Origin of the sequence: Thiothrix winogradskyi, from assembly GCF_021650935.1 — a bacterium.
GTDB classification, from domain to species: domain Bacteria; phylum Pseudomonadota; class Gammaproteobacteria; order Thiotrichales; family Thiotrichaceae; genus Thiothrix; species Thiothrix winogradskyi.
The window spans coordinates 1,257,468-1,314,006 of record NZ_CP091244.1; the positions used below are offsets into that span (position 1 = coordinate 1,257,468).

The 56,539-nt window shown below is 50.8% G+C and carries 57 protein-coding genes, 1 tRNA gene and 2 pseudogenes (1 of these 60 running past the window's edge); 34 read left to right on the plus strand and 26 right to left on the minus strand.

Going from position 1 to position 56,539, the window contains the following annotated elements; translation table 11 throughout:
- Nucleotides 1-23 precede the first annotated feature (23 nt).
- The 3 genes from ccsB to L2Y54_RS06390 all read right to left on the minus strand — a co-directional run bounded on the left by ccsB (nt 24) and on the right by L2Y54_RS06390 (nt 3,901).
- The gene (gene ccsB / locus L2Y54_RS06380) at nt 24-1,202 is read right to left on the minus strand and encodes a c-type cytochrome biogenesis protein CcsB (RefSeq protein WP_236500968.1); all 1,179 of its coding nucleotides are present in this window, start codon (nt 1,200-1,202) and stop codon (nt 24-26) included.
- Complete coding sequence (locus L2Y54_RS06385) at nt 1,177-3,186, minus strand: cytochrome c biogenesis protein ResB (protein ID WP_236500969.1); 2,010 nt, start codon at nt 3,184-3,186, stop codon at nt 1,177-1,179. Before L2Y54_RS06385 ends, ccsB begins: the two co-directional genes overlap by 26 nt.
- Nucleotides 3,187-3,283: 97 nt before the next feature.
- Nucleotides 3,284-3,901: a c-type cytochrome gene (locus tag L2Y54_RS06390; protein ID WP_311196230.1), complete on the minus strand. Its 618-nt coding sequence runs from the start codon at nt 3,899-3,901 to the stop codon at nt 3,284-3,286.
- Nucleotides 3,902-4,208: 307 nt separating this feature from the next.
- On the opposite strand from L2Y54_RS06390, the gene yihA reads away from it, so the two are divergent.
- Nucleotides 4,209-4,808, plus strand: coding sequence for a ribosome biogenesis GTP-binding protein YihA/YsxC (yihA, locus tag L2Y54_RS06395; RefSeq protein WP_236500970.1), 600 nt, complete (start codon nt 4,209-4,211; stop codon nt 4,806-4,808).
- A gap of 324 nt (nt 4,809-5,132) precedes the next feature.
- Here yihA and L2Y54_RS06400 read toward each other — a convergent pair whose 3' ends face one another.
- The 5 genes from L2Y54_RS06400 to rrtA all read right to left on the minus strand — a co-directional run bounded on the left by L2Y54_RS06400 (nt 5,133) and on the right by rrtA (nt 9,551).
- Entirely contained in the window at nt 5,133-6,263 is a 1,131-nt protein-coding gene (locus L2Y54_RS06400; protein ID WP_236500971.1) for a Do family serine endopeptidase, read from the minus strand.
- Between the two features lie 102 nt (nt 6,264-6,365).
- Nucleotides 6,366-7,277 (minus strand): DnaJ C-terminal domain-containing protein, encoded by a 912-nt coding sequence (locus tag L2Y54_RS06405; protein ID WP_236500972.1) that lies wholly within the window; start codon nt 7,275-7,277, stop codon nt 6,366-6,368.
- 85 nt (nt 7,278-7,362) lie between these two features.
- Nucleotides 7,363-8,217: a YicC/YloC family endoribonuclease gene (locus tag L2Y54_RS06410; protein ID WP_236500974.1), complete on the minus strand. Its 855-nt coding sequence runs from the start codon at nt 8,215-8,217 to the stop codon at nt 7,363-7,365.
- 45 nt (nt 8,218-8,262) lie between these two features.
- Complete coding sequence (locus L2Y54_RS06415) at nt 8,263-8,955, minus strand: ComF family protein (RefSeq protein ID WP_236500975.1); 693 nt, start codon at nt 8,953-8,955, stop codon at nt 8,263-8,265.
- The gene (rrtA, locus tag L2Y54_RS06420; RefSeq protein WP_236500976.1) at nt 8,952-9,551 is read right to left on the minus strand and encodes a rhombosortase; all 600 of its coding nucleotides are present in this window, start codon (nt 9,549-9,551) and stop codon (nt 8,952-8,954) included. The genes L2Y54_RS06415 and rrtA overlap by 4 nt, the downstream gene beginning before the upstream one ends.
- Before the next feature lie 56 nt (nt 9,552-9,607).
- Between rrtA and gspG the strand changes: the two genes are divergently transcribed.
- The 16 genes from gspG (at nt 9,608) to L2Y54_RS06500 (ending at nt 26,176) form a co-directional block, all read left to right on the plus strand.
- Nucleotides 9,608-10,030, plus strand: a complete 423-nt coding sequence (gene gspG, locus L2Y54_RS06425) for a type II secretion system major pseudopilin GspG (protein WP_236500977.1) — start codon at nt 9,608-9,610, stop codon at nt 10,028-10,030.
- Complete coding sequence (locus L2Y54_RS06430; RefSeq protein ID WP_236500978.1) at nt 9,993-10,535, plus strand: prepilin-type N-terminal cleavage/methylation domain-containing protein; 543 nt, start codon at nt 9,993-9,995, stop codon at nt 10,533-10,535. Before gspG ends, L2Y54_RS06430 begins: the two co-directional genes overlap by 38 nt.
- Nucleotide 10,536: 1 nt before the next feature.
- Nucleotides 10,537-10,926, plus strand: a complete 390-nt coding sequence (gspI, locus tag L2Y54_RS06435) for a type II secretion system minor pseudopilin GspI (RefSeq protein ID WP_236500979.1) — start codon at nt 10,537-10,539, stop codon at nt 10,924-10,926.
- On the plus strand, nt 10,923-11,552 hold the full coding sequence (gspJ, locus tag L2Y54_RS06440) for a type II secretion system minor pseudopilin GspJ (protein ID WP_236500980.1): 630 nt from the start codon (nt 10,923-10,925) through the stop codon (nt 11,550-11,552). The genes gspI and gspJ overlap by 4 nt, the downstream gene beginning before the upstream one ends.
- A 170-nt stretch (nt 11,553-11,722) precedes the next feature.
- Nucleotides 11,723-12,868: an efflux RND transporter periplasmic adaptor subunit gene (locus L2Y54_RS06445; protein ID WP_236500981.1), complete on the plus strand. Its 1,146-nt coding sequence runs from the start codon at nt 11,723-11,725 to the stop codon at nt 12,866-12,868.
- 38 nt (nt 12,869-12,906) lie between these two features.
- Complete coding sequence (locus tag L2Y54_RS06450) at nt 12,907-16,653, plus strand: efflux RND transporter permease subunit (RefSeq protein ID WP_236500982.1); 3,747 nt, start codon at nt 12,907-12,909, stop codon at nt 16,651-16,653.
- 18 nt (nt 16,654-16,671) lie between these two features.
- Nucleotides 16,672-17,712 (plus strand): hypothetical protein, encoded by a 1,041-nt coding sequence (locus tag L2Y54_RS06455; protein WP_236500983.1) that lies wholly within the window; start codon nt 16,672-16,674, stop codon nt 17,710-17,712.
- Between the two features lie 66 nt (nt 17,713-17,778).
- Nucleotides 17,779-18,402, plus strand: a complete 624-nt coding sequence (locus tag L2Y54_RS06460; RefSeq protein ID WP_236500984.1) for a nucleotide-binding protein — start codon at nt 17,779-17,781, stop codon at nt 18,400-18,402.
- A 40-nt stretch (nt 18,403-18,442) separates the two neighbouring features.
- On the plus strand, nt 18,443-19,231 hold the full coding sequence (locus tag L2Y54_RS06465) for a tetratricopeptide repeat protein (RefSeq protein ID WP_236500985.1): 789 nt from the start codon (nt 18,443-18,445) through the stop codon (nt 19,229-19,231).
- 218 nt (nt 19,232-19,449) lie between these two features.
- Nucleotides 19,450-20,220 carry a DUF3824 domain-containing protein gene (locus L2Y54_RS06470; RefSeq protein WP_236500986.1) on the plus strand — a complete coding sequence of 257 codons (771 nt, stop codon included), beginning with the start codon at nt 19,450-19,452 and terminating at the stop codon, nt 20,218-20,220.
- A 2-nt stretch (nt 20,221-20,222) separates the two neighbouring features.
- Nucleotides 20,223-21,668 (plus strand): dynamin family protein, encoded by a 1,446-nt coding sequence (locus tag L2Y54_RS06475; RefSeq protein WP_236500987.1) that lies wholly within the window; start codon nt 20,223-20,225, stop codon nt 21,666-21,668.
- A 25-nt stretch (nt 21,669-21,693) separates the two neighbouring features.
- A complete protein-coding gene (locus L2Y54_RS06480) occupies nt 21,694-22,671 on the plus strand; it encodes an FAD:protein FMN transferase (RefSeq protein ID WP_236500988.1) in 978 nt (325 codons plus the stop codon).
- A 237-nt stretch (nt 22,672-22,908) separates the two neighbouring features.
- Complete coding sequence (locus tag L2Y54_RS06485; protein WP_236500989.1) at nt 22,909-23,730, plus strand: hypothetical protein; 822 nt, start codon at nt 22,909-22,911, stop codon at nt 23,728-23,730.
- Nucleotides 23,731-23,921: 191 nt separating this feature from the next.
- Nucleotides 23,922-24,752 carry an Lcl C-terminal domain-containing protein gene (locus tag L2Y54_RS06490; RefSeq protein WP_236500990.1) on the plus strand — a complete coding sequence of 277 codons (831 nt, stop codon included), beginning with the start codon at nt 23,922-23,924 and terminating at the stop codon, nt 24,750-24,752.
- Nucleotides 24,753-24,993: 241 nt separating this feature from the next.
- On the plus strand, nt 24,994-25,563 hold the full coding sequence (locus L2Y54_RS06495; protein WP_236500991.1) for a hypothetical protein: 570 nt from the start codon (nt 24,994-24,996) through the stop codon (nt 25,561-25,563).
- Nucleotides 25,564-25,633: 70 nt separating this feature from the next.
- The gene (locus tag L2Y54_RS06500; protein ID WP_236500992.1) at nt 25,634-26,176 is read left to right on the plus strand and encodes a pseudouridine synthase; all 543 of its coding nucleotides are present in this window, start codon (nt 25,634-25,636) and stop codon (nt 26,174-26,176) included.
- On the opposite strand, the gene L2Y54_RS06505 is transcribed toward L2Y54_RS06500, so the two are convergent.
- The 5 genes and pseudogenes from L2Y54_RS06505 to L2Y54_RS06530 form a co-directional block, all read right to left on the minus strand.
- Nucleotides 26,169-26,366 carry a hypothetical protein gene (locus L2Y54_RS06505; protein ID WP_236500993.1) on the minus strand — a complete coding sequence of 66 codons (198 nt, stop codon included), beginning with the start codon at nt 26,364-26,366 and terminating at the stop codon, nt 26,169-26,171. The genes L2Y54_RS06500 and L2Y54_RS06505 overlap by 8 nt on opposite strands.
- 31 nt (nt 26,367-26,397) lie before the next feature.
- Nucleotides 26,398-27,266: pseudogene (locus tag L2Y54_RS21975) on the minus strand (IS982 family transposase).
- 361 nt (nt 27,267-27,627) lie between these two features.
- On the minus strand, nt 27,628-27,819 hold the full coding sequence (locus L2Y54_RS06520; protein ID WP_236500994.1) for a hypothetical protein: 192 nt from the start codon (nt 27,817-27,819) through the stop codon (nt 27,628-27,630).
- A gap of 144 nt (nt 27,820-27,963) precedes the next feature.
- Complete coding sequence (locus L2Y54_RS06525; RefSeq protein ID WP_236500995.1) at nt 27,964-29,289, minus strand: phosphoethanolamine transferase; 1,326 nt, start codon at nt 29,287-29,289, stop codon at nt 27,964-27,966.
- An 18-nt stretch (nt 29,290-29,307) separates the two neighbouring features.
- The gene (locus L2Y54_RS06530; protein ID WP_236500996.1) at nt 29,308-29,580 is read right to left on the minus strand and encodes a hypothetical protein; all 273 of its coding nucleotides are present in this window, start codon (nt 29,578-29,580) and stop codon (nt 29,308-29,310) included.
- 248 nt (nt 29,581-29,828) lie between these two features.
- On the opposite strand from L2Y54_RS06530, the gene L2Y54_RS06535 reads away from it, so the two are divergent.
- Nucleotides 29,829-30,479 (plus strand): cytochrome b, encoded by a 651-nt coding sequence (locus L2Y54_RS06535; RefSeq protein ID WP_236500997.1) that lies wholly within the window; start codon nt 29,829-29,831, stop codon nt 30,477-30,479.
- Nucleotides 30,480-30,742: 263 nt separating this feature from the next.
- Here L2Y54_RS06535 and L2Y54_RS21845 read toward each other — a convergent pair.
- The 3 genes and pseudogenes from L2Y54_RS21845 to L2Y54_RS06550 all read right to left on the minus strand — a co-directional run.
- A pseudogene (locus tag L2Y54_RS21845) lies at nt 30,743-30,910 on the minus strand (ISNCY-like element ISAtsp9 family transposase); the annotation flags it as partial.
- Between the two features lie 7 nt (nt 30,911-30,917).
- Nucleotides 30,918-31,382, minus strand: coding sequence for a hypothetical protein (locus L2Y54_RS06545; RefSeq protein ID WP_236500999.1), 465 nt, complete (start codon nt 31,380-31,382; stop codon nt 30,918-30,920).
- Nucleotides 31,383-31,580: 198 nt separating this feature from the next.
- On the minus strand, nt 31,581-31,892 hold the full coding sequence (locus L2Y54_RS06550; protein ID WP_236501000.1) for a hypothetical protein: 312 nt from the start codon (nt 31,890-31,892) through the stop codon (nt 31,581-31,583).
- A 196-nt stretch (nt 31,893-32,088) separates the two neighbouring features.
- Between L2Y54_RS06550 and L2Y54_RS06555 the strand changes: the two genes are divergently transcribed.
- The 4 genes from L2Y54_RS06555 to L2Y54_RS06570 all read left to right on the plus strand — a co-directional run bounded on the left by L2Y54_RS06555 (nt 32,089) and on the right by L2Y54_RS06570 (nt 35,673).
- Nucleotides 32,089-32,928: a DUF6502 family protein gene (locus L2Y54_RS06555; RefSeq protein ID WP_236501001.1), complete on the plus strand. Its 840-nt coding sequence runs from the start codon at nt 32,089-32,091 to the stop codon at nt 32,926-32,928.
- Complete coding sequence (locus L2Y54_RS06560) at nt 32,918-33,892, plus strand: DUF5666 domain-containing protein (RefSeq protein WP_236501002.1); 975 nt, start codon at nt 32,918-32,920, stop codon at nt 33,890-33,892. Before L2Y54_RS06555 ends, L2Y54_RS06560 begins: the two co-directional genes overlap by 11 nt.
- 93 nt (nt 33,893-33,985) lie before the next feature.
- Nucleotides 33,986-34,420, plus strand: a complete 435-nt coding sequence (locus tag L2Y54_RS06565; RefSeq protein WP_236501003.1) for a c-type cytochrome — start codon at nt 33,986-33,988, stop codon at nt 34,418-34,420.
- Nucleotides 34,420-35,673 carry an FAD-dependent oxidoreductase gene (locus L2Y54_RS06570; RefSeq protein ID WP_236501004.1) on the plus strand — a complete coding sequence of 418 codons (1,254 nt, stop codon included), beginning with the start codon at nt 34,420-34,422 and terminating at the stop codon, nt 35,671-35,673. Before L2Y54_RS06565 ends, L2Y54_RS06570 begins: the two co-directional genes overlap by 1 nt.
- A 42-nt stretch (nt 35,674-35,715) precedes the next feature.
- Here L2Y54_RS06570 and L2Y54_RS06575 read toward each other — a convergent pair whose 3' ends face one another.
- Nucleotides 35,716-36,021 carry a hypothetical protein gene (locus L2Y54_RS06575; protein ID WP_236501005.1) on the minus strand — a complete coding sequence of 102 codons (306 nt, stop codon included), beginning with the start codon at nt 36,019-36,021 and terminating at the stop codon, nt 35,716-35,718.
- A gap of 109 nt (nt 36,022-36,130) precedes the next feature.
- Entirely contained in the window at nt 36,131-36,547 is a 417-nt protein-coding gene (gene tnpA / locus L2Y54_RS06580) for an IS200/IS605 family transposase (protein WP_236501006.1), read from the minus strand.
- 21 nt (nt 36,548-36,568) lie between these two features.
- On the opposite strand from tnpA, the gene L2Y54_RS06585 reads away from it, so the two are divergent.
- Nucleotides 36,569-37,780, plus strand: coding sequence for an RNA-guided endonuclease InsQ/TnpB family protein (locus L2Y54_RS06585; RefSeq protein WP_236501007.1), 1,212 nt, complete (start codon nt 36,569-36,571; stop codon nt 37,778-37,780).
- Between the two features lie 117 nt (nt 37,781-37,897).
- Here L2Y54_RS06585 and L2Y54_RS06590 read toward each other — a convergent pair whose 3' ends face one another.
- Both L2Y54_RS06590 and L2Y54_RS06595 read right to left on the minus strand, forming a co-directional pair.
- Nucleotides 37,898-38,440 (minus strand): c-type cytochrome, encoded by a 543-nt coding sequence (locus tag L2Y54_RS06590; protein ID WP_236501009.1) that lies wholly within the window; start codon nt 38,438-38,440, stop codon nt 37,898-37,900.
- 50 nt (nt 38,441-38,490) lie between these two features.
- Nucleotides 38,491-39,015, minus strand: a complete 525-nt coding sequence (locus tag L2Y54_RS06595) for a helix-turn-helix transcriptional regulator (protein WP_236501010.1) — start codon at nt 39,013-39,015, stop codon at nt 38,491-38,493.
- A gap of 161 nt (nt 39,016-39,176) precedes the next feature.
- On the opposite strand from L2Y54_RS06595, the gene L2Y54_RS06600 reads away from it, so the two are divergent.
- The 7 genes from L2Y54_RS06600 to L2Y54_RS06630 all read left to right on the plus strand — a co-directional run bounded on the left by L2Y54_RS06600 (nt 39,177) and on the right by L2Y54_RS06630 (nt 44,530).
- Entirely contained in the window at nt 39,177-39,590 is a 414-nt protein-coding gene (locus L2Y54_RS06600) for a DUF1924 domain-containing protein (RefSeq protein ID WP_236501011.1), read from the plus strand.
- A gap of 11 nt (nt 39,591-39,601) precedes the next feature.
- Nucleotides 39,602-40,114, plus strand: coding sequence for a diheme cytochrome c (locus L2Y54_RS06605; RefSeq protein ID WP_236501012.1), 513 nt, complete (start codon nt 39,602-39,604; stop codon nt 40,112-40,114).
- Between the two features lie 12 nt (nt 40,115-40,126).
- Nucleotides 40,127-40,738, plus strand: a complete 612-nt coding sequence (locus L2Y54_RS06610; protein ID WP_236501013.1) for a cytochrome b/b6 domain-containing protein — start codon at nt 40,127-40,129, stop codon at nt 40,736-40,738.
- A 186-nt stretch (nt 40,739-40,924) separates the two neighbouring features.
- Entirely contained in the window at nt 40,925-41,227 is a 303-nt protein-coding gene (locus L2Y54_RS06615; protein ID WP_236501014.1) for a c-type cytochrome, read from the plus strand.
- Between the two features lie 12 nt (nt 41,228-41,239).
- Nucleotides 41,240-42,526, plus strand: coding sequence for an FAD-dependent oxidoreductase (locus L2Y54_RS06620; RefSeq protein ID WP_236501015.1), 1,287 nt, complete (start codon nt 41,240-41,242; stop codon nt 42,524-42,526).
- Nucleotides 42,527-42,594: 68 nt separating this feature from the next.
- Nucleotides 42,595-43,320, plus strand: coding sequence for a DUF2202 domain-containing protein (locus L2Y54_RS06625; protein WP_236501016.1), 726 nt, complete (start codon nt 42,595-42,597; stop codon nt 43,318-43,320).
- A gap of 19 nt (nt 43,321-43,339) precedes the next feature.
- Nucleotides 43,340-44,530 (plus strand): hydrogenase small subunit, encoded by a 1,191-nt coding sequence (locus L2Y54_RS06630; RefSeq protein WP_236501017.1) that lies wholly within the window; start codon nt 43,340-43,342, stop codon nt 44,528-44,530.
- 112 nt (nt 44,531-44,642) lie between these two features.
- Here the strand turns inward: L2Y54_RS06630 and L2Y54_RS06635 are convergent, their stop codons facing one another.
- Nucleotides 44,643-47,738: an efflux RND transporter permease subunit gene (locus L2Y54_RS06635; protein WP_236501019.1), complete on the minus strand. Its 3,096-nt coding sequence runs from the start codon at nt 47,736-47,738 to the stop codon at nt 44,643-44,645.
- A gap of 3 nt (nt 47,739-47,741) precedes the next feature.
- A complete protein-coding gene (locus L2Y54_RS06640; protein WP_236501020.1) occupies nt 47,742-48,818 on the minus strand; it encodes an efflux RND transporter periplasmic adaptor subunit in 1,077 nt (358 codons plus the stop codon).
- 256 nt (nt 48,819-49,074) lie between these two features.
- Between L2Y54_RS06640 and L2Y54_RS06645 the strand changes: the two genes are divergently transcribed.
- A complete protein-coding gene (locus tag L2Y54_RS06645; protein WP_236501021.1) occupies nt 49,075-49,764 on the plus strand; it encodes a response regulator transcription factor in 690 nt (229 codons plus the stop codon).
- A complete protein-coding gene (locus L2Y54_RS06650) occupies nt 49,761-50,783 on the plus strand; it encodes an ATP-binding protein (protein ID WP_236501022.1) in 1,023 nt (340 codons plus the stop codon). Before L2Y54_RS06645 ends, L2Y54_RS06650 begins: the two co-directional genes overlap by 4 nt.
- A 373-nt stretch (nt 50,784-51,156) precedes the next feature.
- Here the strand turns inward: L2Y54_RS06650 and L2Y54_RS06655 are convergent, their stop codons facing one another.
- The 4 genes from L2Y54_RS06655 to L2Y54_RS06670 all read right to left on the minus strand — a co-directional run bounded on the left by L2Y54_RS06655 (nt 51,157) and on the right by L2Y54_RS06670 (nt 54,911).
- Nucleotides 51,157-51,480 (minus strand): Hpt domain-containing protein, encoded by a 324-nt coding sequence (locus L2Y54_RS06655; RefSeq protein WP_236501023.1) that lies wholly within the window; start codon nt 51,478-51,480, stop codon nt 51,157-51,159.
- Complete coding sequence (locus L2Y54_RS06660) at nt 51,461-53,797, minus strand: response regulator (protein WP_236501024.1); 2,337 nt, start codon at nt 53,795-53,797, stop codon at nt 51,461-51,463. Before L2Y54_RS06660 ends, L2Y54_RS06655 begins: the two co-directional genes overlap by 20 nt.
- Before the next feature lie 14 nt (nt 53,798-53,811).
- Nucleotides 53,812-54,660 carry an ethylbenzene dehydrogenase-related protein gene (locus tag L2Y54_RS06665; RefSeq protein WP_236501025.1) on the minus strand — a complete coding sequence of 283 codons (849 nt, stop codon included), beginning with the start codon at nt 54,658-54,660 and terminating at the stop codon, nt 53,812-53,814.
- 163 nt (nt 54,661-54,823) lie between these two features.
- A tRNA-Ser gene (locus tag L2Y54_RS06670) sits at nt 54,824-54,911 on the minus strand.
- A 197-nt stretch (nt 54,912-55,108) separates the two neighbouring features.
- Between L2Y54_RS06670 and L2Y54_RS06675 the strand changes: the two genes are divergently transcribed.
- Nucleotides 55,109-56,164: a PilN domain-containing protein gene (locus L2Y54_RS06675; protein ID WP_236501026.1), complete on the plus strand. Its 1,056-nt coding sequence runs from the start codon at nt 55,109-55,111 to the stop codon at nt 56,162-56,164.
- Nucleotides 56,154-56,539, plus strand: the 5' portion of a protein-coding gene (gene gspM / locus L2Y54_RS06680; protein WP_236501027.1) for a type II secretion system protein GspM. The gene runs 220 nt beyond the window's last position; the window shows 386 of its 606 coding nt (coding positions 1-386); the start codon lies at nt 56,154-56,156; its stop codon lies beyond the right edge, outside the window. The genes L2Y54_RS06675 and gspM overlap by 11 nt, the downstream gene beginning before the upstream one ends.

The following is a 56,539-nucleotide window of genomic DNA, read 5'->3' on the forward strand; positions in this document are numbered from 1 at the left end:
ACTTATTAGAGGTGGCGTGATTCTCAAAGTTCACCGTAAGAGTGCAAGCCGGAGAGGAACATATTCACGCCGAGGAATGCAAACAAGGTAATAAATAACCCAACAATAGCCCACCATGCCATTGGGACACCGCGCCAGCCTTTCGAGAATCGCAAGTGCAGCCATGCAGCATAGTTCAACCAAACAATTAATGCCCAAGTTTCTTTCGGATCCCATGACCAGTAGCCGCCCCATGCTTCAGCAGCCCACATGGCACCTAGGATAGTGGCGATGGTGAACCAAGCGAAACCAAGCGCAATGGCTTTATAGGTAACATCATCCAGCATCTCGAATGAAGGCAAGCGTGTCGCCATCATGCCATTCGGATTACGCTGTTGCCCATGATGTTTTAGTAGGTAAGCAATGCTGGTCATAGCGGCTATGGCAAAAGCACCGTAACCGATAAAGTTGGCAGGGACATGAATTTTCATCCAGTAACTTTTCAAGGCGGGTACGAGTGGCTGAATTTCATGTGCACCTCTGCTATAGCTGTACCACAGTAAAAAAGCAACGGCGGCGCTGATGACTAACAAAACAAAACCACCTAGCGACCGGTTTTTGTAACGTCCCTCGTAAAACATATACAACAAGCCAGTAATAATGCAAAACAGAATAAAGACTTCGTACAAGTTACTCACTGGGATGTGCCCAAATTCTGGGTCAATCAGGTAAGACTCATACCAACGTACCATTAAGCCAACAAAACCCATGACCAAAGCGACCCACGTGGTTGCAGAGCCAGTTTTTAGGGCGAAGGTATTGTTGGCAAATAAGCCAGCAAAATAGGATGCCGTCGCGAGCACAAACAGAGCACTCATCCACATGACGGCGGACTGACTGGATAACAAGAACTTTAAGCCAAATACTTGTTCAGCGTTAGCGTAGTTACCAGCATACAGCCAAATACCTAACAGACTTAATAAGGCGACTGCGATGCTATACGGGCGGAAGGCTTTCCAGTACCAACCCAATGCGACCCAAGAAGGCGCAGTGAGTGCAAGAATACCGATTTCGTATTCATCCATCACGTTACCGTATTGGAAGAATACCCAAGCGCTGGCGGCAATGACTAGGGCTGCCCACAACCAATCGGATAGTCGGAGTTGTTGGAAAAAACTGGGTTGATCAATGAGCGAGTCAATGGTTTGTTGGGGGGTCGACATGTTTCACCTCTTGTTTCATCACTTGCTGGAACAGATCCTGCAACTGTTGGAAATAACGTTCAAATTCTGGCTGATTACGATTACTGCTACCTGCCATGATGATTTCCGCTTGGTTGTTGTCCAGCGGTTTAATCCACACCCATATTCTACGATGCGCCACGTAAAATAGGAGAAATACCCCTATTGTTAGCATGAGACTGCCGAGATAAACCACGTCTTTACCGGGCGAGCGCGTGATTTGCAGGCCAGAGGCTTCAATCTGTTTGAAGTTGGTCATGTGGATGAACCAGGGTGAACCGTAAGCAGACAGCTTATCAATGGCTAATAAGCTATCATCAAAGAATAGCCAATCCGTATCACTAGGCTCCGTTGTTACACCTTCTTGCTTAAGGGTTTCTTTGTAGACTTCACGCAGGGCGGCATTGAGCACTTTCATGAAAGCTTCTGCGGCACTTTCCTGCTTGTCTTGCGGAAATTTTGCCTCAATCTCTGCCATGATGCCATCAGAACCTTTTGTCACAAATTGTTCGGTTAAGCGTTGCATCGACTCCACGATCTGCGCTTCAACTGTTGGGTCAGCAACCGTGGTTTTCTGCATCGAGTTGCGAGTGGTCTGGAGCGCCGATTGTTTCACCAATTCGGTATTTTGTATATTGGACAAAAACCGCATAAAACGCTCCATGCTGCCTTTGGGGTCAACAGGGATGTGCAGGTAACGGAAAGGTTCATTTGGCGTGGTGCGTACCCCGCTGATGTAGTAGTTCTGCCCTTTGATGCTCAATGGGTTCATGTAGTTCTGGTATTCGAGCGCTTGTCCGGTGGCATCACGCAGTTTGAACGTAACGCTGGGACCGACGTTTTCTTTCTCAATGTTGCCAGCCCCGTCTTCCATATCATTGATGTTGAACAGGCGGAAATCGTTGAGTTCTAATTTGTATTGCTGGTCGGTGCTGGTTAAAGTGTAGTCGCGGAAAACTTTGCCATCGACATCCTGTGAGGCATAACGATTGCTAAGCGAATGCAGACGTAGCTTGAGTTCGGAACCGCCATCACCGAAGTTGGCTTGGTAGATTGCCACGCCGTTGTGAATTAAGGGGTGGTTGACGGAAATAGTGGTTTCTAGCGGTGCATCAAGCGTTTTATCATAAATCACCAAATCGCTCTCAAACGACTTGGGTTGTCCGGTGCTGTAGTGTTCGACGCGGAACTCTTTGACTTCCACCTCAAACGGCAGGTGCTGTACCAAGTAGCCGTCACGTACTGGCTGGAAAATAATATTTGCACGACTGCCTTCCGGTATGTCGACAGAGCCACGGTAAGAAAAGCTGGTATCGGGTAGCTGGCTGATGGCAGGGACTTCAGAAGCTGGGATATTGCGGGTTTCAGGTTTCAGATTGCCTTGCCATTCTGCAATCATGAGGGGCAGGCGGCTATCCATTAAGCCACCGAGGAAAATGACAATCATGCCAATGTGGGTCAGCCAATAACCCCAGTGGTTTGCACCGCCTTTCATGCCAGCCACAACCGTATGATCCTCAGCTACTTTTTGGCGCATTTTGAAGCCTTGTGCGTGTAGGATCCGGGTTGTCAGCGCTTGCGTGGCAGCAGCATCTTGCACACTGTTGATGGCTATTTGATGCTTCATGGCTCGCAGGGATTTTTCCTGCACGTTTTCGCGGAAGTGCCGTAGTTCGCGGATAATGCCGGGGGTGTTGCGCCCGACACAAGTGGCAATGGAGACCACCAAAAAAGCTAGGATAGCCAAGAACCATAAGGCTGAGTAAACATCGTACAGTTCCAGTGATTTGAACAAATCAAACCAGAAGGGACCAAATTTGAGTTGGTAGCTGGTGTAAGGTTGATTTTGTTGCAGCACCGTGCCGATGATGGAGGCAATGGCGACCACTACCAACAAACTGATGGCTAAGTTCATCGAGCCTAAAAAATTGATCAGGCGTGCACTGGAGCTTGGCGAATTTCTCATATCACAACATCGTCTGGACAAAGTGAATGCATTAAAACAACAAAGGGCGGCAAAAGCCACCCCCTGTTTTACAGCAAAGCATTACCGAATGGTAATATCACTTCTGTAAGCCAGCAATATACTCAGAGACCGCTTCGATCTCGGCATCGGTCATACCAGCGGCGATGTTGCGCATCATTTTGCCCGCATCATTGGCGCGTTCACCTTTACGGAAAGCGTTCAACTGATTTTTGGTGTAAGCGGCATGTTGACCATTGATAGCCGGGAACTTGGCGGCTGGATTCCCAGCACCTGTTGGGCCATGGCAAGCAGCACAGGCAGCAACGCCCGTTGCATTATTGCCACCTTTGTAAATTTGCTCACCTAAGGTCACTTTGGACTGATCCGCTTCGCCCGCTTTCATTACCTGAGAGGAGTAGTAAGCAGCCAAGTCAGCCATGTCTTGATCACTCAACGGCTTTGCCATTGGGCTCATGGATGGGTTAACACGCTCATCATTCTTGAAGTTCATTAACTGCTTCAAGAGATAGCTTGGGTGTTGCCCTGCCAATTTTGGCCATTCAGGGTTAACGCTGTTGCCGTCTGCACCGTGGCAGGCTGCACAAGTCGCGGATTTGGTTTTGCCTGCTTCAGCATTGCCACCCTCTGCCCAAGCAGATGCTGCGACGCTAATAGCCAAGCCACTCAGTACAAGCATGAGTACTTTTTTCATCATCGAAGTGCTCCTAATATCTACAAAATCTGTCATCTTTTTGCACGACACCCAGTGACTTCCCATGTTCACATAAGTGCTATACGCTGCCTAACCGTCTTCTCGCGGTTGCGGCAATTACTTGCAATCATACCGAGTGCATCTTAATCTGCACCCACCCTGACGCAGGCATACCATAATCCACACGCTCTACAAGCTTTTCCAGTGTCGCCCTTTCGCAGTAGCGGGAAAGGTATTCTGAAAAAAACGAATGGATTGTACAACATATTCTGCTTGTATTCTGCAAAAAATATTAGAGAACGCTAACATTATGAATAACTATTATCAACAAGCTACTTTTCTGCAAAGTGCCACCACTCGTAAGACCATGCCCGACGAAGGCGGTTTGGAAATCGCCTTTGCAGGGCGATCCAATGCCGGAAAGTCCAGTGTAATCAATCGGGTGTGTTCGCAAAAGTCGTTGGCAAGAACCAGTAAAACGCCGGGAAGAACCCAGTTGATCAACTTTTTCCAGCTACCGGACGCGAATTTTCTGGTCGATTTGCCCGGTTACGGTTATGCGAAAGTACCGGAGGCGGTTAAGCTGGAATGGCAGAAATTTATCGAATCCTATTTGACGCAACGCAATACCTTACGCGGGATGGTGTTGGTGATGGATATCCGCCACCCGATGACCGATTACGATCAGGCGATGTTGCGTTGGGCACGCAATAGAATGTTGCCCGTGCATGTATTGCTTAACAAGTCGGATAAATTGACGCGCGGGGCTGGGATGAATGTGCTGCTCCAGGTACGCAAGGCGTTGGCTGATTACGGGAACGCGTCGGTACAGACATTTTCCGCGCTTAACAAACAAGGGCTAGACGAGTGCTGGGGTATTCTAGATAAGTGGTTGGGGAAGGATGTCTGAGCTATTCAGGAAGAGTTCATTTCTTTAAGGGTATCCTTCTTTCCGTGGGGAAAAAAGGAACCCCGGCCAAACAGGGGGTCTAAAAAGCCGGGGTTTAACGAACAGGTCTGGATTGGGGACACCAAACCTGTGTCCGTAAACAAGAGACACCGATGCCGGGCTTAAGCATCATTCTGCGTATCTCTTGGTACTTCACGGAAACTTTTAATATATTAGATATACATCTCTAAAATTCAGCTTGGATAATAGCGCATTCCTGCGCACTATAAAAATAAAATAGTTTAATGGGTGGTGTATTTCTGATGATGGGTACATTTCAGGGATTTAGCGCAATCCTTTTTCCCAAAAAGGCTGAGCTGTTGCATTTTGAAGGTTCCCTGTGGGCGTGGGGGCAGATGATTTTTCCATCTTGGGCGGCGCGATAATGACGGTGATGTTTCTCGGACGACCCGCCCGTAACAGTGTCATGTGTACTTCTGTGCCGACCCGCAAATCACCGATGATGTTTTTTACATCAACAGCGCTGTGGACATTCTTGGTATTCATCTTAATGATAATGTCACCTGCTTCGATACCTGCTTTTTCGGCGGGTGAGCCAGCAAGGACTTGATTAATAATGGCTCCTTCGTTAGGTTTAATGCCAAAGTCACGTGCCATTGCTGGATCAATATCTTGCACTTCAACCCCTAGCTGACCACGCTCAACATTTCCATACCGGACAATTTGGGTGATAACACCCGCTGCGGTGTTGATCGGAACGGCGAACCCGATCCCTAAATTGCCACCGCCTTGATCACCAAGAATGGCGGTGTTAATTCCGATTAATTCACCGTTTAAATTGACTAGGGGACCACCTGAGTTGCCCAGGTTAATCGGTGCATCTGTTTGGATGAAGTTCTCGTATTCACTGATGCCGGGATTACGGTGCAGGGCGCTGATAATACCTGACGTTACTGTTTGGCCGATGCTGTAAGGGTTGCCGATGGCGACGACGAAATCCCCGACCCGCAAACGATCCGAATCACCAAAGCGCATGGCAGTCAAGCGTTCGGCTGGAATTTGTATCACCGCCAAGTCAGCACGCGGGTCGATACCAACAACTTCCGCAAGGTATTTGCGCCCATCTTTCAGGGTAACGTGGATGGCGTCGGCGCTTTCAACCACATGGGAGTTGGTTAGTATATGACCGTGTTGTGCGTGGATAATGACGCCAGAACCCGTGCCGTTGATTTGACGTTCACCGGGAGGCGTATCGCCAAAAAAACGCTTGAAAAAGGGGTCATTGAGCAATGAGTCATTGACTGGTTGTCGACCCTCGGTGGCAATATTGACGACGGCTGGGGTGATTTTCTCCAGCATTGTTGCCAGTGAAGGCAATGCTTGCCCATTGACTTCAGTCGGTAGCGCACCATAGACAGTGCTAGGTACGGCAATCGGCAGAATAAAAGCTGCCAATAAAACTATCTTGGACGTAATGGGTAGCATAACCATGTTTTACTTTTCTCGTTATAGAGTATTCAATGTTTTCAGACAGTTATCCGAGGATAAGGTTCTTTGTCAAGCCATGTGCTGTCGAGGGTTCCAAGCAAACAGCGCTTTCATTTTGGCATAATACTCTTTTTGTTCTGCCGTATCAGCAGGCGGCGTATTAACTTGCAGGACGATATACAAATCGCCTGTTTCCTGCCCGGCAAGCCCGCGTCCTTTTAGGCGCATTTTTCTACCTGACTGCGAACCGGGGGGGATTTTTAGGCTAATTCTGCCTGCCAGCGTTTTTACCGTGACAGTTTCCCCAAGTGCGGCTTCCCAAGGTGCAATGGGTAAGTCGAGGTAAATATGGCTGCCTTCGCGTCGATACAGCGGGTGTTCTTTCAGCTTGACCTTTAAGAATACATCAGCCCCGTGTGAACCCTTTCCGGGGATGCGGATTCTTTTATCTTCTGATATGTCGGGTGGAATGCGGATTTGTACGCTGTCTCCCGTCGGCAGGCGCACCGTTTTCAGTCCACGGTAAATGTCTTCGATATCAATGTCTAGCGTGGCTGCGGCTGACGCGCTGTGTGTGGCGCTTGCATTCCCGTTTGAGGTACGCCGAAAACCGTTACCGAATAAGCCTTCAAAAAAGTCGCTGAAGCCTGATGCGGGCTGCTGATTGTTGACACCACGCCGCGCAATCCCTTCAAAAAAAGAGGCATCAAACTGTGGGGAATTATTATTCCAGTTGGGTGGCGGCTTGAAGTTTTGACCCGCACGCCATTCGGCACCCAGTTGATCGTAACGGGCGCGTTTGGTCGGGTCGCTTAGCACTTCGTTGGCTTCATTGATTTCTTTGAAGCGTGCCTCTGCCCCTTTTTCTTGATTGCGGTCAGGGTGGTATTTGGCAGCCATGCGCCGAAACGCTTTTTTAATGCTGTCTTGATCAGCGTTGCGTTCCACCCCTAATACTTTGTAGTAGTCCTTGTATTCCATTTCATACCTCTGCCCCGGAGTCTACGACAAAAAACGCCGCAGGCGCGGCGTTTTCTGACGAACTATGCAATGAATCTTATCACTGTTATTCAATGTTTTGCACTTGCTCGCGTATTTGCTCGATCATGACCTTAAGATCAACGGCAGCTTGGGTGGTGTCGGAATCGTTGGATTTGGAGGCGAGGGTGTTGGCTTCGTGATTGAGTTCCTGCATTAAGAAGTCCAAGCGCCTACCCACCGGTTCGTCGCGTTCCAGTACTGCATTGATTTCATCCAGATGCGCCATGAGGCGGTCGAGTTCTTCTTCCACATCCAGCCGTTGCGCCAGAATGACCAGTTCTTGCTCGACACGGTTGTAGTCAGGGGAAATGTTGAGTTCCTCAATGCGGTTGAGGATTTTTTCGCGTTGCGCGGCAATGATGCCGGGGCGGTGTTTACGAATCCGCACGGTAATTTCGGCAATTTGATCGAGACGTTGGTAGATAAAATCAGCAAGGCGTTTACCTTCGCGTTCCCTCATTTCCAGCAAGTCATCGAGCGTGTCTTGCAGTAAAGCTTTGGCATGAGCCGTCAGAATATCCTTGTCGGGAGTTGCATCTTGCGCCACACCCGGCCAGCGTAAAATATCAACCGCTTTAAGGGGTTCGGGGTTGTCGGTAATGGTTTCCAACTGGCGGCAGGCAATGATCAGGGCACGCGCTAGTGGTTCATTGATACGAATTTCATTGGTGTTGCCGGTCGCAGGTGTAAAGCGCAGGCTGGCTTCAAATTTGCCGCGCTTGAGGCTGGTTTGGATGGTTTCGCGGAAACTGTTTTCCTGACTGCGGAATTCTTCTGGCAAGCGCAGGCTGATGTCGAGGTAGCGGTGGTTAACGGTGCGGGCTTCCCATTGGAGCGTGCCGTATTCAATGGTCAGTTCGCGGTGAGAAAAGGCCGTCATGCTGCGAATCATGGGTATTTGCTTCCGGTATATTGGGGGTAGGGCTTAATGGTAGTCGATTTGTGGGTCAAGTTCATGCTTTTGGCGCAAGATAGCGCGGGCGCATGACCAGATTTCAACCTGTGCAACGCCTTGTGTGTGTAATACCGAGGCTAGTTCGCGGGCAGTTGCACCGGTGGTGATCACGTCGTCAAAAATTGCAATGTGGCGGTAAGGGAGTGGTGTGTGCAAGTGAAAGGCTTGGTGCACGTTGTGTTGGCGCTGGCTGGAATCCAGTTCGGTTTGTGGCAAGGTAAATTTGCGGCGGCTAATGGGGCGGGTTAGGAGCGGAATCCCTAAATGCTTGGCGAGCGGGCGTGCCAGTTCTAGCGCCTGATTGAAGCCGCGTTTATGCAAACGGGCGTTATGCAGTGGCACGGGGAGGATGGCATCCGGCACTTGCGTCAATTGTGGCAGGATGCCGGTCGCGGTTAATTCACCGAGGGTGGCGAGTTCGCGTAGGTTTTTGCCAAATTTGATACCCAATAATAAGTTGCTGATCGGTGCTTGGTAAGCAAATGCACTAATACTGGCGGCACAGCCGGGTAAAGGACGCTGGTCTTCGGCGGATAACCACGGCAATTCAGCATGGCAGTGCTGACAGAGCGGATAGCCGGGAATACGGGTTTCCCCGCAAAACGCGCAACTGGGGTTGAGGTGATGCTGGAGCGCTTGCCAGCGATGCGCGAAGGATTTCACGGCTTGGTGTTGCTTTGCCAGTGAGTGAGAATGCCCAGCAATAATCCGCCAGCCATGCCGTAAATATGTGCGGCGTAAATTACGGGTGCTTCGATTAAGCTGGCGGTGGCTGACTCAGTGCCTAGCCACCAATCCCAGCCGGTTTTTCCGCAGATTCCTAACAGAATGATCGCAGCGGTCAGCCAGTCGCGTTGTTGCAGGCGGTACAGGCCGCCGAGCATAAATAAGCCGTACAAAACCCCTGAAAAGCCTGCGTACCAAATAACCTCAGGGTTAAGCCACCATAAACCGGCTCCCACACAGGTGGCTAAGCAGCCAATTTGCAGCAGTTGCGTGTGTACGCGGAAAGGCAGGGGCGCAATAAACGTTAGCAGCCACAGACCCGCCACATTCAACAGTAAATGCCAATGGTTGGTGTGGACTAAACTGCCTGACCACAGACGCCAGTATTCTCCGTCCACGATAGGATGGCGGTAATACAGTAAACTGTCATGAAAAAACTGTAATAATGGTAGCAACACCGTGAAAATAATGGCGATAATGCAGGTAGTGGAGCATTTACGGAGCGGGTTGGTGGCGTCTGAAGTGTGCAACATGACAGACAGTATGCCAGAATCGTTAGAGTGAATCTTGTTTATGAGGATGAGTGGGCATGAGTATTAAGAAGACTGGGCAGTGCAAGTCAAGTCAGGCGGGTTTTTCCTTAACGGAATTGATGATCGTGATTGTGATCATCGGGATTTTGCTGGGTTTGGTGTTCAGCAATTTGAATGTCATGGGCGATGCCCAAAACCTGAAAGCCAAGAAAGAAGTAGGTGATTTGAAAATCAAGTTGGAAATGTACCGCGCTGATAATGGCACTTTCCCCGCTTCTGGGTCATTGAACGCGCTGGTGAATAATCCGGGGAATGCGCCGCGCTGGCGGCAATACATGAAGGAGTTGCCGAAAGACCCGTGGGGCAATGACTACCGCTACCTGAATCCGGGCACGCACGGTGATGAAATGGAAGTTTACAGCATTGGCCCGGATAAACGTGATGGCACTGAAGACGATGTGGGTAGCTGGCAATTATAAGCACAAGCACGCCTTTCCGCAGGGTTTTTCTTTGCTGGAAATGATGATTGTTATTATGGTTATCGGTATTTTGTACGCTTTGGCGGGTTCAATGTTGAATTTGTCGATGTCTGATCCGCTGAATGAAGAGGTGACGCGCTTACGTGAGCGGGTGCTGATGGCGCAGGATGAAAGCATCGTGCGTTCGCAGGCATTGGCTCTGGGGTTTGGGGATAAGGGTTACGCTTTTTTCGTTCAGAATGACCAGCTTCAGTGGGAGCCTGTCGACAACGATAATTTGCTAAAAGCTTATGAATGGAGGGGCAGCTATCAGCAATCTCTGTACTTGCAAGGTCAGGAAGTTAGCTTGCCGGGTAATGATAAAATCCGCCCGCAAGTGTTTATTTTGCCCACTGGGGAAATGATGCCGTTTGAATGGCATGTGCGCGACAACGCGCAACGTGAAGCGGTGGTTAAGTTCGATAATGTCGGGCGCGAGGTTGATCTTGCTGCGGAGGCCAGTTGACATGCGCCAACAAGGCTTTAACCTGATCGAAATCATGTTTGCGTTGCTGTTGCTGGGCTTGGTCATCTCGGTCAGTGTGGAAACCAGTAGCGGTGATATTGCCAGTTATCAACGTATGAAAGATACCACCTTGGCGCGTTGGGTGGCTTTCAATCAGCTTGCGGTGGTGCAAACGGGTAAAGAATTTCCGGCAGCGGGTAAGTCTGAAGGTAAAGCTGAAATGGGTGAGGGTACCTGGCAATGGCAGCAGGAAATTTTAGCAACACCTGACCCTGATTTACGCAAGGTAAAGGTTAGCGTGTCTCGCGAGGGGCAACCACAGCAAGTTCTGGCGGTGGAATTGGCTTATGTGGCAAATCCTCAGCCTAAAGTACGGAGGCAGGCGCAATGAAACGGTGTGCGGGGGGGTTCACGTTGGTGGAGCTGATGATCTCGCTGGCGATTTTTTCCTTGCTCATCACTTTGGCGTATCAGTCGGTGAATATGTTGCTGGATGTGGAGCGTCAAGTGGAGCAGCCGCAGGCGGATTTGCAACAGTTACAGCGGGCAATGGTGTTTATTGAGCGGGATATGCGCCAGTTGGCAGTATTGCGACCTAAGCGCGAGAGTTTTCAGCAAACGAATGCAGTGGCAAATAATAGTATTGTGCAGCCTGAGGATTTGGGGGTGTTGCTGGAGTTTACACGTGGCGGACATCCTGATGTGGCTTGGCAATTGCGGAATTCCGGTCAAGGGCAAATGCGCAGTGGTTTACAGCGGGTGCGTTATGTGGTCGAAGAGGGCAGGTTGTTGCGGCAAACGTGGGACTTGGTTGATCACCCTGAGCAGGCGGAGCCAGTGTCACTGGTGTTATTGACAGGCATTGAGGGTGAGCCACGTTTTCGGTTTCAGTCGGGAAGAGGTGGCGAATTTAAGGATAATCTTCCCAAAGAGCGTTCAGTTTTAACGGCGCTAGAGTTTTCATTGCAACATAAACGCTTTGGCGCGTTACGGCGAGTTTTTGTCGTATATTTATAAGAATATGCTAATATTCATTGGTGAGCGACTGGAATTCAAGGGCGTTAAACGCTATAGTTCCGCCTAGATTGTTTGGAGGGGATGGAGAGGAGCGGGTGCAGGTAATGCAGTCGGGGAGTTCCTCTTGCGTGCCGTCGGGATCATGCCGCTTTAAGGAAATAAGACCGCCGATGAGGATAAGAACAAATACGCTGAGGTTGCTGCTGGTGCTTGGCATTGTCGGCGGGATTCCTGCTGTGACGCAGGCAGCCGAAGTGGTGCGTGTGGAAACGGTGACGTCTTTGTCCAGCTCGGTGTTGGGAAGTACGGTTATTCCCTATCGGGAGGTTACGTTGTCTGCTCAAGTGCCGGGGGCAGTGAAATTTGTGGCGGGAGAGGCGGGTTCTGGCTTCAATCAGGGCGATGTGATTGTTCGCATAGATGAGTCGCAATTAACCGCGAAGCGCAATGCAGTGTTGGCGCAAATTGCGATTGCTCAGGCAGCCTTGCAAAATTCTCAGGCACAATATACCCGCGAATTGATTTCACCTCGCAGTAAAGACATTGGCGCAATGCCGGGTTTTGGTTTGCCTGCGATGTTTGACATGACGATGGTGCGACCGTTTGCTGATTCCATGATGGGTAACTATGACTCGGATATGGGGCGTTATTCGGACTTAATGAGCAGTGCTACCGGCGTTTCGCAGGCTCAAAGTAATTTGCAACAGGCGATGTCACAGTTGCAGGAAATTGATGCGGCGTTGGGTGATGCCAAGTCCGTAGCGCCGTTTGAAGGCATTGTGCTGGAAAAGTTGGTCGAAGTCGGTGATACGGTGCAGCCGGGGCAGCCATTGATTAAGTTTGGATATGTTAAATACAAGCGCTTGCAGGCAGATGTACCTTCCAGTTTGGTGAGTAATTTGCGCGAGGGTATGATTGTCCCGGCTAAGATTGACGGTAAAGCCTCGATTATGGTGAAACTCACACAAATTCATCCGGTTGCTGATCCCAGTCGTCATACGGTGATAGTAAAATTTGATTTGCCAGTCGATGCCGTAGCAGCACCCGGCATGTATGCTGAGGTATACTTGCCGGAAACAAACGTTGGTGATGCGAAGATTGTGGTCATTCCCAAAACAGCCTTGCTGCGCGGGCGTAGCCTGCCAAGTGTGCTGGTTGTGAAAAATGATAATACCTCCGAATTGCGCTTGGTGAGACTCGGTGCTGAACAAGAAGACGGTAAAGTAGAGGTGGTTTCCGGTTTAAGTGCAGATGAACGGGTGATTGATAAACCACCTGCCACTGCCGCATCGGGTTGGATGCCTTATGCAGAATAAAGATGAATATGATTTCCCCGCTAGGAATGTAATTAATTATGAATGATTCGCCGCACAATGCAGTAGCACCTCAGCACCCGCACCACAATTTGGGTATGGCGGGGGCGATGGCTAAAGCCTTTATTACTTCTCCGCTGTCGTTGTTGTTATTGCTGGCTTTCTTTGCCGTTGGTGTGTTGGGGATGTGGGTGACACCACGTCAGGAAGATCCACAAATTTCTGTACCGATGGTGGATATTTTCGTGCATTACCCCGGTGCGTCAGCACAAGAAGTGGAAAATCTCATTTCCCGTCCTTTAGAAAGCATTATGTCGGAAATGACCGGGGTAGATCATGTCTATTCCTATTCGGCGCGTGAGCAGTCGATGGTGACAGTGCAGTTTATTGTGGGGGAGGAGCTGGAGTCTTCACTGGTTAAACTATATGACAAGCTGGCTTCTAATAAAGACCGCATTCCCTTTGGGGTGCAAGAACCGCTAGTGAAGCCTAAAGGTGCAGATGATGTGCCATTGGTGACGCTAACGCTCTGGTCGAATCAGGTTGATGATGCCAATTTGCGCTTAGTGGCTTTGGATGTGCTGCAAAGTTTGCGTGAGGTCGAAAATACCAGTCAGAGCTTCATCGTGGATGGTCGCCATGAAGAGTTGAAAGTGGAAATTCTGCCGGAGCGTCTGGCAACATTTGGCGTGTCACTGGAGCAAGTGGCAAACGCTATCCGTATGGCAAACTCGGAGCGTAATACGGGGTCAGTTGAACCGGACGAGCGTGTCTTTAAGGTTTATAGCGGTGCATTTCTGAGTTCTGCCGAAGACGTTAAGCGCCTGATGGTAGCAGTGATTGATGGGCGACCGGTGTATGTGCGCGATGTGGCAACCGTTACCGAAGAGCCGAGTGATGCAGGGCGTTCGGTTGGGTATTACACCGGAAGTGTGGTGGCAGAGGATGCTGAAAAAGCCGATAACGCACCTGCCGTGACCTTGGCGATTGCTAAAAAACACGGCACGAATGGGGTGGATGTTGCTGAGGCGGTATTGGCAAAGCTGGAAGCACTGAAAGGCCGTATTATTCCCGATAACGTGAATGTTGAGGTAACCCGTAACTACGGTGAAACCGCGAAGGCCAAAGTTAATGAGTTAATTTTCAAGCTGTTCATTGCGACAGGCATTGTGACTGTCTTGGTTTGGTTCTTCTTGGGATTCCGTGCGGCGAGCGTGGTATTGATCGTTATTCCTGCGGTTATTACGACCACGGTATTTTCGGCATGGCTCATGGGCATGACCATTGACCGGGTGAGTTTGTTTGCTTTGATTTTCTCCATCGGGATTCTGGTGGATGATGCGATTGTGGTGGTGGAAAATATTTACCGGCGCTGGTTGCTGATCGAAAATACCGATGTTGACACCGCAGTCGATGCAGTGCGCGAAGTAGGCAACCCGACGATTTTGGCAACAGGCACCGTGATTGCGGCTTTGTTACCGATGGGCTTTGTCAGTGGCATGATGGGACCTTATATGCTGCCTATCCCGGTATTGGGTTCGGTAGCGATGGTGATCTCTTTGTTTGCGGCATTTGCATTTACGCCTTGGTTGACCAATCGCTTTAAGCCATCCTTGAAAAGTTTGCATGAGGCTGCGGAGAAAGAGCATAAGCAAGCAGCACGGATGGAGAAACTATTCCGTGGCATGATTGTGCCGTTGGTGACAGATAAGAAGAAAGGTTACGCCTTCTTGCTGGCTATTATCATGGTGTTTTTTGCATTCATGTTGTTGTTCTACCCGTTGAAATCGGTGCGGGTAAAAATGTTGCCGCTGGATAATAAGCCAGAATTCAACGTAGTCTTGAATATGCCAGAAGGTACTGCACTGCCCGTGACGGCAAACTTAGTGCATTCAATGGCAACCAAGTTGAAAGAAATTCCTGAAGTGACTGCGCTGCAAACCTATACAGGTACTGCTTCACCGTTTAACTTCAATGGTTTGGTGCGTCACTATTACTTGCGTCAGCAATCCTGGCAAGCTGATATTCAAGTGCAATTGACCGATAAGCACGACCGTAAGCGTACCAGCCATGAGATTGCAGTAGAGGCGCGTGCGTTGCTGCAACCCTTGCTGAAAGAGACCGGTGGTAAGTTGCAAGTGGTGGAAATGCCACCTGGCCCCCCGGTATTGCAGTCTGTCGTCGCCGAGGTGTATGGGCCGGATGCGAATACCCGTCGTCAAGTCGCGGCTGATTTGACCAAGCTGTTTGAGCAGGCGGAAAACCTGGATGACGTGGATAACCTGATGGAAGAGGATCATGACATCCTGCGTTTCATCGTGGATTCCGACAAAGCACAGCGTAATGGCATTACTGCTGAAACGGTCAATCGCACGCTGGAAATGGCAATGGGTGGTTTTATTCTTGGTGATATTAAGAAAAATGCCCTGATTGACCCGACCCGCATTGTGATGCAAGTGCCGTTGAGTGCGCGTTCACAGATTTACCGTTTGTCACAACTGCCAGTAACCAATCAGATTGGGCAGTTTGTGCCACTGCATGAATTGGGTACCTTTGTATTTGATAAGCAGGATAAGCCGATTTACCGTAAAAATTTACGGGCGGTTGAGTTTGTTACGGCTGAAACTGTCGGGCGCTTAGCCGCACCGGTATACGGTCAAGGGCAAGTGGAAACTTTGCTGGCAGAGTTTAATAATGGTGAAGGTTATCGTTCACCCGATGGCACGTTGTTGCTGAATGAGGCATACTGGTTGAAATCCCCTCAAGGTGTTGAAAGCAAGTCAGCCTTTGAGTGGGGTGGTGAGTGGACGGTGACGTGGGAAACGTTCCGGGATATGGGTATTGCATTTGCAGCCGCACTGGTGTTGATTTACATGCTAATTGTTGCGCAATTTGGTAACTTTACCCTGCCTGCGATTATTATGGCTCCGATTCCACTAACTTTGATCGGGATTGTGCCGGGTCATTGGCTGATGGATGCGGAATTCACCGCAACGTCCATGATTGGTTTCATCGCGTTGGCGGGAATTATTGTGCGTAACTCCATTTTGTTAGTGGATTTTGCCCGCGAGGCCGTACTCAGCGGTGAGACTGTACTGGAAGCGGTAATCCGTTCTTGTGAAGCGCGGACACGTCCGATTATTATTACCGCGCTGGCCTTGTTTGGTGGTTCAATGGTCATTTTGACAGACCCCATTTTCCAGGGCATGGCAGTATCACTGATTTTCGGCGGCGCAGTTGCAACCTTGCTCACCTTGTTGATTATCCCATTAGGGTGTATTAGTGCAGGTGATTCTTTGAGCGGGTTGCCGCCGTCTGGTGGTGGTAACAGTGGTGGTTCCCACGGTGGACGACACACCGGAACAGGTGATGCGCAAGCGGTAAAGTCCGGTAAAAGTATCGGGGCAGTCGCGCAGGATACGCTGGTCTACACAGGTATGTATTTGGTGTCGTTGGTGGGTAGCTTGGTGGTCGGCATCATCGGTATTTTTGCGGCATTGCGTAAGTTATTAAAAAAGCCTAAGACCAGAGAAACCATAAAACCGCAGGCAGTACGTCAGGAGCCAAAAAAACAAGCGGTTGCTCCAGCAGATGTAACACCACCAGCGGCTATAATACCGCCAGAGGTTGTAACGGAGACACCTAGTGACTCAGTACCAGAAAAAGCAAAGGCTGAGCTTGACAACACCACGCCACAACAAGATGAGACGCCTGTAGGTTCAGTAGAGCCTCAAGAGCGCAAAAAATCCTCCGCCAGGCGGGGCATAAAACTCAAGACGGATATTTAATCTGGAAGGAAGACAAGCATGACGATATTTAACAATAAGCAACGGGCTACCGCTGTTGCCGCAGTGGCAACATCTGCGGCGGTATTTCTGTTGAGTACCAATGTATGGGCGCAAGCGGCAGATTTACCACCGCCACCGCCTGGTCCTTTTATGACGGAAGGTTCTGAGCAGGTAGCAGGTTCTGCCACTGCGCCAGCGGCTCCTGTTGCACCAGCATCCCCCGCTGCCCCTGTTGCCCCTGTGGTTCCGGCTGCGCCTGCTGCGCCCCCAGCGCCTGTGGTTCCTGCTGCACCAGCATCCCCGGCTGCTCCTACAGCACCGGCGACCTCTGTTGCTCCGGCAGATGCTGCGGTTGCAGCGCCCGCAGTGACTGAGCTGAAAACACCAGAGGTTCCTGCTGCACCGGAAGCCAAAGCACCGGAAGCGCCTGTTGCCTCAGCGGCTCCAGAAGCCAAGGCACCGGAAGCGCCTGTTGCCTCAGCGGCTCCAGAAGCCAAGGCACCGGAAGCGCCTGTTGCCTCAGCGGCTCCAGAAGCCAAAGCACCGGAAGCGCCTGTTGCGCCCGCAGCACCTGTTGCCGCTATGCCAGCGCCAGAAACAGCGTCAGCTCCTGCGGCTACAGTGCCTCAAGTACCAGCTCAGCCAACCGCGCCCGCACAACCTGAAGTACCTACTCAGCCGGTAGCGCCAGCAGTGCCTGCACAACCCGAAGTACCTGCTGTACCAGCGGCTCCGGCACAACCTGCTGCGCCTGAAACTAAAGCAGCGCCTGATGTATCAGCCGCACCAACGCCGCCGCCAATGCCGCATCCGCCAGGTTCTTACTATTACCTGTATGCTATTCCAATGCCACAGGGTGTACCCGGTTACGGTAATGCTACAGAGGCAGTGCCTGCGCCGAATATGATGCCTCCTATGCAACTGCAACAAGGGCAGCCAGCGCCGCAGCAAATGCGTGTGCCAGACATGCCGCAAGGTGGCTACCCTATGCCAATGGGGAATGGTAACGCTAGTGGTCAAATGCCAATGCCACCACAGCAACCACCTGTGCAGCAATAATATACCTTACCTGTCGCCCGCCTGTGAGGGCGGGTTGCAGATGCAACCAAACGAAGAGAGCCTTGAATGATTACGTTGATTGGCAACCTCAAGGGTGGAACCGGTAAAAGCACCATAACGTTTAACCTAGCGTTGTGGGTAGCCACCCGCCACAATAAGCATGTGGTGGTATACGACCTTGACCCTCAAGGAACCACCTCCGACGCTTTTGAAATTCGTCAGGAAGAGGGTTTTTTGCCTGCCATTACGCCATTGACATCCGTCAGTGACTTGGGTGTACAAGACAGCAAGTCTGAAGTGTTGGTGGACATGGGGCTGGCTGATATGGCGGCGGTTGAAATGGCAATCAGTAAGGCAGAGCGCATTGTTGTACCAGTTGCACCGAGTCAGGCAGATATTTGGTCTACCCAGCGTTTCCTGAAAATGATTGCGGATATTCGTCAGGGACGTGCGGTTGAAATACTCGGTGTTATCAACAGGGCAGATACCCACCATGCAGTACGCGAAACCTTAGAAGCGGCTGAAGCCATGCAAATGTTGCCCGGCTTGAGCTTGTTGGAGCCGCGTCTGTATATGCGTACCACGTATCGGCGTTCGTTTAGTGAAGGTTTGGCAGTGTTTGAAATGGAGCCGCGTTCTAAGGCGGCATTGGAACTGGATGCATTGGGACGTGCTTTGTATCCTGTATAGACATTATTTTTAATAAATCTGGGGTTTTAAGGAGATTCAGATGCATATTTTTCGTTGGTTAATGAAACATCCGATTTTGCTGGCGTGGTTGCTGGCGGTTATTGCTATCCTGCTGAATTTCAGCGTGGGTACTAAATCAGTGGAACACGCTGACAAGGTTGCAACCAAACTTGGACAACCTGCTGCGGAACAGTCAGCCCATGCTGCTGCGCCAGCGGTAGTTGCGGAACAACAGCCCGTTCAAGCTGCTGCGCCAGCGGTAGTTGCGGAACAACAGCCGGAAAAACAGCCCGTTCAAGCTGCTGCGCCAGCGGTGGTTGCGGAACAGCAGCCCGTTCAAGCTGCTGCGCCAGCGGTAGTTGCGGAACAACAGCCCGTTCAAGCTGCTGCGTCAGCGGTGGTTGCGGAACAACAGCCTGTTCAAGCTGCTGCGCCAGCGGTAGTTGCGGAACAACAGCCTGTTCAAGCTGCTGCGCCAGCGGTAGTTGCGGAACAACAAACGCAAGCGGTTGCACCGGCTGTAGCTGGTACGCCAGCGGATTTGTTGCGTGCGGCACGTGAAGCGTACTGGGCAAATGAGTTGGATAGAGCAGCAGGTTTATACAATGATCTGCTCAAGCAAGCGCCTGATTCTTTAGAATATAAAGGTGAATTGGCGAACGTGTACTGGAAGCAGGGCAACGCACAGCAGGCAGCTACTTTGTTCGCCGAAGTCGCGCCCAAGCTTGCGGCACAGGGTCGTGTTACTGAAGCATTAAACATGAAGTTGTATGTGGATATGGTAAACCCTGAGCTTGCCAAGCAAATTGATGCTGCCCTAAAAAAATAAAACAGGGTAGGATTGTGTCAGTAGTTGCGCAGGATTAAGTTGCAATATCTTGACCTGCCACTACTGCTACATTGCATGTAAAAGAATAAGATTAGATCGCAAAGGATGTTTGGGAGATAACATTTATGAAAAACGCATCGGATAGTGCGTGATACGCATTCACAGTAGCCGGGGTGTCGTCTAGGGAGATAGTCGCGCCTCGAAATCAGGAGTTAGGTATGAAAACGAATGAAAAATCCGCAGGGATTAACGACATTGCAAATGAGTTGTACGATGTCGAGGATGAGTTGCAGGATTTTGAGGAGCGGCAGGTTAATGTAACCCGTACCTTGCAGATGATTGTCTATCCGGCAATGGTGGCTTTCATTATTCTTTCTGCCTATGGTTTTTATTTGGTTCAATCCTTGACCACGGATGTCCATCGTCTTACTTCAACTATTGAGAATATGCACACGTCAGTTGATACCAATATGACGAAAATGACGGATTCGATTGCATCCATGAACTCCCAGATGGGTAGCCTAGTGAACTCAACCAGTCAAATGACCAACAACATTGTTGGTATGAATAGCAGTACTCAAGATATGGCAGGCAACATTCAACAGATGAATGCCTCGACCCAAAATATGGCCGTTTCCACTTATAATATGCAGCGCGATATGTGGAGCATGAACAAAAATATTTCCGGGCCGATGAAAATGTTCAACAAATTCAGCCCATTTGGCAGTGATACGACCTCCCCTTACGTGGTTCCACCTCCCGCAGTTGCTACGCCGTACTATAATTATTACCCTTCACCAGCCGGTACGGTTGCGCAAGGCGTAGCGATCCAGCCGCAAGTTGTACAACCTGCGCCCGTCGCTCCGCAGCCAGTGGTGGAAACCCCTACGAGCCAACCCCCAGCGATTGACTCCACAACAGCAAAAGATGGACATAGTTCATTGATAACGGAAGATGATAAGTTCGCCTCCCTAGATATTAAAGGATAGATATGACACCAGCCAAGCGCATGGAGCAACGCCTGAAGCGGTTGCAGGAACACCTGAAACGTGAAAATCCGGTGTTAGTTGAGGCAGTCAACCAGTATCGTGAACTGGATGCTGTTGCCCAGAAGCTTGGCTTATTGCATGGCGGTGAGTCTTACGCGACGCAGATTTCATGGTGGCCGATGATTTCTATTTTAGGAACATTCTCGGCAGGTAAATCCAGTTTTATCAATACGTTTCTGGATATGGATTTGCAACGCACGGGCAATCAGGCGGTGGATGACCGTTTCACCGTGATTACCTTTAGCCCGGATAATCAGGTGCGTACCTTGCCTGGTTTGGCGCTGGATGGCGACCCACGCTTTCCTTTTTACCAAATCAGTGAAGATATTGAGCATGTCTCTAAGGGCGAGGGGGCGAAGATTGATAGTTATCTTCAGATGAAAGTCGCGCCCAGTGAAAAGCTTCGTGGCAAAATTCTGATTGATTCACCGGGGTTTGATGCCGACGAACAGCGTAAAGCCACCTTGCGGATCACTGACCACATTATTGAGCTTTCCGATTTGGTGATGGTGTTTTTTGATGCGCGTCACCCTGAGCCGGGGGCAATGCAGGATACCTTAGAACATCTGGTCAAAGGCGCGATGCGTCGCAATGACAGCAGCAAATTCCTGTTTATTCTTAATCAGATTGATACCTCGGCGCGTGAAGATAACCTTGAAGATGTCGTGTCGGCATGGCAAAAAGCTTTAGTGCAACAAGGGCTTTCTGCCGGTAGTTTCCATATTTTATTTAACGATAAACTCGCTGTACCCGTAGCCGACGGGAATGTCTGGGCGCGTTATGTGGCTAAGCGTGACGCAGATTACCAGCGTATTATGGCGCGGGTGGATGGGGTGAACATTGAGCGTGTTTACCGCATCGTGGGGGCGATGGAATCGCAAGCTAACGAGATTGAACAGCAAGCTATACCGCGTATTCGTGAGGCATTACAACGTTGGCGAAAACAAGTGCTGGCAGCAGATGCGTTGGTATTTGGCTTGTTAGCGGTGGCTTTGGTGGCGATGAGTATTGAGTTTGGTTATTGGGAAGGGTTGTTATTCAATCCACCTTGGCTGGCAGCATTTGCGGGTAACATTTGGGCAACTGCCGGGGTGGCGGCTGTTATCGTCCTGTTGGCGTTGGGACTGCATTACTGGATTCGCAAGCGCCTAGCAAAGCGGATTGCGGCAACGCTCAGTAAGAGCGAATCTTATGGCAATCTGTCAGCCGCTTTCCTGAAAAGCACCGCATTCTGGCGCAGTATTTTTCAATCGTCACCCGCAGGTTGGGGTGGCAGGACGCGGCGGCGTCTGGATGCCATTCGCCATGCGACTGATCGTTTTGTACAGCATTTGAATGATCGTTTTACTAGCCCTTCCGGTGAGCAGCATAAACCTAAATCTGCTTAGGGCATGTTGCCTGGGCATATTGTTATTGCTTGCCTCCTGTGAGCAGCGTAGCCCTGCATGGCATTTGGAAGGAATGCAGGGTACAGCGCTGTGGCACGTCACCCTCACGAATCCTCCTGCCACGCTGACCAAGGCCGAGTTACTCGCAGGCTTAAATCAAACCTTTGCGCAAACTAACCAATGGTTGGCGACGTGGGATGAGACCTCGGTATTGGCGCAATTTAACCATTATCAAGGGACTGACTGGTTTGCGGTTGCGCCAGAATTGGCACAATTGGTTGATCTTACCTTGCAACTCAGCCAGCAAAGCAATGGCGTATACGATGTAACGGTCGGACCGTTAATCAAATTATGGGGATTTAATTCGCATGATGGTTCAACCGCCGTGCCTGAGCAGGCGGCTATTGATGCGGCGCGGGCTAAAGTGGGCTACCAGAAATTGCAAGTGCGCCTTGAGCCACCGGCTTTACGTAAATCACAAGTGGATGTGCTAGTAAATCTTTCTTCAGTCGCAGACGGTTTCGCGGCTGATCAGGCAGGGCGCTACCTTGAATCGCTGGGTGTGCGCGATTACATGGTGGAAATGGCGGGAGAAGTACGTACCCGTGGCTTGAGTCCGCGCGGTGATGCTTGGCGTATTGCGATTGAGAAGCCGGTGGAAGAGGGACGGGTGATTCAGAAGGGTGTGAATTTGCAAGAGGCTGGTCTGGCAACTTCGGGAGATTACCGCAACTTTTTTGTCGCGGGGGGGAAGCGTTACTCGCATACCGTGAATCCGGCAACAGGCGCTCCGGTGACGCATAACCTTGCATCGGTATCCGTCGTGGCGGCGGATGCAACGTTAGCAGACGCTTATGCAACCTTACTGGTGGCGTTGGGTGAACGACAAGGCAAGATTTTTGCTGATACACACGGTATTAATGCGTATTTTATTTGGCGAACTGACCAAGGGTTTGAAACTGCCGATACAGTGGGTTTTCGGAAGGTATTGGGCGAAGAATAACAATGGTTGCTTTAAATGGTATAATTAATTACTTATATTCAATAAAAGCATCTAATTTTATGCGCGTGACTTCTTTTTGATCAGTTTCTATCTGTTTGTTTTTATTTGATTTTTCTCCATAAGGGTGCATTGCGGTGAAAATGTGCCAGCGATTTTTCTGGGCTGTGCTATAACCTTTTTTAGCCTGAGTGATTATGGCTGAAATTTCTTTGTTTAAGATATATTAGGATAATAGTTATGCCAGAAGTTTTTGCTCCCAAAGAAATCCCAGTAATTAAAAAAAGCGGCCTTGTGTTGGCGATGGTTTTGTGTGCATCCCTACTGAGTGCGTGTGATTGTGATGGTGATTGTGATGCGGGCAGCGCGAGCAGTGGGGTTAGTGCTACTACTCCTACTACTCCTACTACTCCTACTCCTCCTACTCCTCCTACTCCTGTTGTTACCCCTACGCCAGTGACACCAGTCGCGCCGGTAACGCCGCCAGCGGCAGCTAGATGCGCTGATCCTCGTTTCTGCAAGTTTGATAGCACTGGTGCTTTGCTGGATGACTCTGCAACGTCATGGTCTTGTGTGCAGGATAAGCTGCTTGGTAACTTCTGGGAAGTTAAGACTGATGATTCCGGTTTGCGTGATAAAGACTGGACGTATGCGAAAGCAGGTGCCGCAGGTGCTTGTAGTAGCACTTTGACAACGTGCTCGCCTGATGCGTATGTGGCTGCGGTGAATACGCCAACGACTAATCGCCCTTGTGGTCCTGCACGTGCTTGCCGTTTACCAACACATGCTGAATTAATCTACTTGGCTCTCCCTGCTGAAGCGTTTCCTCAGCCTGATGGTAATGCGAAGCGGTCGACGGTGGCTCGGAGTTATGCACCTGTTCCGGCATTTTTCCCAGATGCTGTTGCCGATGCTTTCTACTTTAACTCTTCGGATGCGCGGCAGGTGAACTATTCTGCGGTTATTCCGGCTGGCAGTGCATTCAACAATGTGTCCGATGAGGGCATGGCTCCCGCTGCTGGTCCTGAGTTGGCAGGTCATGTGCGTCTGATTTGTAATTAACAATCGTCAAGAAGGGACGGGGAGGATTTGTCCTCTTCGCCCTTTTAGCCGTTCACTACATCCAGTTGTCATAAAAATTATTACGTATGGATTAAAAAAACGGATTTTCCTTCGCCTTGTGCTATAAATATTATTGTTGCCTCTAAAGGGTGACTCATCGACTAATCAATTTATAGGGCAGGATAATGACTATGCTAACAACAGCACAATCCAACGTTAATTTGTTCAAGAAAAGCGGGCTTTTCTTGGCAGTTGCACTTTCCGCTTCTTTGCTGACTGCTTGTGGCGGCGGCGGTGGCACCACGACAATAACAACTGATACCACTCCAACGACACCGACTACTCCCACAACGCCAACGACGCCGACTACTCCCACAACGCCAACGACACCGACTACTCCTACCACCCCAACGGCAAAAACGTTTGCCAGCATGAATGCGACAGGTGGTAGTGTCGTACAAGGTATCGACCGAGTAGCTTGTGTGAAAGATAATTCACCTAATGGCAAAACATGGGAAATTAAAACGAATGAAGCCGCCGGAACGACACCGGATTTTCGTGATAAAGATTATGGCTATTTTTGGAAGGTGGGGACTGTTGGTGAGACAGGTATGCAAGCAGGGACAGCAGTGACGGCTAACTTGTTAAGCTCATTTCCTTGTCAAGCATCGGGTACAAATTTGACTAGATGTGATACGGACTCTTACATCAGAGCAGTTAACGCAGCTAGATTGTGTGGTAAGTCAAATTGGCGTTTACCGAGCAGAGATGAGTTAATGGGTTTGATCGATACAACACGTACCACCGCACCGTTCACGTATGCTGAATTTGTTGGTAGTACCTCATTTGACGCGGAAAATGCTGGTCAATTAATCCGTGGTTACTGGACATCTACGCCATCAGCGACAGCACCAGCGACTAATAGATTAGCGGTTAGCTTTTCTAGGAAAGATGGTGAGCGTGTGCAAGATCATCCAATGGGCGGGACGATCAACAATTACATTCGCCTGATCGCTGATTAATAACGGGTAGGTACAGTGACAGTATGTGGCGGCCTTAGTGCCGCCACAATTGTTTCTGTCACCACGATTTTTAGCCCATTTCCTGAATATTCCAGTTGCGTTGAACATTTTAAATAATCGCTGGTCATAATCGGTGATACAGGCATTGATACTCTTGTATCAAGTCGTGGACTCCTCCGACAATCTTCCTCCCCGCCACCAGACGGGGAGGTATTTTTCCTCCACAGCAATGAGGGCTACTGTGAAAATAATTCATTACTGTCTATCAGCGTTGCTCCTGTTCGCCGTGGCGGGATGTGATCGGCTGGAACAAGATATGCTATCCGCACCCGATGACACGTCGATTGACCGTTATGGCTTGGATACTGTGAAGCTGGGCGAAAAACGTCCAGAGGCAGTCAGGCAATTGCAAGCGTTACTTGATAAACCGATGCAATGCAAACCCGGTAAAACTGGCTTGGGCGACAAGCGCAAAGCTTACCGTTTGGAAGAATGCTCTGCCACGCCAGCCAATGGTAGTGTCGGTAAGTTATGGGATGAAAACCTCAGTTTTTTCAAAGCCGTTTTTGTGGAAGACCAGTTATGCAGTTTGGAATTGCAACTGAATACGACCGGCGATTACGAAGCGTTGTACGACGTGCACGGCAAGAAAATTCTGAATCTGTTTGGCAAGCCCGATGAGGCAAAAGCCACGGGTGTATTGTGGCAGCGTGAGACCGACGAAGCCACGCTCAAAGATTTAGGTGATGGCAAAGTTAGGCTGGAAATCCGCAATAAGCAAGTTATGCAAGCCTTGCATCACAAGGGATAAGGAAGGGCAAAGGGGCGGGCGGGGCATAATGTTGCTATGATACTGGTGTCATGGATTTACCAGTGTTGTTATGCCCCGCATTATTTTATTCAACAAACCGTTTGACGTACTCTGCCAATTTACCGATCAGGAAGGCAGGGTGACACTCGCCGACTACATTCCCGTGCCGGATGTTTACACCGCCGGGCGTCTCGATCGCGATAGCGAAGGCTTGCTGCTGTTAACCGATGATGGCAGTTTGCAACACCGTATTGCCGACCCTAAACACAAAACCAGCAAAACCTATTGGGTGCAAGTCGAAGGTGCGCCAACCGATGCCGATTTGCAGCCCTTACGCCAAGGCATTCGTTTGAAAGATGGCATGACCCGCCCGGCGGACGTGCGCGTGATGGCTGAGCCGCCCGGTTTGTGGGCGCGTGTGCCACCGATTCGGGTGCGCCAAAGCATTCCTGATTCTTGGCTGGAAATTACCATTAGTGAGGGGCGTAATCGGCAAGTACGGCGTATGACTGCGGCGATTGGTTTTCCTACCTTGCGTTTGATTCGTTATCGGATTGGTCAGTGGACCTTGGATGGTCTGGCAAGTGGGGAATGGCGTGAAATATCTATTTAGTATTCACACATGCCACTTCTTTTTGGCTGCCATCTTCAAAGTGCAAACGGCACATGGTGGCACTAACCGGTTCATTTTTGACAATGACTGGAACCTTGGCGCTGCTGGCAACGTCAACAGATGATGTGGTGTCAGCGATGCTGGCGGATGCAGCCATGAATAAAACAGCCGCTACGATTACTTTAAACATAACCTGAGTTCGGGATAAGCCATCCCTCAATTTAGATCACAACCAATGCTGATGTTTTTAAATCCAGTGCTGGTTTTTTATCTTGATAGGCATATGACACCAAGCCAGCAATGATGTTAATCATATAGTTAGTGAGTGAACGGTGGCGTGAATGCTCAATTTGTGAAATATTTTTCAACTGATCATTGATGGTTTCGATGATGCTCCGTTTACGCAACATCAGTGTATCGAACGTGTCACGCGCCACGGGTTTCATGTTTTTCTTCAGCGAGGTAATCCATTCAACCCCTTGCTCTGCCAACGATTCTGTCAATGCCTTGGAAATGTAGCCACGATCACCAAAGACTTTGCCGACCACTTTTTTCAGCAACGTGGGAACGGGCTTACGGTCATCGGTATTACCCGAAGTAATGGCAAACGATAAAATATTGCCGCAGTCATCCACGACCAAATGAAGTTTGAACCCATAAAACCAGCCTGTTGACGATTTACCCCGCCCTGCGTCTTTGCGAAAGGTGTGATGACGTGGAATACGCAAATTTTCACAGACTTTCAAGGGGTAGAGTCTATGAAGGCAATACCTCGCCCCGTTTCACAGCGTTGCTGCATAAACAGGGTTAGTGGCAAAAGAACACGCGGCATTAACTCAATAAAACGTTGATAACTAGGGAGTTGCGGGAAATGACCCTTAAGAAATACTTTGACATGACGCTCATAATACCACTTGAAAGTACGATACCCCACTTGGTGGTAATGCACCAAAATCGTCATGATTTCACTATCGCCAAGACCACTGTGGCGACGACGATGCCCGCCTTTCGGGGTCAATAACGTTTTGTTCCATTCGGGATGAAAGTCCTGACAAAAATCGTCAATGGCACAGAATAACCGTGTTAGCATCTCAGTAGCAGCCTTTGGTGGGGTCAATGTTGTGTGTGGTTACTCACATTCTCCCATGAAAGGCTGCGCCTTACCTTATCCCGAACTCAGGTTAAACATAACAAAACCCCTTTTAATAGTGATAAGCGCCGCAGTCGTTGGTAATGAATACTCTTGGCTGCTTGAGATGAATTATGAGTAAGTTATTGTGTGAATTCTGTGATAATAAACACGTTATTTAAAATAATTTTTTAAATTTTTTTGGGGAATAATAAGGCAAAAATACTGGGAGATGACCGGAAAAAATAATCCCCGCCCCCTCTCAGGAGTCGATCAGAGAGGTAAAGCGGGGATGCAAAAACCGTGTTGACGCGGTGTTGGTTTACTTGCAAGCAACGTCTTTGGTGCTGGCATTTTCAAAATGCAGGCGGCACAGCCCCGGTGCAATGGCTTCATTTTGAACAATAACTTGGATGCTGTTTTTGGCGACAGGAGCCGATGTCAGTTGATCAGAGCTTGCAACCGCAGCAAAAACAGTCAGTGATAAAGTGAGTGTGACGGCAAACTTGAACATGTTCCTCGCTCCTATGCTACGGTTTAATCAGGTCATCTGGCATTAATGGGTTGCAGTGATTGCATGGGAGGAATTATCTCCCAACTATTAAGCGTTTTCTGTGATGGCTAACACGTTTTGCAAGATTTACCCCAGATTTTTACGTTAGCGTGACAAATCAAGCTCAGTTTGGTAGACGGTGGTTTGCACGGCATACAGCCCTAACAGGCTATGTGGCAAGTGGTCGTGCGATAATTTCGCTTGTTTTTTGTTTTGTAGCAGTGACCATGCTTGCGGGTTTTGCTGCCAATAGCTTTCGGGTCGCCATAAAAACATGGGGATGTGGGTTTGTGCTTTAGGCGCGAGCAAGTAAGGCAAGCCGTGCAAGTAAATGCCATTTTCACCCAACGATTCCCCGTGATCAGATGCATACAGCAGGAACGTATCGGCTTGGTCGCTGTGTGATTTTAGCCAGTCAATGGTTTTGCTGAGCACGTAATCGGTATACAAAATGGTGTTGTCATACGCATTAATCACCTCGGCTGAGGAGCAGGTATGTGGGGTGTCGTGTTGGCAATACGGCTGAAATTGCGCAAATTCAGGCGGGTAACGTTTGTGGTACGTGGGGCCGTGGCTGCCCAGTGTATGCAAGACAATTAACACGTCCTGATCCCCCGCTAGGTAACGTGGCAAATCGGTGAGCATCGCTTCATCGTAATAACCGTGGTCGCTGTACAGATCATCGTTTGGATTGGCGTTTTGGGTCATGTTGGTGTTTTCAATGCGGGTACACACGCCTTTGCAACTGGAATTGTTGTCAATCCAAACCACTTTCACACCCGCGTGTTGCAGCACATCCAATACGTTCGATTGCTTATCGGCTGCTTCGGGGGAGTAATCGGCTTGTCCAAGAAACGAAAACATACAGGGTACGGAATAAGCGGTGGATGTACCGCACGAGGTGACGTTTTGAAAATTGACTAAGGCTTGCTGACTTAAACGCGGATTTGTGAGGCGGGCATAACCATTTAGGGAAAAGTGATCAGCACGGGCAGTTTCCCCGATAACCATAATGCCGATGGTGCGGCGTGGGGTTGATTTTTGTTGGTAAGCATCCGTGCCGAGGGTGACAAAAGGTTGTGTTTGCCCCGCGTGAAAAGTCTTGAAGTAGCGATAACTCGAATGCAGCGCGAATAACGGGGTGATATACACTTTCAACTCTGCGTTCTCACGGGAGAAAAATGTCGCGTATTTGTTATTCACCACAAACAAGCCAGTCGCGATGACTACCAAGCCCACGGCATAGGCAGTGCGGATGCCAGCGCCGTGCCACCAGTGCCGATGGCGTTTTACGGGTATTAGTGCAATCGCAAGACTGGGTACTATTCCCCACAGTAATAGGTGCAGGATGAGGGGTAGGGAGAGGAGTTCACGGGCTTCTTGCTGATTATTGTCGCGCACGGTTTCGGCGGTGTTACGGATCATATCCATATCAAACACAATCCCCAGTTAATCGGTGAAATAGCTCAATGTTGCTGCCAACATCACCACGCTCATTAAGAGTGGCTTGAGCAAAATGCTTTGCGCCAGTAGTAACAGCGGCAAACCCAACAGAGCCAGCATCACCGCAAACAACGTGACCACAAACCCACCCGCATCCCATGAGAAGACGTTGAGGCGTGAATGCAATTCTGCAAATAAGGTTTGGTTGTAAGCCACTGTCACAAACAAGGCTACAACAGTAATGAGACGGGCAGGAGACCAGGGGAATTTCAAAAACACGGTGATGCCAGAGTATTGCTAAAAACTGCGCATTCTAACAGTAATCAAGCTGAATGAATCCGGCGAATGTCTTATTTGGGGGGTATGCTGGGCAATAGTTGCCGCTTGTGATCCATGGGATAAACCGTGTAAGCCGTTTGGCTGATGCATTGGCTTACGGTTTGTGAGGTTTGTCGGTTGGTAACAAGGGATATTTCCCGCAAGCTACTTCAACGAACACAATTTACGTTGAACCTAGGAGAAATACCATGTCTGACACGATGTCCCGTTACAAACCGTTCCCTATCGCCTTGCATTGGCTGACCTTGCTGCTGTTGATTGCAGTGTATGCCTGCATTGAGTTGCGGGAGTTTTATCCCAAAGGCAGTGACCCGCGCAATGCCCTGAAAAGCTGGCATTTCATGCTGGGCTTGAGCGTCTTTGGTTTGACCTTGCTGCGTTTGGTCATGCGTTGGATGAACCCACCACCAGCCAAGGCAGCATCTATTGGGTATTGGCAACGGTTATTTTCAAGCGTAATGCATGTTGCGCTGTATGCCTTGTTGCTGGCGATGCCGATGTTGGGCTGGGCGGTGCTGAGTGGCGAAGGCAAAGCGGTGATCTGGTTGGGGTTGGAATTGCCTGCACTGATCGCGCCTGACAAGGCATTGGCGGAATCGCTGAAGGGCTTGCATGAGATTGTTGGGACCAGCGGTTATTTCCTAATTGGCTTCCATGCTCTGGCGGGGGTTTATCACCATTACTTCCAGCGTGACAACACCTTGCTGCGGATGTTGCCCGCGTGCAGCAATTCCCGCTATCCATCGGTAATCAGAGCTTCGCAGGCTTGCGAGGGCTTTGATTTTTACGGGCACAACCATACCCTCCAAGCCCTGAAAGCCTGCCCGAATACCGCCTGACTTTTGCATAACCCAACACCCTGTTGGAAAACCCCAGCGTACCCTCAAGCCTGATTTTCATCCGCTGCGAATGCCTTTGGGTGTCAGGTCAGCATGTTCATAACCCCAAATGATGGCAGCATAGAAGGACTCCCAATCGCTAATCAGATGCTCACGGAACATCCCACGCATCTTCTCCCACAATGCGGTACGGCTCTGTAAGCGGGTGCGGGCGGCTTGGAAGTACTGGCAGCAAGCTTCCTGAATCTGGTCGATCAGGAAGGCCAACATCATCAGGGTGGCGAACACAGTGGAAAGATGTTGCTTGCCATGACCGTAATTATGTTCGAGGTTGTAACCGAGGTTTTTAAGGGTGTTAAAGGTTTCGTTCTCCACCTTCCAGCGGGAACGGCTGCGCGTACCACATCCGCCACGTTGTCGGCGGTGAGGGGATGTCAGTCACGCAGTCATAGATAAAGGTTGTACCGTCGGGGCGTTCCTCCAGTAGTCGATGTAGTTGACCCGCACGTCTTGGTTGGCATGGTTGAGCGGGATGTCGTTGGCATAACGGTAGCCACACCGTAACTTTTTGCTTGTCGTGCCTGCCAATTCTTGGGTGCTGCCATTGGCTAACCCGTCCAATACCGTCTTCAGTAATAGGCTGCCACTACGGGCTTTGGCGGTAATGATAAAGCTGTAACCGTTTGACTTCAGAAGACGGATGTGCGGTGCATTGCAGGAAAGGGCATCTTGCAGCAGGATCATCTCCATGCGCGGGAAGTCTTGGCGCAACTGGGGGATGAGCCGTTTAGAGGCATTGTGTTCGCAATCATTTTTCTTGCTGCCATCCTGCTTGGTGATGGCCTCTGGGAAAAAGGGTAATACGGTATTCTTGTCAGGGTGAACCAGCACTGCCGCCAGCATCTGGTGGTAATACTCCTCACGTCCGTCCTTGTGTGTCTTAATGCAACAATCCGGGCAAGAGATAGCCCCAGAGCTAAAAATACCTGTTCCATCAATACTGACTAAATACTTTCCTGAGAAAACGGTAGCCTTCCAGTATGCCTTGCCGTTGCAGTTCCTGATGGATGGCGCGGAATACCGGGCGCAGACGCTGCGGTTTTACCCGTCCAATACCGTGCGCATTTGGCTGTCACAGGGAGCATCGGGGATGCCAAACAGGGTTTTCAGGTTGTGCCGTCGTGCCTTGTCCCCGCGCTGTTTGTCAAACTGCAACAGTGAGCCGTCTTTCAACGAAAATAGGGCAAGCCCTGACATCAACACGTCAACCAAGGGATAGTCGGGTTTGGTTTTGCGGTGGTCAGTGACTTCACTGAAACAGCCGCGCACACGTTCCAGCAATCCGGGGGCTGAGAGAGTCTTGCGTAGCTTCAGGCTACCGACAAGAGGCAGGGGAGGTGGTTTTGCAGGCATTTCGTTGCACAGTGACTCGTTTTACAAGACCATGATTATACAGTCATTTTAAGATCGGCGGGAATTGCTGGCCCGCGCGTGGATAAACGGGGTGTGGTACATGTGTGCCGCCTTATCGCGCAAATGTCTCAGGTGGTAATTCTGGCAGCAATGCGGCTTTGACAGGGGGGTAATTTTGGGACTAAATTCCCAAATTATGGAAAACATACTGAAGTACGCCATTCGCCACATCCTAAAGCCGCTGGTGCGCATCCTGCACCGGAAGGGTGTGGCTGTGGGTGAGCTGAACGAGATGTTGAAGCAGATTTACGTGGAGGTCTCCGAAGACGTGTTGGCAGCAGCGGGTGAACGTCCTACTACCTCAAGGATTGCGATTGCTACCGGGTTGACCCGCAAGGAAGTTGCCCAGTTACGGCAGGCAATGGCAGTGGACGGGGATGCGCCTACCGGAAGCTATAACCGGGGAGCGCGGGTCATGACAGGCTGGCTGGCTGATGCCGAATTTCTGGATGTTGAGGGGAAACCGGCGCACTTGCCGCTGCACGGTGAGCGCGGCAGTTTTGCAGCGTTGGTCAGTCGCTACAGCGGGGATATGCCGACTCGCGCCATGTTTCAGGAAATGGAACGGGTAGGGGCGGTGCAACGGGATGCGGCGGGGCAGGTGCAATTGATGGCGGCTGGCTACATTCCGCATTCGGATGAGGCAGAAAAGCTGTCGATTTTGGGAACTGACGTGGCAGCCCTGATGAATACCATCGCTCATAACCTGACAACTCAGGAACGCAGCCAACTGCATTTCCAGCGCAAGGTCAGCTATGACAATTTACCCGTGGAAGCATTGCCGGTTTTCAAGGCAATGGTTGCTAGGGATGGGCTGGATTTGCTCATCAAATTCAATGCATACCTCGCTACCCAAGACCGGGACAGCAATCCGCAGGTTGAGGGTACGGGCTGTATGCGTGCCGGGGTCGGCATTTACTATTTCGAGGAGCCGGTTGCCGCGCAGCCAGAGGACAGGAACAGCAATGACGTTTAAAACAGGATTTGTCACTTTATTGCTAGGAACGCTGTTGATGGCGTGTGGCGAAAGCAACTTCACGCAGCTTGCGACGGGTGGCATTGGCGGCACAGGAATTTCGAGCGGGCCGATTACCGGTTTTGGGAGCATTGTTGTCAATGGCGTGAAATACGACATTGATCAGGCGACCCTGATTCGCAATGGTCAGCCTGCCAACGGGCAGAACGAGTACCGCATTGGTGAATACGTCACTGTCAAAGGCCAGATTAACCCCGATGGTGTGACGGGCAAAGCCAGCGAGGTGGCATTCAGCAATGAACTGGAAGGCACGGTCACGCATGTTTCCACCGATGGGGTCACGGTTGGCATTATGGGTCAGGTGATTCGGGTCAATGCCCTGACGGTGTTCCACGGTTTTACCCTGCTTGCCGAGCTGATGATTGGCAATGTGGTGGAGGTTTCCGGGGTGCGCGACGGGCAGGATGTATTGGTAGCAACCAGCATTACCCTCAAACAAACAAATTATGTGCCGGGTGCTACGCTGGAAGTCAAAGGCATCATCCGCCAGTTGGATGTACTGAATAAGACGTTCCAAATGGGAGGGGTGACCGTGGATTATTCGCAGGCGCTGCTGGAGGATTTTGGGGCGGTGGCGCTTGCCAATGATCAGTATGTGGAAGTGAAAACCCTTCAGCCACTGCAAGGTAGCAAGCTACAAGCCAGCAAGGTGGAACTCGAAGATGACCACGACCGCCTTGATACGGGTGTGGAGGTGGAATTGGAAGGAGTGGTCACGCGCTTTGTTTCCATCGCTGATTTCAGCGTCAATCGGCAAGCCGTGGTAACGACGGCGAATACCGAATTCGAGGATGGTGCTGCCAGTGCGCTGCGCTTAAACGCCTTGGTGGAAGTAGAAGGGCAAATCAATGCACAAGGCGTGTTGGTGGCGGATGAAGTATCACTCAAAGATTTTGGTTTTTAAAAAAATGCCCCGGTATTACGAGTACCGGAGCATTCAACAACTCACCCAGTGAATGGGTAAGCACTTTGGTAAATGGCAAATGGAGAAAACCTCATGAAAGCCAGTATAAACATTCCTTTAGCACTTGCGCTAGGGGCTTTACTTGTCGCGTGCGGTGGCGGCGGTAGCACCACTACCAGCAGTGGTGATAATGATTCCGGCACAACCGGAACAGCTAACACCACCACTACAACCACGACCACGGCAGGTGGCAGTATTGCGCCTGCGATCACCGCCCCGGATGGCTCACGTTTGCTGGCCTCGCAATGTTTCCAATGCCACGGCATGAATGGCGTCTCCGCCAGCGGTATTGATAGCATTGCTGGGGAAAGCGCTGCCAGTTTGGTGGAAGAAATGTTGGAAATGAAATACAGCACCGAAATCGACATCATGCATTATCAGGCCAAGGGCTACAGTGAAGACGAAATCCGCTCAATGGCTGTTTATATTGCAGCACTACCTAGAAGTGCTAATGGAGATAATGACTAATGGCTAATCTAAATCGTCGTCAATTTTTACAAACCTTAGGGTTGGCATCCGCCGCTGGTGCAACGTTAACCTTCAGTCAACTGAGCAAAGCAGCCAATGCTCGCCCGCATGTGGTGGTGGTCGGTGGTGGCTTTGCTGGCGCAACCGCTGCGAAATATTTACGCTATTGGTCAAACGCAATTGATGTGACTTTGGTCGAGGGTAATGCCACGTATTACTCCCCGATTCTCAGCAATCTGGTGTTAAACAACCAACGCAACCTTGGGCAGCTCAGTTTCAATTACAACACCTTGGCACAAAAATACGGGGTGAAAGTGATTCAAGAATGGGCGGACAGCATTAATGCGCCCAACCAGTCGATTACCTTGCGTAACGGCGCGGTGCTGAATTACGACCGCTTGATTGTCGCGCCGGGAATTCAGTTCATGGATGTGCAAGGTTTAGACAGCAATAAAATTCCTCATGCCTGGCAAGCAGGGGCGCAAACGACTTTGTTGCAACAACAAATCGCGGCAATGCCAGCCGGTGGCACGTTTGTGATGACCATTCCCGCTGCCCCTTACCGTTGCCCGCCGGGGCCGTATGAACGGGCTTGCGTGGTGGCGGATTGGTTACGCACCAATAAACCCGGCTCTAAAGTTGTGGTGTTGGATGCTAACCCTGCGATTACGGTTGAACCCACCATTTTTGGCAATGCCTTTGCGCAATACGGGGTGCAATACGTACCGAATGCGACCTTGCAGAGCGTTGATTCTGATCAAAAGATTGCGTACACCAGTGCAGGCGAATTCAAAGCCAGTGTGTTGAACGTGATCCCACCGCAACGCGCGGGTGATTTGGTCACGAAGTCAGGGCTGGCAAATGTGGGTGGCGGGCGTTGGGCTGGGGTGAACCCCTTGAGTTATGAATCCACTGCCGTGCCGAATATTCACATATTGGGTGACTCGCAAGGCACGGGGCAACCCAAAGCGGGGCATATTGCCAATGCAGAAGCCAAAGTGTGTGCGGATGCGATTTTACGTTTATTGGCAGGGCAACAACCCTACGCCGCGCCTGTTACCAATTCGGCGTGTTACAGCCCGATTTCCAGTGATACGGCTTCGTGGTTAACCGCCGTGTATGCGTATGATTTGGCAAGTGGCACGATGAAACTGGTGCCGGAATCCTTCGGTGCTGCCGCCGCGCCCAGCAATAAGTATTACAACCGCATGTTTGATTGGACAACGAATTTGTTCAACGACACCTTCGCGTAGACGCAACCCAAATGCAATGGTGATTTTCGACTGTTGGGCGCGTTAGCCCGACAGTTGGCGTTGACTTAAACAACTCTCAATGCATCGCAAGATTTCACGTTCCATAGTTGGGGTATCTCGAATTCGCAAATGTGCATTCAAAAACGATACCACACGACGTGCCAGCCGTTGTCGCTCATCAGCGGGGGCGATCACCGCCGCATAGAGTTCCTGATCGTGTTCTGAAAAGCTGCAAATCAGGTTTTTGAGAGCTGAGTTGTCTTGGGTAACTAGCATTGAAAAGCTGCGGGAGTGTTTGCTGATGGTGACAAGCGTCTCCCGCGTGGTGTTAATAACAGTGTTGTGCATGAAATGCTCCTTCCGGCGGTATTGCGTTTGATCAGGTTGCGCGGCAAACCCCGTCCTTCAGGTCGGGGAGGATAGCGCGGGAGGCAGCGCCTCCCTATGTTTGTAGTATTTAGTGTGGTGTCTGCTGCTGCTCAATGTATTGGCGAATAACGGAAATAGGCGCACCACCACAACTGCCCGCAAAATAACTGGGCGACCATAAAGCACCACCCCAGAGTTTCTTATGGAGGTTGGGGTAATTTTTCTTACGTATCACTCGGCTAGAACCCCCCTTTAAACTATTCACCAAAACAGAAACCGCCACTTTTGGTGGATAGTTTACCAGTAGGTGAACATGGTCATCTTCCCCATCGAACTCCACTAATTCCGCTTCAAAGTCGGTACACACGCTGGCGAAAATACCACGCAAGTCATCCAGCATGGCTTTGGTGAATACATTTCTGCGGTATTTTGTCAAAAAGACCAAGTGAACATGTATTCTAAAAACACAATGTCTTCCATGTCTAATGTCGTTGTCATTACTCATAGACCAAACTATAATATGGGGATGCAGCGACTACAAGCCTTCAAATACGAACTGATGCCCAACGGTGAAACACAGCGTCAACTGCGCCGTTTTGCTGGGTCATGCCGTTTCGTTTACAACAAGGCATTGGCGTTACAGCAAGCCAGCCATGAAGCGGGTGAAAAGTTCATCGGTTACGTGGCAATGGCAAAACACCTGACAGCATGGCGCAACGGCACAGAAACCCCGTGGCTGAAAGATTCCCCCGTCCATCCGCTGCAACACGCACTCAAAGACCTCGATAAAGCCTACCAAAACTTCTTTACCAAACGCGCGGACTTTCCCTGCTTCAAACGCAAAGGCAGTGGTGACAGTTTCCGCTACCCTGACCCCAAACAAATCAAGCTCGATCCAAGCAATGCTCGGATTTTCCTGCCCAAACTCGGCTGGATATGCTACCGCAACAGCCGTGATGCCTTGGGTGAATTGCGCAATGTCACGGTTTCCAGCAAGGGCGGTAAATGGTTTGTGAGCATCCAAACCCAGCGCGAAGTAGAACTCATTCCTTCAACAGCGACTACGGCTATCGGTATTGACCTTGGTATAGCCCGCTTTGCCACGTTCTCGGATGGCAAGTACCTCGAACCACGCAACAGTTTCAAAACCAAAGCCGCCAAACTCGCCAAATACCAACGGCGCATGGCGCACAAGCAAAAATTCAGCAACAACTGGAAAAAAGCCAAAGCTAAAGTCCAAAAAATTCACACCCAAATCGCCAACGACCGCCGCGATTTCCTGCACAAAGCGACGACCACGCTCAGCCAAAACCACGCGCTCGTGTTCATCGAAGATTTGCAGGTACGGAATATGTCGAAGTCAGCGGCAGGCACGGCAGAAAACCCCGGCAAAAACGTTGCCCAGAAATCCGGCTTAAACAAAGCCATCCTCGACCAAGGTTGGGGCGAATTTCGACGGCAACTCGATTACAAGCTGGCATGGAAATGCGGCATGTTGTTCGCCGTACCACCGCATTACACCAGTCAGGAATGCCCCGCGTGTCACCATGTATCAGCGGATAACCGCCAGACGCAAGCGCAATTTGTGTGCGTGAAATGCCATTACGAAAATCACGCCGATCATGTCGGTGCGATCAATGTTTTAGAGCGGGGATACCGCTTGTTAGCCTGTGGAGATGTGGCGTTAAGCCGCTTGGTGAAGCAGGAACCCACCGAAGTAAGTCAGCTATCTAGCTGAATGCAGTAGGAATCCCCTTCCTTTAGGGAGGGGAGGATGTCAATGTTAAGGTTTTGTTAAAGAGCATAGCCTAAAGCACGGGGCTGATGGGTGGTAGGTGGTGTCAGCCCCAAAAGCTTATTTTTTATTGGCTTTTTCTGCGGCAGTGGTAAGTGTCTGCAATTGTTGTTCCATGTTTTGCAGGCGGGTTTCCAGATGCTCTTGTGTCAGTTTGTGGAGTTCTTGTTGCATTTCCTGCATTTCAGTGACTTGAACGCCAATGCGTTGAATCGCTTCTTCGCGGATAGCGGCTAACAACGTGTCATCAGGGGTTTTCCAGTCGCCACCGGCTTTGCTTGCCATCCATGCAACGGCATCCGCAAAGGCTTCGAGGGTCATGTCAGGTTGTCCGCCTTTGGCAGGCATGGCACGAACTCCAACCCATGCATGAGCGGTGAGTACTGCTTGCCCTTCGGCAATTAAGTCTGCCCATGCGGCTTTGTCGCCCAATTTAGGGGCATCGGCAATGCCTTCCTTGTGACAGGCAAAACAGACCGTGTTGTAAACGTCTTCGCCGGATTTGCCTTGCCATGCATTGGGTTTGGCTTTTTCGTCAGCGTGGCCATTCAAGCTGATGACAGCTAAGCCAATGAGTACGCCAATGGATAAGGATCGTTTCATAATCAAGTTCCCAGTGATGCATAAAAATGTAAATGATAACGCAACGTGTCTTAACCTAAAAAATCCTCAAAAAACCACGCAGCAAATTCATGTCGCCCATTCAAACCCGATTTGCGGTAAATGCTGCTGGCTTGCTGGCGCACGGTTTTTTCCTTGGTATCGCGCACACTGGCGATTTCGTCAAAGCTCAAGCCCTTCAATAGCAATAACGCCACTTGCTGTTCACTGGTGGTGAGTTGCCAAGCATTCAGTTGTTCGCGGATGACTTCCCCGTATTGGCGGCTGGCTTGCTGGATTTTGTCATTCATCTGTTGCAGGTCGGCGTGAGCGGCAATCAGGTCATGGCGTGTCAGTTGCAGTTGTTGGCGCATCGTCTCCGTTTCACGTTGCCGTTGGTGGATGGCATAAACCAGCAAGGCAATGCCTAACAACGCCAGCAGCATCTGCACGCCTTCAAATAACAGGTAGGGCAGATCGTGATGGTCTTCCTGCACTTCATGGATGAAATTCAGCCCATAGGGCAGGGCAAGCAATACCAGAATGGTGATGAGAACGTGTTCCTTGAGGCGTGTCATGCTGTCTTCCTATATGGGGCGTATGTCGGATGATGGTAGCGGCATCCACTATCGTTGGTGAGTGGGCAAATGCCTATAAATAGTAGGTCATTAGGCCGATGTAAAACGCGCAGGTATCAGCAACACTGCTGGGTATGTTAAACATCATGAGGAACAACCTAATGCGACGCTTCCCTATTAGCGCAATATTATCATTAGTGGCTTGCGTTTGTAGCACTGCTGTATACGCAGAAACGCCACAACAAATACTGGATGGCCTCACCCAGCAAGCCAAAACAGAATCTGCTGACTTTCAGGGGTTTGATGCGGCGCGTGGTGAGCTATTTTTCAAGCAAACCCATGCCAATGACTGGAGTTGTGCCTCTTGCCACTCCGACAATCCGCTAAACGCGGGGAAACACGCCAAAACCAGTAAGGCGATTGAGCCACTTGCCCCCAGTGCGAATGCCGAGCGTTTCACTGACCCTAAAAAGGTGGGAAAGTGGTTCAAGCGTAACTGTAACGACGTGTTGGATCGTACCTGCACTGCACAAGAACAAGGTGACGTGCTGACTTGGCTATTGGCAACGCAATGAGGAGCAACGCTATGTTGAAGAAAACACTGGTATCTTCCCTGATGATGGGTGTTTTGCTGGTTACGAGTACCGTCTTTTTGGTATCCAAACAGGTGGTTGCTGATGACGACGATGGCGAGAACCACGGCAGCAAACACGTTTACAGCGCAACCTTGCCGGTATGGAAAACCGAGTGTGGCGAGTGCCACATCGCTTACCCACCGCAGTTATTGCCCGCTGCCTCCTGGCAAAAAATGATGGGGTCACTGGACGAGCATTTCGGGACTGATGCGAGTCTGGACGCAGATGTCATTGCAGAAATCCTACCATTCCTTGAAAAAAACGCCGGTTCTGAACGCAAATATGCAGCAGCCACCGGTAAATCGGATATGCGGATTACCGAAACCCGCTGGTTTATCAAGGAGCATGATGAGGTGTCGGCATCGACTTGGAAGCGAATTGATAGCCCTGCCAATTGTGCGGCTTGCCATACTACGGCGGAGCAGGGCAATTACGACGAAGACTTCATCAAAATTCCCCGTTAAGGAGGTGACAGTATGTTGCAACGTATCTTGGTGTGGGATGTTCCTACCCGCGTATTTCATTGGTCGTTGGCGTTGTCGTTTGCCGGTGCATATCTGACGGCGGAATCCGAACGTTACCGTGACATTCACCTTGCGCTGGGCTATGTGTTGCTGGGGTTGATCGGCTTTCGCTTGCTGTGGGGATTCGTGGGTACGGCGTATGCGCGTTTCCGCAGTTTTACCTTTACCCCAGCACAGGTGCAGTCTTACTTACTGTCATTGCTGGGCAAGCAGCCACAGCATTATGTCGGGCATAACCCAGCCGGTGGCGTTGCCATTTTTCTGCTGTTGGCGTTGGGTTTGGTGATTAGCGTGAGTGGGCTGGGCTTGCACTGGGAAATCGGTGATGAGGACTGGTGGGAAGATTTGCACGAAGTCGCTTCCAACCTGATGCTGTTAGTGGTGTTGGTGCATATTGCCGGGGTGCTTATTAGCAGTGTGTTGCATCGGGAGAATCTGGTACGGGCGATGTTTACTGGCTACAAGCAGGCAGAGAGTGCCGCTAATCTGGTGAATGCTTACGTTTGGTTAGGTGTCGCAATGGCAGGGGCAATCTTGTTGTTTTTGTTCGTTTACTTGACATGATTGCTTAAAAAACATCAAAACACTCCTATGAGCGTCTCTCATTAGTAATTAATGGCTAGTGGTACAAATGTCTTATGAGATTTGGCGGTTATCAACATGGCTTTGTCATATTATTTGCCCGATGTAAGAAATTTATAGTTCCAATATGTTTGTGGTTTCGATAACCATATAAAAGAGGCAACTCCCATGAAACGATTGTTGACTGCTCTCACAGCAATAGCTTGGCTGCTTCCCGCTTTGGCTACTGCGGGTCCGGCTACGCTTAACCACCCCGGACGTCTTCTCGCCGCCAACTGCTTCCAATGCCACGGCACGGATGGTTATGGCATGGAAAGTTTGGCGGGTGAAAAAGCTTCCGAGATTATCGACGAATTACAGGAAATGCAGTTTGAACCAGCGCGTCAGGACATTATGGCTGTCCACGCGCAGGCTTACACAGCAGAAGAAATCAACCTGATCGCCGACTACTTTTCCAAACAACCCAAATAAGAGGGACGGGCTATGCAACGCAGAGACTTTTTACGTTTACTCGGTACGGGGGCAGCAGTGGGCATGATGGCACCGTTTGCTGATGTGTTGGCGGCTAGTCGTGTGACCATGCCGGGGAATACCGGCGCAAATGGTCGGGTCGTGGTGATTGGTGGCGGCATGGCAGGGACAACCGTCGCCAAATACTTACGCTTGTGGGGTGGCACAGGTGTGCAAGTCACTTTGGTTGAACCTAACCCGACCTATATTTCCAACATTTTCAGCAATAAAGTGTTGACTGGGGAACGTACTCTCACGCAGTTGTCTTACAAATATGGCACGCTGACCAGCAAGTATGGCGTCAAGCTGATTACCAAATCCATCACCGCGATTGATTATGTCGGTCAGCAAGTGACGCTCAACGATGGCAGCAAACTGCCTTACGATCGCTTGGTGATTGCACCAGGGGTTGCTTTTGACGCATTGCCAATGTCCGGCACAGCAGCGGCGCAGGCGAAAGTGGTACACGCATGGCAAGCAGGGGCGCAGACCACTTCGCTGCAAAGCCAGATCAAGGCAATGGCCAAAGCCGACACGTTTATTCTGACCATTCCGGCGAAACCGTACCGTTGCCCTCCGGGACCGTATGAACGTGCTTGTGTGGTGGCGGATTACCTGACACGGGTTAAAAAAGGCGGCAAAGTCGTGGTGCTGGATGCTAACTCCAGCATTCAGGCAGAAGTGGAAAACTTCACTTATGCCTTCAAGAATATCCATAAGAACATCACCTATGTCCCGAATGCCAGCATTAGCAGCATTGACGCGAATACCGGCACAGTCAACACCAATGCTGGCGCATTCAAGGGTAAGGTCGTTAACGCGATTCCACCGCATCGGGCGGGCAAGATCATTACCGACAACCCGTTGCTGGCGAATGTGGGCGGGCGTTGGGCGGGTGTGAATGTGCTGAGCTATGAATCCGCGCTTCCCAAGATCCACGTCATTGGGGATGCCGCAGCAACGACGCAACCGAAAGCGGGGCATATTGCCAATGCCGAGGCGAAAGTGTGCGCGGATGCGATTGTGCATTTGTTGCGTGGTGAGCCGGTTAATCCAGCGCCGATAACTAATTCGGCTTGCTACACACCGATTACGAGCACGACAGCTTCGTGGTTGTCCGTGGTTTACCGTTATGACCCTGTGACCGGCACGATGTTGCCAACTGGTAATGGTGTGACCGAATCCAGCGGTATCAACAAGGATAACCACAAAGAAATGCTTGAATGGTTCAGCAACTTGATGGCGGATACCTTCGCTTAATTTTTTCAGCTTCATTTCAGATAAGCCGGTTAGCCTACACGCATACATTCATTATTTGGAGGCTAACCATGAAAACCTTAAACCTGACTCGTCATACTCTGTTGGCTTGTGCCGTTACCTTATTGGTTGGGTGTGGTGGTAGCAGTGCTGCTGATACTGCTGCACTCACTACGACGGCTACTACGGCGGCGGCATCGGTGGTGGACACTGCGCCAGCCAGTGCTACAGTTATTGATAATACGACTGCCAGCGCGACAACTGCGCTGACAGCCGCTGAAACCACTACTCTGCTATTTGTGCGTGAAGAGGAAAAACTGGCACGTGATGTTTACCTCACCTTGTACAATCGTTGGGGTACAAAAGTCTTTCAGAACATTGCTACCCGTTCTGAACAGCAGCACTTGGACATCATGGGTAATTTGATTGCTACCTACAAGCTGCAAGATCCGGTGCTGGATAACACCATCGGCGCATTCACTGACCCAGTATTGTTGGGACTGTACCAAGATTTAGTCATGCGTGGCTCCACTTCGTTGAATGACGGTTTGCATGTTGGTGGTTTCATCGAAGAATTCGACATTAACGATTTGCAAGAAGCCATTGATGAAGCCAATGCTGGCAGCAAACCCGCTGATATTATTGCCGCCTACACCAACTTAATGTGTGGTTCACGCAATCATTTGCGGGCATTCGTGGGTCAGATTGAGAACAATGGCGTGGATTATCAAGCACAAGTCATTTCGCAAGCGACGGTCGATGCGATTGTGAATAGCCCCGAAGAGCAATGCCGTTAATCCCACAGCGGGAGGCAGGATGAACAGTCCAGTGTTAATAAGCAGATTGACGGAGTACGGCGTAAGTCGTCGTGCCTTCCTGAAGTACTGCGCATTAGTGGCATCCTGTTTGGCACTGCCTGCCAGTGGAATTCCTGCATTGGCGGAAAAGCTACGCCAAGCAGCACGCCCTGCGGTGATTTGGTTGTCTTTTCAGGAATGCACCGGCTGTACCGAATCGCTGACCCGCTCGTATACACCCAGTATAGAAGAGCTAATATTTGACCTGATTTCTCTCGATTACCACCATACCTTACAAGCAGCGTCGGGTGAAGCGGCAGAAGTAGCACGGCAAGAGACAATGCAGCACCATGCGGGCAAGTATTGGCTCATTGTTGATGGTTCAATACCGACGGCAGCCGATGGTGTTTATTCAACCATTGCAGGTCGCACCAATCTGGATATGTTGCGTGAAGGCGTTGCCAATGCGGCTATCGTTGTCGCGGTGGGCAGTTGTGCGGCGTTTGGCGGGTTGGCAGCCGCACAGCCTAACCCAACTGGCGCTAGCAGTGTGGCAGCGTTGATGCAAGCTGGGTTGATTGCTACGAAACCCTTAGTGAATTTACCCGGTTGCCCGCCGTTGCCCATCGCGATTAGCAGCCTATTCGCGTATCTCCTTGCGTTTGAACGCCTGCCTGACTTGGATGCACTCAAGCGCCCCTTGAGTATTTACGGCAATACTGTGCATGATCGCTGTTCCCGTTACCGCTATTACGCCGAGGAAAAATTTGCCGAACGCTTTGGGGATGAAGGTCACCGCAAGGGTTGGTGTTTGTACAAGTTGGGTTGCAAAGGCCCTGTTACCCACAATGCTTGTTCACTCTATAAGTGGAATCAGGGGACGAGTTCGCCAATTGAAGCTGGTCATCCTTGCCTTGGCTGTTCTGAGCCGGATTTCTGGGATAAGGGCAGCTTTTACCACAGTTTGGATAAGGCACTGTCGCCGGTTGCACCTATTGGAAAAACGCCGGATATTGCCATAGAAACGGGGCAAAAACTGTACACAGAACACTGTGTCAGTTGCCATGCGCCTAGCCCTGCCAGTTTCAAAACACCAGCAGAAGATATTCCTGCATTGTTACGTTCCGGTAATATCCGTGCTCATCGGCGTTTTGAGTTATCTGACGAGCAGCTTGAGTTGTTAGAGAAATATTTCACGGCGCAGCAATAACGGACACACGGGTTTGGTTTATGCCGTTTTTTTCCAGTTTAGCGGTTAGGTTGCTCAGTGATGGTTATCCGAGTAATAGGTCAACTGCGCTTTGAAACATGGGAAATCTCCTTTAATGGTGGTGTTCGGCAGGCATACGGGATTTTTCACCCTTCAGCACAAACTGGCGGTACAGCAGCGGCAACAAAATCAGCGTTAAGGTGGTCGCACTGACTAACCCGCCGATCACAACCGTTGCCAGCGGTTTCTGGATTTCTGAACCGGGGCCGGTGGCAAATAACAACGGCACTAAACCCCAAGCGGCAATACTGGCGGTCATTAACACCGGGCGCAGGCGGCGTAACGCCCCTTCGCGTACCACCGCCGTTCCTCGGTAGCCTTGCTGGTGCAATTGGTTGAAAAATGTCACCAATACCACGCCGTTGAGTACGGCAATCCCCAGCAGTGCAATGAAACCTACCGACGCGGGTACGGATAAATATTGCCCAGAAATCCCCAGACTAAAAATCCCACCAATCAACGCCAATGGCACATTCGCCATCACCAGAATGGTTTGGCGCACATCTCGAAACGTCAAAAACAGCAGCAAGCCAATCATGGCGAGCGCAATTGGCACGACAATGAGCAAGCGTTGCGCTGCCCGTTGCTGATTCTCGAATTGCCCACCCCACGTAATGCTGTAGCCAGTCGGCAAGGTCACGTTAGCGGCGACGGCAGCTTGTGCTTCTTCCACAAAACTTACCAAATCGCGCCCTGTCACATTGCTTTGTGCCACCACGAAACGGCCTGCATTTTCGCGTTTAATCGCCACGGGCCCTTCGGTGCGGACGAGTTTTGCCACTTGATCAAGGCTGATAATGCGCCCGTCAGGAAGCGTCAGGCGGATTTGCTGCAAGGCTTGAGGTGCTTGACGCAATTCGGCAGAACCGCGCAATTGCAGCGGAATGCGTCGCCCTTCTTGCTGGATTATGCCGATAATTTCACCTTCGAGCTGGGTGCGTAACAGGCTGGCAATGTCGTCTACCGATAGCCCAAAGCGTCCGGCGGCTTGGCGGTCAATTTCGGCACGCAGGTATTGCACTCCCGCATTTTTTTGGGTGTAAGCGTCGGATGCACCGGGGATTTTCTCTAAAATCGTGACAATTTGTTGTGCCAGATCGCCCAACACCGCCAGATCAGTCCCGAAAATCTTGATGGCAATATCCCCGCGACTGCCGGTCAGCATTTCAGAGACGCGCATATCAATCGGTTGGGTGAAGTTGTAACCCACACCGGGGAATTTTTCCAACACTTGACGGATTTCTTCTTGCAGCCATTCTTTATCCGGCGTTCGCCAGGTTTCGCGGGGCTTTAACACCAGAAAGCTGTCGGTTTCATTCAGGCTCATGGGGTCAAGACCGAGTTCATCTGAGCCGACCCGTGCGACGATACGCTGAATTTCGGGGATATTATCCAGCAAGGCTTGTTGTACCCGTAAGTCGGTGTCGATGCTTTGATCCAAACTGATCGAGGGCAGTTTTTCCAATTGCACCAACAAGTCGCCTTCATCCATCGTCGGCATGAAGGTTTTACCAATCAATGGGTACGTGGCGACTGCGCCTAACATCACGGCGATGGTCAGGATGTAAACCAAGCTAGGGCGTTTGAAGGCCGCGTCTAACACCGGCAAATACACGCGCCGTGAGACGCGCAATAGCCAAGGATCGGTGTGCGCCGCTTGCTTGAGCAACCACGATGCCAGTACCGGAATCACCGTCAATGCCAACAGCAAGGAGATGGAAAGTGCAAACACAATGGTCAGAGCGACTGGCGTAAACAGTTTACCTTCCAACCCTTCCAGCGTCAGCAGCGGGAGGAATACCAAGGCAATAATGACAATGCCGATACTGACGGGGGAGGAGACTTCTTGTACTGCCCACAGGATTTTTTGCCGTTGCGGGATTTTGGCTTTTTCATCATCATGCACCAGATGTTCCACGATATTTTCGACAATCACCACCGCCGCATCCACCAATAAGCCGATAGCGATGGCTAAGCCGCCCAGACTCATCAAATTGGCGGATAAACCAAATTGGCGCATCAAAATGAATGTGCCTAACACCGACAGTGGTAAAATTAACGCCACCACGAAAGCCGCCCGCAAATTACCCAAGAACGCGAACAGAATAATGCCAACCAACACAAACGCTTCCAGCAAGGCTTTGCTGACGGTGTGAATCGCTTTATCGACGAGGGTAGAGCGGTCGTAAAACGGTTCAATGGTGACACCGGGCGGCAAAGTTTGGCTGATTTCTGCGAGTTTGGTTTTGATGCTGGTGGTAAGTTTCCCTGCATTTGCGCCGCGCAAGCTCAGTACCAAGCCTTCGACGGCTTCTCCCTTGCCGTTTTGGGTGACTGCGCCGTAACGGGTGAGTTCGCCCAGCTTTACCTCAGCCACTTGCCCGACAGTTACGGGTACGCCGTCCACGCTTTTGATGACAATGTGGCGCAAGTCGTCCAGCCCGTTGATGCCACTTTCGATACGCACCACCCAAGTTTCTTCGCCTTCGTTGACGCGCCCCGCGCCATCGTTGCGGATATTGGTGTTCAGCGCGGTACGCAAATCGTCCAAGGTTAAGTGGCGGGCGTTGAGGGCGGCTAAATCGGGGGTAATTTCAAAGGTGGTGGCACGTCCGCCAAGGGCGTTGACATCGGCAACACCTGGCAGGGCGCGGAGTTGGGGGCGAATTGTCCAATCTAGCAAGGTGCGTTTGTCTTCGAGCGGCAAATCGCCTTCCACTGTGAACATGAAAATTTCGGAAAGCGGGGTGGAAATGGGTGCTAAACCGCCAGTCACATTCTTAGGCAAATCGTTTTTGACATTGGCAAAGCGTTCCGCGACTTGGCTTCGCGCCCAGTAAATGTCGGTGCCTTCGGCAAAGTCGAGGGTGATGTCGGTGAGGGCGTATTTGGAGACACTGCGCAACACGACTTGGTTGGGAATCCCCAGCAATTCGGTTTCGACGGGTTGAGCGATTCGCGCTTCGACTTCTTCGGGGGTCATGCCGGGGGCTTTGAGGATCAGTTTCACTTGCGTGGTGGATACGTCGGGAAATGCATCAATTGGCAGTTCCTGAAAGGTGCGGATACCAAACACGGTGAGTAGCACGGTCAAACCGAGAATCAGCCAGCGTTGCGCGAGGGAAAATTCAGTGAGCCAGTTAAGCATGGGTTATTCCTCCGCCTCTTGCCACTTAGCTTTGAGGGCAGCAACGCCTTTGGTGGCAATGCGGCTGTCGGCTGGCAAGCCGCTGATGGTGGCTTGAGTGTCGTTTTGTTGGACAATTTTAACGGCGGTTGGAGTGAAGCCTTCCGTACTTTCAGTGAACACATACGCTTGATCGCCCGACCATACCAAGCCGCTGGTGGGGATGCTGGCGGCGGCGGTATCGGCATTGCTGGCACTTTGCAAGGTGACTTTGACGGTTTGTCCCGGATGCAGTGTGGTGCTGTCTGCTTGGGTTATGTCCGCTCGCACGATGACATTTTGGGCATTATCCAACGCGGGTTGCAAGGCGCGAACTGTGCCGCTGAGCTGGCTGTCGCGCAGCGTGACGGTTTGCCCTGCTTGCACGTCTTTGGCTTGTGCGGGGGTGAGGGGGATTTCTAAACTGAGTTGGCGTAAGTTGCCGATTTTGACCAGTGCGGCGGGGGCTTCGACCCGTTGCCCCGGTTCGACCATGGTTTCCAGTATCCAGCCGCTGATCGGGGCGGTTAGGGTGATTTCGGCGCTGTCGCTGCCGGGTTTAACGCCTAGCAAGCGTAAGGTGGCAATGGCTGCTTCCTGATCGGCTTGTGCTAATTTGACATCGTTTTGGGTCAGCAGCCAAGTGTTTTTGGCGATTAGCCCTTGATCTGCCAGCCGTTGATCACGAGCGGCGTTGTCGGCGGCTAATTGGTATTTGAGGCGGGCTTGCAGGTATTGGCGTTGTGCCTCCACCACAGCGGGGGCGGAAAGCGATGCCACTTTGTCGCCCGCTTTCACGGTTTCACCGGCTTGATGCAATAAGGTGGTGATTAGCCCATCAGCAGGTGCGGCGACCACGCGCACACTGGCGGGCGGTAACATCACTTGCGCATTCACTTCCAGTGCGGTGTTGGCACTGACGGTAGTGAGTGGCGTGACTTCGATGCCGAGCGCACTGCGTTGTTCCGCTGGCATGGGAATAATGTCGGCGGCGGTGGCGATGCTGGGAAGTAGCAAGGCTAGGCTTAATAGGCTGGGTCTTATTTTATGGATCACGGGCATTCACTCTGGTTGGGTCTTGAGCAGAGTGTATTAGTCATGACTCATAAAGGTTAGGCGACAAAGGGTCAGGAACCGGTGTTGTAGGGCATTTGCCCTACAGTCCTGTGCTTACGTTACACACAGGTTCGTCGATTTCTGGCTATAATCTGTTGGTTGAAAAAGTGGCTACCGATGTGTGCGTTCATCAGATCTTAAAAGCTCATGTGATGGGTATCAGTGGCAAGTCAGAAAAACACATAACGTTAACAGGAAAGCCATGCGCCTATTATTGGTGGAAGACGACACCGAACTCAGCAGCAGTTTGCACACGCGCTTGAAACGTGAAGGCTTCGCGGTGGACATTGCCAATAATGGCGTGGATGGCGAATTCATGGGCGACGAAACGCCTTACGATGCGGTGATTCTCGACCTTGGTTTGCCACAACGCAGTGGGCTGGAGGTGTTGCAACATTGGCGACAGCGTGGCAATCGCGTACCGGTGATTATCCTCACTGCCCGTGATGCATGGCATGAACGGGTGGATGGTTTCAAAGCCGGGGCAGACGATTACCTCGGCAAGCCGTTTCATTTTGAGGAATTGCTGGTGCGGGTACAGGCGTTGATTCGTCGTAATTTGCAAGCGGCAGTTCCCGATCAAAAGCTGCATTGTTGTGGCTTGCAATTGGATGAGGAACATCAGCAAGTCACTACGCCAGACGGCGAGGTCTTCGATTTGACGGGGACAGAGTTTCGTTTGTTGCGCTATTTTATGTTGCACCCCGGTCGGATTCTTACCAAATCGCGCTTGACCGAACACGTTTACGAGCAAGATTTTGACCGTGATAGCAATGTGATCGAGGTGTATGTGCGCCATTTGCGTCGCAAGTTGGGGGATTGGCGTATTCAAACGCGGCGCGGTCAGGGTTATATTTTCATCGACCCCGACAAGCCGGAGCTACCGTTATGAAGTCATTGGAACGTCAGTTGCAGGTCAATCTTGCGATTATTTTGGTGTTGGTGATGGCGCTGATTTGGGGCGTGGGGATGGCGTTGCCCTGGTTTTTTGAAGGAACGCAAAATGTGCATTCGGCGACGGTGGTGCTGTCTGCTCCAGACGCGACGCAACACCGTCCGCAGCGTTTCAAGTGGTTATTTCCGTTATTGGCGGCAGCGGGTATTGCATTGATTTTGGTGATTCAGGGCATTGTTATCCGCCGGACTTTTCGGCGTTTGGATCATATTCGTGCTGAACTGCAACAGCTTGAGATTGGCAATATCAATAAGTTAAATGAAGCCGTTCCAGCGGAAATTTACCCGATTATCAAAGAATTCAACCACCTGTTGAGCTTGATGCAGGAGCGTTTGGAGCGTTCCCGCAATGCGTTAGGCAATCTGGCTCATGCGTTGAAAACCCCGCTCAATTTACTCACCCAACACCTTGATGCTGACATATCGGCGACCAGTCATCAGCAGGCGCAGTTACAAGCCGAACGCATCCGCCAATTGACCGAAGGTGAACTCAAACGCGCACGCATGGCAGGTCTTGGTAATACCACGCAACGCTTTGACCCGCGTGTGGAATTGCCCGTGCTGGTGGAAGTGTTGGCACAGGTACACCACAAATCCCCGCGCTGCATTACGCTGGAGATTGCCCCAACACTTACCCGTTTCGGCGACCGCGAAGACATGCTGGAATTGTTGGGAAATTTGCTGGATAACGCCTGCAAATGGGCGCAACAACAGGTGCGTTGCCAAATCAGTAGTGTCGCGGGCAAGGTGCAAATCAGCGTGGAAGACGATGGTCTTGGGCGCACTGAGGTCGAGTTACAACAAATGGCAGCACGCGGGGTGCGGCTGGATGAAAGCGTTGACGGACACGGCTTGGGTCTGTCAATTTGCAAGGACATCACCAAATTATACGGTGGTACGCTGGTGTTTGAACGTTCCGCACGACTGGGTGGTCTGCGGGTAACGGTTACGCTTTAATCGAGCATTTTCCAAAATTCACTTTGGCAAGCGCGGCAATAGCACAAACCTTTACGTGGTTTGATTAGTTTCTGTAGCTTAGTGCGAGGGATTTGCTCCCACACTAAACTGCCACAATTGGGGCAACTGTCTTTTTCCAGCTTTTTCTCAAGGTGTTGTGAATGTCTGACCATAGTTGGTGTAGATTGTCGTATTTCCGTTGATAACATATTAAGCAAGCTTTGTTTTGATTAGTTTTTGTTATTCTATTATTGAGTGAGGATGAAGGCAAATAGTATTTGGAGGGTGAATGGCATCGAGAGTGACTATTTGTATGACGGTCAGGTAGAGACGCAAGATTTTGCGTCTCTACGGGAGGTAAGGCTGTTGGCCGTTAGACGGCTTGTTCCAATGCTTGCAAAGTGGCGGGGTAAAGGGTTTCGAGTTCGGCAACTAAGGTATTAATGTCGCTGGCATCGCCACTTTCGCCCTTGTGTTGCAAAGTTTTACAAATGTCGCCCATTTGCACTGCGCCTAAACTGACGCAGGAGCCTTTCAGTTTGTGGGCAGCTTTGCCGAGTTCGATAAGGTTGCCCGTGTGTGCGTGTTCGCGGATGTCTGCCAGCATCGCCGGGGTGGTGCTGCCAAACATTTTAATGAGGCGCGGTAAAATAACAGCCGGGAGCTGTTGGAGTGCTTCAGTGGCTACTAATGGCATGGTTGGCTTCCTTACGAGGCTGAGAGTTATTGTTGGGTGTACACCAGTATTGCAAGGCTGTTTCGACCGCTTCGGGCAATACGGGTTTGCTGATGTAATCATTCATTCCCGCTTGCAGGCATTCTTGCCGGTCGCCTTCCATCGCATTGGCGGTCATGGCAATGATGATCGGTTGTTGATCAGGCGGGAAGTCTGCACGGATGCGGCGGGTGGCTTCCAGACCATCCATGTCCGGCATTTGCATATCCATGAAAATCACGTCGTAGGCTTTTTTGCGCAGGGCTTGCAGGGCTTCGAGACCGGTTTCGGCAAGGTCAACTTTGTAAGCCATTTCATCCAGGATGGATGAGGCGACAATTTGGTTGATAGGGTTGTCCTCTGCCAGCAAGATAGTGAGTGGCAAACGTTCCCCCAGTTTGAGATGGGATTTTTCCGGGCGATTACTGACCAGATTCAGTTCCCCTAGCACGGTCATGAGGCTGTCAAACAAGCGGCTGCGGGTCAGCGGCTTGGTTAGGTAGAGGTTGTAGAGTTCCCGTACCGTGTCTTTGGGGTGGCGGTCATTGGGGGGCGCTATCAGAATCAGCGGCAATTCTTGCTTGCTGAAGCGTTGGCGGATGTATTTTGCCAGTTCCAGTGGGGAATCGCCGGGCAGGTTGCTTTCGATGAGGGCAATATCATAGGGCTTGCCGATGGCGATGCGGCTGATGGCGTCGGTTGCGGTACTGACGGTGTCTACCGTTGCTCCCCAACTTTTACAGAAGTCTTGGATAGCTTGGCTACTGGCAGGGTTATTTTCCACCACCAATAGGCGTTTACCCACAATTTCCGGGATATTGGTGTGCAAAAACGGTTTAAGTTTGCCGTTGGCTTGGCGGGTTTTAATGGTGAAATGGAAACGGCTGCCGACGCCGACGGTGCTTTCTGCCCAGATTGTGCCGCCCATCATTTCGACGAGATGGCGTGAAATCGCCAGACCCAGCCCGGTGCCTTCATGGCGACGGCTGAGTGTTTCGTCGGCGCGGCTGAATTGCTCGAAGATACTTTCCAGCCTATCACTTGGGATGCCAGGGCCGGTGTCGTTGATTTGGAATTCGAGTTCGTAAGTGTCGTTTTGGTAGCTACGCGGGATAACAAACACGGTGATTTCACCGCTATCGGTGAACTTGATGGCGTTACCGATGAGATTGGTCAAAATTTGCCGCAAGCGCACCATGTCGCCTTCAATGAATAACGGAATAGATGGACCAACCGCGTAGGCCAGTTCCAGATTTTTTTCGAGGGCTTTGGCATTGAGCAGGTTGAGGATTTCTTCAATACACGCCCGCAATTCAAAGGGTTCACGCTTGAGGTCGAGTTTGCCCGCTTCAATTTTGGAAAAATCCAGCACGTCATTGATGACAGTTAGCAAGTGTTCGCCGCTGAGGTGGATGCTGTCCACGAATTCGGTTTGTTTCTTGCTCATGGGCGTATTCATCAGCAAGCGGGTCATGCCGATGACGCCATTCATGGGGGTGCGGATTTCGTGGCTCATGGTGGCGAGGAACCGCGCCTTGGTTTTGACGGCTTCTTCTGCCACAGTCTGGGCGTGTTGGGCGGCTTCCACCAAACGCTTGAAGCTGCCTGAGAAATAGATGCGACTAACGACCAGCCCTAAGATCAAGAGTGCGGTAACGGCAAGGGAGCGCTGCTTGATGCTGTCGAGGCGTTGCATCATGTCGGTGGCAAGGCGGGCATTTTGCTGAATGGATTGCTGGATGGATTCGGCAACTTGCAGAGCCAGCTCGCCATCCATATCTTCCAGTTGTTCCAGCATTTCACGGGCTTCCAGCGCCGTGTCGTGCGCATCCATAGCCAATTGTTTCCAGTGACCAGGCGACAGGGTGTTCAATTCTGCCACCAGATTCCCCATGATGCCGCTGGTTTCTTCAAACTGCTCTTTGAGTGCGATCTTTTCCGCAGCAGGCCACAGGCTCAGCATTTGCTGGCTTCGCTGTTGCAGGTTGCGGGAGAGTTCCTGAAGTTTGGGCAGGTCATCCTTGCTGCTATTGGGGTTGAGTGCGAACTGGAAGAATGCCTCATCCAGTGTATCAAACGCCTCGCGTTGCTCGTCAATTAGCGATTCCATGGTCATCTGGTGCTGGAATGCCTGATAGGATGCCTGCAAGGCACGTGCTGCCTGTTGCTGGTTGTGCTGGGCGTCACTGACGGCATTGCCCAGACTGAACCACAGCAGCATTGCCAATATGCCCAGCAGCAGGATCAGCAGGGCGCTGTCAATCACTTGAAGCAGGCGCATATTGGTAAATGGGCGCATGAAGAATCCTTGGTTTAAAACTGGAAGCGCAGCGTTGCAGAGGTGAAATGCCGTTCGTTGTCGTCATGATCGAACACGGCGATTGCACCGCTGAGCGGCTTGCCAGCGACAAAGCGCACATCATCAACAAACCCGGTATCGAGCTTGCGGCGTTGTTCCAGATGCCATTTGCCGTCTTTCCACACGCCTTTGGCTTTCACGTCATCGGTACTGGGTGGCAGGGCTTCTTCCATTGGCAGGTATTTTGGCATGATGTCCTGTTGTTTCTTAAAATAACGTTTGGCGACATAGGGTTCCCGATCCGCGTCGGAAGGGCGCTGAATGTACAGGTGGGAACCATCCGGCAAGGTCGCCTTGTAAGATTCCTGCATGGGTTGCTTGCTGATGATGGTCATCTTGTCGTGGGCAATGCCGACCGGGTTGGTACGACCTGCTTTCCAGTTCCACATGTCGGCCTTGAATTCCTTGCCGGAAAACCAGTTGGCGTCGTAATTGCCTTCCATCGCAAATTCAAGGGCGAAACGGTCTTCGCGTTGTTTCCCTTCGGTGTATTTTTGCTGGGCTTCATCCCACACGTGCGGTTTGTGCTGGGTGTCTTCGGTACTGTCTTCCCATTCGCTGTAGAAGAAGACTTCATCGCCGAATACCCCGGCTTTCAGAGTGACGGTTTTGGTCAGTTCTGGTTTGCTGAGGTAAGTGAGGGGAATTTCGATACCTTTCACCTCTTGCCAGTCATCAGCGGAACCGTCGAGGGTGGGGGCAGCTTTCAGTTGGTTAATGGTGATGGTTTGTGTGTCGGCATGGGCAATACCCAAGGAGCCACAGAGAAAAAAAGTGGATATTCCCAACAGATGGTATTTCATGCGCATGTCCCTCATTAATATTGTTGTATTTCGTCAGCAGCGCGAGTGCTTATTGGTTGTCGTTAAAATGCTATCAGTAATTTTGTTTATTGTGAATAGCGATTTATGGCTCCAAGAACGCAAAAGCCCCGTAAGTCATTGACTATACGGGGCTTTTAAATAATGGCGGAAAGGAAGGGATTTGAACCCTTGATACGTTGCCGTATACACACTTTCCAGGCGTGCTCCTTCGACCACTCGGACACCTTTCCGCAGAAATTTTACCGTGGGGTAAAATCCAAGGGCGCAATCGTAACGCAGCAGCGGGGGGCTTGTAAACCGTGGAACCGGATTTTCACGCGATAAGGCGACAATATGCAGTTGGTCGGCTAGGGTTCGACACCGGTTCGAGGATGCGTTAGAGTGATGGTTGGGGTTTACAACAATAAATAAAAGCTAAATAACAGCCATGTCATTGATTCCAAAATTTCAAACATTCATACGCTGGTGGGGTGAAGGTTTATATAACGGTCTCCCTAACGCTGCCCGCAAATTATTCCGCACGGCATTACCGCGCTTGGTGTTGCACACGCATGACGGGCGCAGTGTTGATGTGCAGTGGTTGCAAGACGGCAAATCACAAATGCGCGGTCAATTCGTCTTGCCGGATGGCAATGCCCAACACAGTGATTTGCTGCCTAACGTTGCCCAAGGCAAGCCTTACGAGGTGGAGTTGTGTTTGGGGAAAAGCCAAGTATTGGCACTGCAACATCACTTTCCCGAAGCGGTTAAAGAAAATCTGCACCAGGTGTTGGGTTATCAATTGGATCGCCTGACCCCTTTTACCGCAGACACTGCTTTATTTGATGCGCGAGTAGCGCAGCATGATAAAGGGCGTAAAGAAATCCTCGCTGACATTTTTGTTGTCCCTAAACATGTGGTGGAACGTTTTAACCGCTTGTTAGCCGATATTGGGGTGAATGCTATCCGGGTGGTGTCGGTAGCAGGGGCAGATAAAGGGATTAATTTGGCGGCTCGCCAAGATTCCCAGCAAACACAAGGTTGGTCAAGGATTCCGCTGTATGCTTTTCTGGGGGCGCTGATACTCTCTTTGCTTGTGCCCTTGGGTTATAAGCACCGTCGTGTGGATCAGATTGAAACCGCGCTGGCAGAAGTGCGCAGCAATTCAGCGGAGCAATTGGCTATTCGTGAAAAGTTAGTTGCTGCCGAAGAGGCGCTGACTTTCATTGAGTCAAAACGCAAAACTTCACCGATGGCGTTGGATGTAGTGGAAACCCTGTCCAACTTGATTCCCGAACATACCTGGTTGGAACGTTTGGAAATGCAAGGCGGTAAGCTGGAAATCCGGGGCGAATCGGGGATGGCACTCAGCTTAATTGATACGCTGGAAGACGCGGCTGAGTTTGCTGAGGTGCGTTTTAAGTCACCCGTGACCCGTAATAAAGACAATGGGCGTGACCGTTTCCATATCGAAGCGACCTTGGAGGTTCCTCATGCTGAATAAGGTGTTCTGGCAGCAGAATCAGGTATTGCTGGCCTGGAGTTTGTTAGTGCTGTTGTTGGTCGTCGGGCTATTTCTGGTGGTGATTCCCAGCGTGCAAAAGTCGTGGGAATTGAGCGAACGCATTGAAACCGGCTATCAGCAGCTTAACCGTTTTCGGCAAATGGCAGCCGCCACGCCGGAATTCATGGCGGAATACGAACGGGTGCAACAAAACGGTTTGGACAAACTGTTTTACCCTGCTGGCATGACTTCGGCACAAGTTGCCAAAGAGTTGCAGAAAAATCTAACTACCGTGATTACCCGCGATAATGGCGTATTACTGAGTTCTGAGGTGTTGGATGCGCAACAAACCGAGGCGGAGCAAGCGAATACCGC

Coding starts and splice junctions, on each gene's coding strand:
- ccsB (WP_236500968.1), bottom strand. CDS start 1,202: ATGTCGACCCCCCAACAAACCATTGACTCGCTCATTGATCAACCCAGT.
- L2Y54_RS06385 (WP_236500969.1), bottom strand. CDS start 3,186: ATGAGAAATTCGCCAAGCTCCAGTGCACGCCTGATCAATTTTTTAGGC.
- L2Y54_RS06390 (WP_311196230.1), bottom strand. CDS start 3,901: ATGATGAAAAAAGTACTCATGCTTGTACTGAGTGGCTTGGCTATTAGC.
- yihA (WP_236500970.1), top strand. CDS start 4,209: ATGAATAACTATTATCAACAAGCTACTTTTCTGCAAAGTGCCACCACT.
- L2Y54_RS06405 (WP_236500972.1), bottom strand. CDS start 7,277: ATGGAATACAAGGACTACTACAAAGTATTAGGGGTGGAACGCAACGCT.
- L2Y54_RS06410 (WP_236500974.1), bottom strand. CDS start 8,217: ATGACGGCCTTTTCTCACCGCGAACTGACCATTGAATACGGCACGCTC.
- rrtA (WP_236500976.1), bottom strand. CDS start 9,551: ATGTTGCACACTTCAGACGCCACCAACCCGCTCCGTAAATGCTCCACT.
- gspG (WP_236500977.1), top strand. CDS start 9,608: ATGAGTATTAAGAAGACTGGGCAGTGCAAGTCAAGTCAGGCGGGTTTT.
- L2Y54_RS06430 (WP_236500978.1), top strand. CDS start 9,993: ATGGCACTGAAGACGATGTGGGTAGCTGGCAATTATAAGCACAAGCAC.
- gspI (WP_236500979.1), top strand. CDS start 10,537: ATGCGCCAACAAGGCTTTAACCTGATCGAAATCATGTTTGCGTTGCTG.
- gspJ (WP_236500980.1), top strand. CDS start 10,923: ATGAAACGGTGTGCGGGGGGGTTCACGTTGGTGGAGCTGATGATCTCG.
- L2Y54_RS06445 (WP_236500981.1), top strand. CDS start 11,723: ATGAGGATAAGAACAAATACGCTGAGGTTGCTGCTGGTGCTTGGCATT.
- L2Y54_RS06450 (WP_236500982.1), top strand. CDS start 12,907: ATGAATGATTCGCCGCACAATGCAGTAGCACCTCAGCACCCGCACCAC.
- L2Y54_RS06455 (WP_236500983.1), top strand. CDS start 16,672: ATGACGATATTTAACAATAAGCAACGGGCTACCGCTGTTGCCGCAGTG.
- L2Y54_RS06460 (WP_236500984.1), top strand. CDS start 17,779: ATGATTACGTTGATTGGCAACCTCAAGGGTGGAACCGGTAAAAGCACC.
- L2Y54_RS06465 (WP_236500985.1), top strand. CDS start 18,443: ATGCATATTTTTCGTTGGTTAATGAAACATCCGATTTTGCTGGCGTGG.
- L2Y54_RS06470 (WP_236500986.1), top strand. CDS start 19,450: ATGAAAACGAATGAAAAATCCGCAGGGATTAACGACATTGCAAATGAG.
- L2Y54_RS06475 (WP_236500987.1), top strand. CDS start 20,223: ATGACACCAGCCAAGCGCATGGAGCAACGCCTGAAGCGGTTGCAGGAA.
- L2Y54_RS06485 (WP_236500989.1), top strand. CDS start 22,909: ATGCCAGAAGTTTTTGCTCCCAAAGAAATCCCAGTAATTAAAAAAAGC.
- L2Y54_RS06490 (WP_236500990.1), top strand. CDS start 23,922: ATGCTAACAACAGCACAATCCAACGTTAATTTGTTCAAGAAAAGCGGG.
- L2Y54_RS06500 (WP_236500992.1), top strand. CDS start 25,634: ATGCCCCGCATTATTTTATTCAACAAACCGTTTGACGTACTCTGCCAA.
- L2Y54_RS06505 (WP_236500993.1), bottom strand. CDS start 26,366: ATGTTTAAAGTAATCGTAGCGGCTGTTTTATTCATGGCTGCATCCGCC.
- L2Y54_RS06520 (WP_236500994.1), bottom strand. CDS start 27,819: ATGTTCAAGTTTGCCGTCACACTCACTTTATCACTGACTGTTTTTGCT.
- L2Y54_RS06525 (WP_236500995.1), bottom strand. CDS start 29,289: ATGGATATGATCCGTAACACCGCCGAAACCGTGCGCGACAATAATCAG.
- L2Y54_RS06535 (WP_236500997.1), top strand. CDS start 29,829: ATGTCTGACACGATGTCCCGTTACAAACCGTTCCCTATCGCCTTGCAT.
- L2Y54_RS06545 (WP_236500999.1), bottom strand. CDS start 31,382: ATGCTGGCGGCAGTGCTGGTTCACCCTGACAAGAATACCGTATTACCC.
- L2Y54_RS06550 (WP_236501000.1), bottom strand. CDS start 31,892: ATGCCTGCAAAACCACCTCCCCTGCCTCTTGTCGGTAGCCTGAAGCTA.
- L2Y54_RS06555 (WP_236501001.1), top strand. CDS start 32,089: ATGGAAAACATACTGAAGTACGCCATTCGCCACATCCTAAAGCCGCTG.
- L2Y54_RS06560 (WP_236501002.1), top strand. CDS start 32,918: ATGACGTTTAAAACAGGATTTGTCACTTTATTGCTAGGAACGCTGTTG.
- L2Y54_RS06565 (WP_236501003.1), top strand. CDS start 33,986: ATGAAAGCCAGTATAAACATTCCTTTAGCACTTGCGCTAGGGGCTTTA.
- L2Y54_RS06570 (WP_236501004.1), top strand. CDS start 34,420: ATGGCTAATCTAAATCGTCGTCAATTTTTACAAACCTTAGGGTTGGCA.
- L2Y54_RS06575 (WP_236501005.1), bottom strand. CDS start 36,021: ATGCACAACACTGTTATTAACACCACGCGGGAGACGCTTGTCACCATC.
- tnpA (WP_236501006.1), bottom strand. CDS start 36,547: ATGAGTAATGACAACGACATTAGACATGGAAGACATTGTGTTTTTAGA.
- L2Y54_RS06585 (WP_236501007.1), top strand. CDS start 36,569: ATGCAGCGACTACAAGCCTTCAAATACGAACTGATGCCCAACGGTGAA.
- L2Y54_RS06590 (WP_236501009.1), bottom strand. CDS start 38,440: ATGAAACGATCCTTATCCATTGGCGTACTCATTGGCTTAGCTGTCATC.
- L2Y54_RS06595 (WP_236501010.1), bottom strand. CDS start 39,015: ATGACACGCCTCAAGGAACACGTTCTCATCACCATTCTGGTATTGCTT.
- L2Y54_RS06600 (WP_236501011.1), top strand. CDS start 39,177: ATGCGACGCTTCCCTATTAGCGCAATATTATCATTAGTGGCTTGCGTT.
- L2Y54_RS06605 (WP_236501012.1), top strand. CDS start 39,602: ATGTTGAAGAAAACACTGGTATCTTCCCTGATGATGGGTGTTTTGCTG.
- L2Y54_RS06610 (WP_236501013.1), top strand. CDS start 40,127: ATGTTGCAACGTATCTTGGTGTGGGATGTTCCTACCCGCGTATTTCAT.
- L2Y54_RS06615 (WP_236501014.1), top strand. CDS start 40,925: ATGAAACGATTGTTGACTGCTCTCACAGCAATAGCTTGGCTGCTTCCC.
- L2Y54_RS06620 (WP_236501015.1), top strand. CDS start 41,240: ATGCAACGCAGAGACTTTTTACGTTTACTCGGTACGGGGGCAGCAGTG.
- L2Y54_RS06625 (WP_236501016.1), top strand. CDS start 42,595: ATGAAAACCTTAAACCTGACTCGTCATACTCTGTTGGCTTGTGCCGTT.
- L2Y54_RS06630 (WP_236501017.1), top strand. CDS start 43,340: ATGAACAGTCCAGTGTTAATAAGCAGATTGACGGAGTACGGCGTAAGT.
- L2Y54_RS06635 (WP_236501019.1), bottom strand. CDS start 47,738: ATGCTTAACTGGCTCACTGAATTTTCCCTCGCGCAACGCTGGCTGATT.
- L2Y54_RS06640 (WP_236501020.1), bottom strand. CDS start 48,818: ATGCCCGTGATCCATAAAATAAGACCCAGCCTATTAAGCCTAGCCTTG.
- L2Y54_RS06645 (WP_236501021.1), top strand. CDS start 49,075: ATGCGCCTATTATTGGTGGAAGACGACACCGAACTCAGCAGCAGTTTG.
- L2Y54_RS06650 (WP_236501022.1), top strand. CDS start 49,761: ATGAAGTCATTGGAACGTCAGTTGCAGGTCAATCTTGCGATTATTTTG.
- L2Y54_RS06655 (WP_236501023.1), bottom strand. CDS start 51,480: ATGCCATTAGTAGCCACTGAAGCACTCCAACAGCTCCCGGCTGTTATT.
- L2Y54_RS06660 (WP_236501024.1), bottom strand. CDS start 53,797: ATGCGCCCATTTACCAATATGCGCCTGCTTCAAGTGATTGACAGCGCC.
- L2Y54_RS06665 (WP_236501025.1), bottom strand. CDS start 54,660: ATGAAATACCATCTGTTGGGAATATCCACTTTTTTTCTCTGTGGCTCC.
- L2Y54_RS06675 (WP_236501026.1), top strand. CDS start 55,109: ATGTCATTGATTCCAAAATTTCAAACATTCATACGCTGGTGGGGTGAA.